Source organism: Mesorhizobium yinganensis (assembly GCF_040081985.1).
Classification (GTDB): Bacteria; Pseudomonadota; Alphaproteobacteria; order Rhizobiales; family Rhizobiaceae; genus Kumtagia; species Kumtagia yinganensis.
The window spans coordinates 55,570-112,652 of record NZ_JBEBMH010000004.1 but is presented as its reverse complement, the minus strand read 5'-3'; the positions used below and the strand labels follow the sequence as shown (position 1 = coordinate 112,652).

Annotated in this window: 50 protein-coding genes and 1 tRNA gene (2 of these 51 only partly in view); 26 read left to right on the top strand and 25 right to left on the bottom strand. The window is 65.7% G+C overall.

What is annotated here, in order from left to right; all coding sequences use genetic code 11:
- The 10 genes from ABMA59_RS10675 to ABMA59_RS10630 form a co-directional block, all read left to right on the top strand.
- Positions 1-53, top strand: partial view of a carbohydrate ABC transporter permease gene (locus tag ABMA59_RS10675; RefSeq protein WP_349005327.1) — the 3' end only. It extends 805 nt beyond the left edge of the window; only the last 53 of its 858 coding nucleotides appear in the window; the start codon falls outside the window, past its left edge; it ends in the stop codon at positions 51-53.
- A gap of 3 nt (positions 54-56) precedes the next feature.
- On the top strand, positions 57-1,175 hold the full coding sequence (locus ABMA59_RS10670; RefSeq protein ID WP_349005326.1) for an ABC transporter ATP-binding protein: 1,119 nt from the start codon (positions 57-59) through the stop codon (positions 1,173-1,175).
- A 220-nt stretch (positions 1,176-1,395) separates the two neighbouring features.
- Positions 1,396-2,517: an ABC transporter ATP-binding protein gene (locus ABMA59_RS10665; protein ID WP_349005325.1), complete on the top strand. Its 1,122-nt coding sequence runs from the start codon at positions 1,396-1,398 to the stop codon at positions 2,515-2,517.
- On the top strand, positions 2,514-4,070 hold the full coding sequence (locus ABMA59_RS10660; protein ID WP_349005324.1) for an FGGY-family carbohydrate kinase: 1,557 nt from the start codon (positions 2,514-2,516) through the stop codon (positions 4,068-4,070). Before ABMA59_RS10665 ends, ABMA59_RS10660 begins: the two co-directional genes overlap by 4 nt.
- Position 4,071: 1 nt before the next feature.
- Positions 4,072-5,112: a 2-hydroxyacid dehydrogenase gene (locus ABMA59_RS10655; RefSeq protein WP_349005323.1), complete on the top strand. Its 1,041-nt coding sequence runs from the start codon at positions 4,072-4,074 to the stop codon at positions 5,110-5,112.
- 19 nt (positions 5,113-5,131) lie between these two features.
- Complete coding sequence (locus ABMA59_RS10650; RefSeq protein ID WP_349005322.1) at positions 5,132-6,646, top strand: glycerol-3-phosphate dehydrogenase; 1,515 nt, start codon at positions 5,132-5,134, stop codon at positions 6,644-6,646.
- The gene (locus ABMA59_RS10645) at positions 6,646-7,710 is read left to right on the top strand and encodes a class II aldolase/adducin family protein (RefSeq protein WP_349005321.1); all 1,065 of its coding nucleotides are present in this window, start codon (positions 6,646-6,648) and stop codon (positions 7,708-7,710) included. The genes ABMA59_RS10650 and ABMA59_RS10645 overlap by 1 nt, the downstream gene beginning before the upstream one ends.
- Positions 7,707-8,990 (top strand): FGGY-family carbohydrate kinase, encoded by a 1,284-nt coding sequence (locus ABMA59_RS10640; RefSeq protein ID WP_349005320.1) that lies wholly within the window; start codon positions 7,707-7,709, stop codon positions 8,988-8,990. Before ABMA59_RS10645 ends, ABMA59_RS10640 begins: the two co-directional genes overlap by 4 nt.
- Positions 8,987-9,844 (top strand): TIGR01459 family HAD-type hydrolase, encoded by an 858-nt coding sequence (locus ABMA59_RS10635; RefSeq protein WP_349005319.1) that lies wholly within the window; start codon positions 8,987-8,989, stop codon positions 9,842-9,844. Before ABMA59_RS10640 ends, ABMA59_RS10635 begins: the two co-directional genes overlap by 4 nt.
- Positions 9,845-9,853: 9 nt before the next feature.
- Complete coding sequence (locus ABMA59_RS10630) at positions 9,854-10,795, top strand: sugar phosphate isomerase/epimerase family protein (protein WP_349005318.1); 942 nt, start codon at positions 9,854-9,856, stop codon at positions 10,793-10,795.
- A 134-nt stretch (positions 10,796-10,929) separates the two neighbouring features.
- Here ABMA59_RS10630 and ABMA59_RS10625 read toward each other — a convergent pair whose 3' ends face one another.
- The 6 genes from ABMA59_RS10625 to gnd form a co-directional block, all read right to left on the bottom strand.
- Positions 10,930-11,814 (bottom strand): hypothetical protein, encoded by an 885-nt coding sequence (locus ABMA59_RS10625; RefSeq protein ID WP_349005317.1) that lies wholly within the window; start codon positions 11,812-11,814, stop codon positions 10,930-10,932.
- A 195-nt stretch (positions 11,815-12,009) separates the two neighbouring features.
- On the bottom strand, positions 12,010-12,954 hold the full coding sequence (locus ABMA59_RS10620; RefSeq protein ID WP_349005316.1) for a 2-hydroxyacid dehydrogenase: 945 nt from the start codon (positions 12,952-12,954) through the stop codon (positions 12,010-12,012).
- Positions 12,951-14,237 carry a phosphopyruvate hydratase gene (gene eno / locus ABMA59_RS10615; protein ID WP_349005315.1) on the bottom strand — a complete coding sequence of 429 codons (1,287 nt, stop codon included), beginning with the start codon at positions 14,235-14,237 and terminating at the stop codon, positions 12,951-12,953. Before eno ends, ABMA59_RS10620 begins: the two co-directional genes overlap by 4 nt.
- On the bottom strand, positions 14,234-15,268 hold the full coding sequence (locus ABMA59_RS10610; protein WP_349005314.1) for a phosphotransferase family protein: 1,035 nt from the start codon (positions 15,266-15,268) through the stop codon (positions 14,234-14,236). Before ABMA59_RS10610 ends, eno begins: the two co-directional genes overlap by 4 nt.
- Positions 15,269-15,732: 464 nt before the next feature.
- Positions 15,733-15,858: a hypothetical protein gene (locus ABMA59_RS10605; RefSeq protein ID WP_349005313.1), complete on the bottom strand. Its 126-nt coding sequence runs from the start codon at positions 15,856-15,858 to the stop codon at positions 15,733-15,735.
- 281 nt (positions 15,859-16,139) lie between these two features.
- Positions 16,140-17,147 carry a phosphogluconate dehydrogenase (NAD(+)-dependent, decarboxylating) gene (gene gnd, locus ABMA59_RS10600; RefSeq protein WP_349005312.1) on the bottom strand — a complete coding sequence of 336 codons (1,008 nt, stop codon included), beginning with the start codon at positions 17,145-17,147 and terminating at the stop codon, positions 16,140-16,142.
- A 187-nt stretch (positions 17,148-17,334) separates the two neighbouring features.
- On the opposite strand from gnd, the gene ABMA59_RS10595 reads away from it, so the two are divergent.
- Both ABMA59_RS10595 and ABMA59_RS10590 read left to right on the top strand, forming a co-directional pair.
- Positions 17,335-18,633, top strand: coding sequence for an NAD(P)/FAD-dependent oxidoreductase (locus ABMA59_RS10595; RefSeq protein WP_349005311.1), 1,299 nt, complete (start codon positions 17,335-17,337; stop codon positions 18,631-18,633).
- A 39-nt stretch (positions 18,634-18,672) separates the two neighbouring features.
- Entirely contained in the window at positions 18,673-18,801 is a 129-nt protein-coding gene (locus ABMA59_RS10590; protein WP_349005556.1) for a pyridoxal-phosphate dependent enzyme, read from the top strand.
- Between the two features lie 37 nt (positions 18,802-18,838).
- Here the strand turns inward: ABMA59_RS10590 and ABMA59_RS10585 are convergent, their stop codons facing one another.
- The 5 genes from ABMA59_RS10585 to ABMA59_RS10565 form a co-directional block, all read right to left on the bottom strand.
- A complete protein-coding gene (locus ABMA59_RS10585) occupies positions 18,839-20,263 on the bottom strand; it encodes a sugar porter family MFS transporter (RefSeq protein ID WP_349005310.1) in 1,425 nt (474 codons plus the stop codon).
- A gap of 205 nt (positions 20,264-20,468) precedes the next feature.
- Positions 20,469-21,275 carry an amino acid ABC transporter ATP-binding protein gene (locus ABMA59_RS10580; protein ID WP_349005309.1) on the bottom strand — a complete coding sequence of 269 codons (807 nt, stop codon included), beginning with the start codon at positions 21,273-21,275 and terminating at the stop codon, positions 20,469-20,471.
- Complete coding sequence (locus ABMA59_RS10575; RefSeq protein WP_349005308.1) at positions 21,272-22,219, bottom strand: amino acid ABC transporter permease; 948 nt, start codon at positions 22,217-22,219, stop codon at positions 21,272-21,274. Before ABMA59_RS10575 ends, ABMA59_RS10580 begins: the two co-directional genes overlap by 4 nt.
- A 62-nt stretch (positions 22,220-22,281) precedes the next feature.
- Positions 22,282-23,142, bottom strand: coding sequence for an ABC transporter substrate-binding protein (locus ABMA59_RS10570; RefSeq protein WP_349005307.1), 861 nt, complete (start codon positions 23,140-23,142; stop codon positions 22,282-22,284).
- Positions 23,143-23,276: 134 nt separating this feature from the next.
- Entirely contained in the window at positions 23,277-24,290 is a 1,014-nt protein-coding gene (locus ABMA59_RS10565; RefSeq protein ID WP_349005306.1) for an isopenicillin N synthase family dioxygenase, read from the bottom strand.
- Between the two features lie 99 nt (positions 24,291-24,389).
- Between ABMA59_RS10565 and ABMA59_RS10560 the strand changes: the two genes are divergently transcribed.
- Together ABMA59_RS10560 and ABMA59_RS10555 are read left to right on the top strand one after the other, a co-directional pair.
- On the top strand, positions 24,390-25,334 hold the full coding sequence (locus ABMA59_RS10560; RefSeq protein WP_349005305.1) for a nucleoside hydrolase: 945 nt from the start codon (positions 24,390-24,392) through the stop codon (positions 25,332-25,334).
- Between the two features lie 127 nt (positions 25,335-25,461).
- On the top strand, positions 25,462-26,103 hold the full coding sequence (locus tag ABMA59_RS10555) for a TetR/AcrR family transcriptional regulator (RefSeq protein WP_349005304.1): 642 nt from the start codon (positions 25,462-25,464) through the stop codon (positions 26,101-26,103).
- A gap of 34 nt (positions 26,104-26,137) precedes the next feature.
- Here the strand turns inward: ABMA59_RS10555 and ABMA59_RS10550 are convergent, their stop codons facing one another.
- The 7 genes from ABMA59_RS10550 to ABMA59_RS10520 form a co-directional block, all read right to left on the bottom strand.
- On the bottom strand, positions 26,138-26,683 hold the full coding sequence (locus tag ABMA59_RS10550; protein ID WP_349005303.1) for a thioesterase family protein: 546 nt from the start codon (positions 26,681-26,683) through the stop codon (positions 26,138-26,140).
- Positions 26,684-26,692: 9 nt separating this feature from the next.
- Positions 26,693-28,915, bottom strand: coding sequence for a 3-hydroxyacyl-CoA dehydrogenase NAD-binding domain-containing protein (locus ABMA59_RS10545; RefSeq protein ID WP_349005302.1), 2,223 nt, complete (start codon positions 28,913-28,915; stop codon positions 26,693-26,695).
- A gap of 11 nt (positions 28,916-28,926) precedes the next feature.
- Positions 28,927-29,247: a YbaY family lipoprotein gene (locus ABMA59_RS10540; RefSeq protein WP_349005301.1), complete on the bottom strand. Its 321-nt coding sequence runs from the start codon at positions 29,245-29,247 to the stop codon at positions 28,927-28,929.
- A 101-nt stretch (positions 29,248-29,348) separates the two neighbouring features.
- Positions 29,349-30,557 carry an acetyl-CoA C-acetyltransferase gene (locus ABMA59_RS10535; protein ID WP_349005300.1) on the bottom strand — a complete coding sequence of 403 codons (1,209 nt, stop codon included), beginning with the start codon at positions 30,555-30,557 and terminating at the stop codon, positions 29,349-29,351.
- 217 nt (positions 30,558-30,774) lie between these two features.
- A complete protein-coding gene (locus tag ABMA59_RS10530) occupies positions 30,775-31,947 on the bottom strand; it encodes an acyl-CoA dehydrogenase family protein (RefSeq protein ID WP_349005299.1) in 1,173 nt (390 codons plus the stop codon).
- Between the two features lie 229 nt (positions 31,948-32,176).
- Positions 32,177-33,973, bottom strand: a complete 1,797-nt coding sequence (locus ABMA59_RS10525; protein WP_349005298.1) for an acyl-CoA dehydrogenase C-terminal domain-containing protein — start codon at positions 33,971-33,973, stop codon at positions 32,177-32,179.
- A gap of 229 nt (positions 33,974-34,202) precedes the next feature.
- Entirely contained in the window at positions 34,203-34,676 is a 474-nt protein-coding gene (locus tag ABMA59_RS10520; protein ID WP_425475895.1) for a MerR family transcriptional regulator, read from the bottom strand.
- 454 nt (positions 34,677-35,130) lie between these two features.
- Between ABMA59_RS10520 and ABMA59_RS10515 the strand changes: the two genes are divergently transcribed.
- The 4 genes from ABMA59_RS10515 to ABMA59_RS10500 all read left to right on the top strand — a co-directional run bounded on the left by ABMA59_RS10515 (position 35,131) and on the right by ABMA59_RS10500 (position 41,355).
- Complete coding sequence (locus ABMA59_RS10515; RefSeq protein ID WP_349005297.1) at positions 35,131-38,988, top strand: peptidoglycan-binding protein; 3,858 nt, start codon at positions 35,131-35,133, stop codon at positions 38,986-38,988.
- A 177-nt stretch (positions 38,989-39,165) separates the two neighbouring features.
- A complete protein-coding gene (locus ABMA59_RS10510; protein WP_349005296.1) occupies positions 39,166-40,086 on the top strand; it encodes a sulfite exporter TauE/SafE family protein in 921 nt (306 codons plus the stop codon).
- A 2-nt stretch (positions 40,087-40,088) separates the two neighbouring features.
- A complete protein-coding gene (locus ABMA59_RS10505; protein WP_349005295.1) occupies positions 40,089-40,877 on the top strand; it encodes a TIGR02186 family protein in 789 nt (262 codons plus the stop codon).
- Positions 40,870-41,355 carry a DUF3429 domain-containing protein gene (locus ABMA59_RS10500; protein WP_349005294.1) on the top strand — a complete coding sequence of 162 codons (486 nt, stop codon included), beginning with the start codon at positions 40,870-40,872 and terminating at the stop codon, positions 41,353-41,355. The genes ABMA59_RS10505 and ABMA59_RS10500 overlap by 8 nt, the downstream gene beginning before the upstream one ends.
- A gap of 3 nt (positions 41,356-41,358) precedes the next feature.
- On the opposite strand, the gene pdeM is transcribed toward ABMA59_RS10500, so the two are convergent.
- From pdeM to ABMA59_RS10485, 3 genes are read right to left on the bottom strand one after another with little or no spacing between them, the layout of a single operon-like run.
- Positions 41,359-42,069, bottom strand: coding sequence for a ligase-associated DNA damage response endonuclease PdeM (gene pdeM / locus ABMA59_RS10495; protein WP_349005293.1), 711 nt, complete (start codon positions 42,067-42,069; stop codon positions 41,359-41,361).
- Entirely contained in the window at positions 42,066-44,807 is a 2,742-nt protein-coding gene (locus tag ABMA59_RS10490; RefSeq protein WP_349005292.1) for a ligase-associated DNA damage response DEXH box helicase, read from the bottom strand. Before ABMA59_RS10490 ends, pdeM begins: the two co-directional genes overlap by 4 nt.
- Positions 44,808-44,831: 24 nt before the next feature.
- Positions 44,832-45,779 carry a class I SAM-dependent DNA methyltransferase gene (locus tag ABMA59_RS10485; RefSeq protein WP_349005291.1) on the bottom strand — a complete coding sequence of 316 codons (948 nt, stop codon included), beginning with the start codon at positions 45,777-45,779 and terminating at the stop codon, positions 44,832-44,834.
- A gap of 106 nt (positions 45,780-45,885) precedes the next feature.
- On the opposite strand from ABMA59_RS10485, the gene ABMA59_RS10480 reads away from it, so the two are divergent.
- Together ABMA59_RS10480 and ABMA59_RS10475 are read left to right on the top strand one after the other, a co-directional pair.
- A complete protein-coding gene (locus tag ABMA59_RS10480; RefSeq protein ID WP_349005290.1) occupies positions 45,886-46,896 on the top strand; it encodes a ligase-associated DNA damage response exonuclease in 1,011 nt (336 codons plus the stop codon).
- Positions 46,896-48,524, top strand: coding sequence for a cisplatin damage response ATP-dependent DNA ligase (locus ABMA59_RS10475; RefSeq protein WP_349005289.1), 1,629 nt, complete (start codon positions 46,896-46,898; stop codon positions 48,522-48,524). Before ABMA59_RS10480 ends, ABMA59_RS10475 begins: the two co-directional genes overlap by 1 nt.
- Before the next feature lie 24 nt (positions 48,525-48,548).
- Here ABMA59_RS10475 and ABMA59_RS10470 read toward each other — a convergent pair whose 3' ends face one another.
- On the bottom strand, positions 48,549-49,661 hold the full coding sequence (locus ABMA59_RS10470) for a hypothetical protein (RefSeq protein ID WP_349005288.1): 1,113 nt from the start codon (positions 49,659-49,661) through the stop codon (positions 48,549-48,551).
- 344 nt (positions 49,662-50,005) lie between these two features.
- Here ABMA59_RS10470 and ABMA59_RS10465 point away from each other — a divergent pair.
- The 3 genes from ABMA59_RS10465 to ABMA59_RS10455 all read left to right on the top strand — a co-directional run bounded on the left by ABMA59_RS10465 (position 50,006) and on the right by ABMA59_RS10455 (position 51,870).
- Positions 50,006-50,081 (top strand) — tRNA-Thr (locus tag ABMA59_RS10465).
- Positions 50,082-50,300: 219 nt separating this feature from the next.
- Positions 50,301-50,945, top strand: a complete 645-nt coding sequence (locus ABMA59_RS10460) for a S24 family peptidase (RefSeq protein ID WP_349005287.1) — start codon at positions 50,301-50,303, stop codon at positions 50,943-50,945.
- A 1-nt stretch (position 50,946) separates the two neighbouring features.
- Positions 50,947-51,870 carry a thermonuclease family protein gene (locus tag ABMA59_RS10455; RefSeq protein ID WP_349005286.1) on the top strand — a complete coding sequence of 308 codons (924 nt, stop codon included), beginning with the start codon at positions 50,947-50,949 and terminating at the stop codon, positions 51,868-51,870.
- On the opposite strand, the gene ABMA59_RS10450 is transcribed toward ABMA59_RS10455, so the two are convergent.
- Positions 51,833-53,485 carry a lysine--tRNA ligase gene (locus ABMA59_RS10450; RefSeq protein ID WP_349005285.1) on the bottom strand — a complete coding sequence of 551 codons (1,653 nt, stop codon included), beginning with the start codon at positions 53,483-53,485 and terminating at the stop codon, positions 51,833-51,835. The genes ABMA59_RS10455 and ABMA59_RS10450 overlap by 38 nt on opposite strands.
- A 701-nt stretch (positions 53,486-54,186) precedes the next feature.
- Here ABMA59_RS10450 and ABMA59_RS10445 point away from each other — a divergent pair.
- A complete protein-coding gene (locus tag ABMA59_RS10445; RefSeq protein ID WP_349005284.1) occupies positions 54,187-54,390 on the top strand; it encodes a helix-turn-helix domain-containing protein in 204 nt (67 codons plus the stop codon).
- Complete coding sequence (locus tag ABMA59_RS10440) at positions 54,390-54,602, top strand: helix-turn-helix domain-containing protein (protein WP_349005283.1); 213 nt, start codon at positions 54,390-54,392, stop codon at positions 54,600-54,602. The genes ABMA59_RS10445 and ABMA59_RS10440 overlap by 1 nt, the downstream gene beginning before the upstream one ends.
- A gap of 102 nt (positions 54,603-54,704) precedes the next feature.
- On the opposite strand, the gene ABMA59_RS10435 is transcribed toward ABMA59_RS10440, so the two are convergent.
- The gene (locus tag ABMA59_RS10435; protein WP_349005282.1) at positions 54,705-55,982 is read right to left on the bottom strand and encodes a phage major capsid protein; all 1,278 of its coding nucleotides are present in this window, start codon (positions 55,980-55,982) and stop codon (positions 54,705-54,707) included.
- A gap of 190 nt (positions 55,983-56,172) precedes the next feature.
- On the bottom strand, positions 56,173-56,580 hold the full coding sequence (locus ABMA59_RS10430; protein WP_349005281.1) for a hypothetical protein: 408 nt from the start codon (positions 56,578-56,580) through the stop codon (positions 56,173-56,175).
- Positions 56,581-56,932: 352 nt separating this feature from the next.
- Here ABMA59_RS10430 and ABMA59_RS10425 point away from each other — a divergent pair, with 352 nt between their 5' ends.
- On the top strand, positions 56,933-57,083 hold the beginning of the coding sequence (locus ABMA59_RS10425) for a hypothetical protein (protein ID WP_349005280.1). 350 nt of this gene lie beyond the right edge of the window; the window shows 151 of its 501 coding nt (coding positions 1-151); it begins with the start codon at positions 56,933-56,935; the stop codon falls past the right edge of the window.

Sequence of the window (57,083 nt, the reverse complement as noted above, 5' to 3'; positions counted from 1 at the left end):
ATGCCCAGCGTTATCTGGTCGAGGGCCTCTCGCTCGGCGCGGTGAAGGGATAGACCATGGCGACGCTCGAACTCAGGAACATCGTCAAGCGCTACAAGCACAAGGTGGTGCTCGACGACCTGTCGCTGTCGGTCGGCGACGGCGAGACCATCGTTCTGTTCGGCCCGTCCGGCGCCGGCAAGACCGTGCTGCTGCGGCTGATCGCCGGCGTGATCGATCCGGATGAGGGCCGGATCGTCATCGGCGGCAACGACGTGACCGAGGTGGACGCCGAAGAACGCGGCATCGGCATGGCCTTCCAGAATTTCGCCCTGTTCCCGCATATGAGCGCCTTCGACAACATCGCCACGCCGCTGGAGGCCAAACGCGCCTCGGCCGGCGCAATCAAGTCGGGCGTCGAAAGCGTCGCAAAACTCTTGAAGATCAGCCATGTGCTGTCGCACCGGCCGCGCGCGCTCTCCAACGGCCAGAAGCAGCGCACCGCGCTCGCCCGTGCGCTGGCGGGTTCGCCGCCGGTGCTGCTGCTCGACGATCCGCTGCGCAATGTCGATGCGAAGCTGCGTTTCGAGATGCGGCTGGAACTGCCGCGTCTGCTCGACGACCAGGGCGCCACGGTGGTCTACGTCACGCAGGACTACAAGGAGGCGATGGCGCTGGGCGACCGCATCGCGGTGATGAGCCAGGGCAAGATCCGCCAGCTCGGCACGCCCGAGCAGATCTATCTGGAGCCGGCCGACATCGAGATCGCGCGGCTGTTCGGTGACCCGACCATCAATTTGCTTGACGTGAAGCCGGCCAAGGATGCGCGCGGCGTCTATGTCGGGCTCTCCAACGTTCAGGTGCATCTCGCCGGTCCGTTCGAGCAGGCTGTGGGCCGCGATTGCGTGATCGGGCTGCGGCCCGAGGCACTGAGTTTTGTGCGCGCCGACGCGCCGGCGGCGGTGCCCGTGACCGTCGAGGCCGAGACGCCGCTCAACGAGAAGACGGTGACGCTGGTGCGCACCGTGCGCGGCCGCGAGATCCTTGTGTCCCGGCCAGCCGGCACGCCGGGACCGGCCGCGGGCGACACGCATATCGCCGTCAATCCGAAGAGCGCGCTCCTGTTCGATCGGGCCACCGGCGCACGCATCGGCGCCGGCAAGGTCGTGGCGCTGAAGAGTGGAGAAGCGGCATGAGCGGGTTGTCGTTCAGCGTAGGCACATTTCGCACCCCCCACTGTCCTGCCGGACATCTCCCCCTCAAGGGGGGAGATTGGCCGGCCGCCTCGGTTTCGCCAATCGCCAACGCGGCAGAAAGAGCGGCAACGACGAAGCTGCCAGTCTCCCCCCTTGAGGGCGAGATGCCCGGCAGGACAGAGGGGGGTGCGACGGTGCGCCGCCGCCGGGAGACGATGCCATGACCACCGCGTTGGCAATCGAAAACGTCGACAAGTTCTACGGCCCGCTGAACCACGGCGTGCATGCGGTCAAAAACCTGTCGATGCGCATCGAGAAGGGCGAGATCGTCGCGCTGCTCGGCTCGTCCGGCTGCGGAAAGACGTCGACGCTGCGCATGGTCGCGGGTTTCGAGGAAGTGTCGCGCGGCGCTATCGCCATCGCCGGCAAGCCGGCGCATATGCTGCCGCCGGTCAGGCGCAACGTCGCCATGGCCTTCGAGGGTTATTCGCTCTACCCGCCGCTGACGGTGCGCGAAAACATAGCCTTCGCGCTGAAGGCGTCGCGCCTGCCCAAGGCGACGGTCGACCAAAAGGTTGCCGAGATCGCAAAACTGCTGGAGATCGAGGACATTCTGGAGCGCTATCCGAGTTCCATCTCCGGCGGTCAGCAGCAGCGCGCCAGCCTTGGTCGCGCTTTGATCCGAGACGCCAATCTGCACCTGCTCGACGAGCCGATGGGCCAGTTGGAGCCGCAGCTTCGCGCCGTCCTGCGCGGGCGCATAAAGCACTTCATCAAGGAGCGTGGGCTGACCGCCATCCTGGTCACACACGACCAGACCGAGGCCAACGCGCTGGCCGACCGCATCGCGGTGATGGAGGGCGGCGTGCTGCAGCAGTTCGACACGCCGGGCATGATCAAGGAGCGGCCGGCCAATCTGTTCACCGGCACCTTCGTCGGCGAGCCGCCGATGAACGTGTTCGAGGCCTTCGTCACCGGCGATGCCGACCGCATCAGGCTCAAGCTGCCGGACGGGCTGGCGCTCGACTACGAGCAGGGCAATTTTGCGCAAGGCGTGCGCGACGCGCTGCTGCAGCGCCAGCGCGTGGTGATCGGCATCCGGCCCTATGCGGTGCGTCGCGCCAAGGACGGGGTGCCGGCGACCGTATCCGCCAACCAGTGGCTCGGCGACCAGACCCATATCGCCGCGGATTTCGCGGGCGGTTCGCTGGTGCTGGTCGAGCACGACCGCACACGTCTGGAGCGCGGCGAGACGATCGGCATCCGCATCGACCCGCAGAACCTGCACGTCTTCGACGCCGGCTCCGGCGCGGCGATCTCGCACGGGCCGGAGCTCGCATGACGAAGGACATCCTGATCGGCATCGACGCGGGCACGTCGGTCATCAAGTCGGTGGCCTTCGATCTCGCTGGGCGGCAGATCGCCTTCACGGCGCTGCCGAACCGCTACGAGACGATCCCCGGCGGCGGCGCCGAGCAGGACCTTGCCCGTACATGGGCCGACACCGCGACGACACTGCGCCAGCTTGCCGACAAGGTTCCGGACCTGTCCCGGCGCGTGGCGGCCATATCGGTGACGGGCCAGGGCGACGGCACCTGGCTGATCGACCGCGACGGCGAGCCGGTCGGAAAAGGCTGGCTCTGGCTCGACGCGCGCGCCGCCGACATCGTCGAGGAGATCCGCGAACGTCCCGAGGACAGGCCGCGTTTCGAAAAGACTGGGTCGGGCCTCGCCGCCTGCCAGCAAGGGCCGCAACTCCTCTTGATGGAACGCACCACGCCGGAACGGCTTGAACGGGCCGCGACCGGCTTCCACTGCAAGGACTGGCTTTATTTCCGCCTGACCGGCCAGCGCGCTACCGACCCATCTGAAGGCTGCTTCACCTTCGGCGATTTTTCCGCGCGCGCCTATTCGGACGAGGTGATCGATATCCTCGGCCTGAAGCACCTGAAACGCCTGCTGCCGCCGATCGTCGACGGCGCGACGCAGGCAGCAAAACTGTCGTCCGCCGCGGCGGGCATGACTGGCCTGACCGCCGGGACGCCGGTGGTCCTGGGTTATGTCGACGTCGCCTGCACGGCGCTGGGCGCCGGGCTCTACGATCCCGTCTCGCGGCCGGGATGCTCGATCATCGGCTCGACCGGCATGCATATGCGGCTCGCCATCGGCGCCGACGACGTGCTGCTCAACAAGAGCCGAACCGGCTACACCATGTGCATGCCGGCGCCGGGCGTCTACACGCAGATGCAGTCGAACATGGCGGCGACGCTCAACATCGACTGGGTGCTCGGCCTCGCCGCCGGCATCCTTGCCTCGCAAGGCATCACCCGCACGTCGGCGGAAATGATCCCGCTTATCGACGAGTGGATCGCGACCTCCGGCCCGGCTTCGCTGCTCTACCAGCCCTATGTTTCGGAGGCAGGCGAACGCGGCCCTTTCGTCGACGCGCATGCCCGCGCCGGTTTTATCGGCATCTCCAGCCGCCACGGTTATGGCGACCTCGTGCGCGCTGTGTTCGAGGGCCTCGCCTTTGCCTCGCGCGATTGCTACGCGGTGATGGGCGAACTGCCCGGCGAGGTGCGGCTGACCGGCGGGGCGGCGCGCAGCAACGCGCTGCGAAAAATCCTTGGCGCTGCACTCGGCGCGCGGGTGCGCACCTCGAAGCGCGAGGAGGCGGGCGCGGCAGGTGCTGCCATGATCGCAGCCGTCTCGATCGGCCAGTATGCGTCGATGGACGCCTGTGTGGCCGAATGGGTCTCGCCGCTGCTCGGCCCGGCGGAGGCGCCGGACGCCGCGCTTGCGGAGATTTACGACAAAACCTATCCCGCCTATGCGCAGGCCTGGGCCGCCCTTCGGCCCGTGTGGCGCACCATGGCGGGATCGCGGAAAGACTGACATGACACGAAAGATCGCCATCATCGGGGACCGCTTCATGCTGCCGGAGGTGTTCCGCAGCGAGATCGAAAAGGCCTGCGGCACCGGCCTCGACATACGCTTGCTGGAACAGCCATGGCCGGACGAGCCGATGGAACATGGCTACGCGGTCAACGGGCTCGACGGGCTGAAGGAATATTATGGCGACCCGGACGAGGTCGTCGGTTTCATCGGCGATGCCGAGATCCTGGTGACGCAGCTTGCGCCGCTGTCGGACGGCATGATGAAGCGGCTGCCCGACCTGAAGCTGGTGGCGGTGTCGCGCGGCGGTCCGGTCAACATCGACATGGCGGCGGCGCGGCGCAACGGCATCCGGGTGGTCAACGTGCCCGGCCGCAATGCCACCGCCGTGGCGGAATTCGCCCTCGGCGCGATCCTGGCCGAGACGCGGCTGATCCGCGTCGGCCACGAATCGATGCGCGCCGGCGAATGGCGCGGCGATCTCTACCGCGCCGACCGCACCGGCCGGGAACTCAACGAGATGACGGTCGGCGTCGTCGGCTACGGCAATATCGGCACCAAGGTGGTGAAGTTGCTGCGCGCCTTCGGCAGCAAAGTGTTGGTGGCGGACCCCTATGTGCAGCTCTCCGCCGAGGACCGCAACGCCGGCGTCGAACTGGTGGCGCTGGAGACCCTTCTCGCTCAATCCGATGTGATCACCATGCATCCTCGCGTGACCGAGGAGACGAAGCAGATGATCAACCGCGACACGATCGCCAAGATGAAGCCGGGCGTGATCTTCGTGAACACGGCGCGCGGGCCGCTGGTCGACTACGACGCGCTTTACGAGGCGCTGGTCGACGGACCGATCGCCAGCGCCATGCTGGAAACGTTCGCCGTCGAGCCGGTGCCGGCCGACTGGCCGCTTCTGCAACTGCCGAATGTCACGCTGACGCCCCACATCGCCGGCGCCTCGGTGCGCACTGTCACCTATGCGGCGGAGAAGGCGGCCGAAGAGGTGCGGCGCTATCTGGCGGGCCAGCCGCCCGTCAATCCGTGCTAGACTCACCTGGACGTTGACCATGACTGACCCCGACACAGTCGACCTGTTCGTCATCGGCGGTGGCGTCAACGGCGCGGGCATTGCCCGCGACGCAGCCGGGCGCGGCCTGTCTGTCGTGCTTTGCGAAAAGGACGATCTGGCGCAGGGAACCAGCTCGCGCTCGGGAAAGCTGGTGCATGGCGGCTTGCGCTACCTCGAATATTACGAGTTCCGGCTGGTGCGCGAGGCGCTCATCGAGCGCGAGGTGCTGCTGAATTCGGCGCCGCACATCATCTGGCCGATGCGGTTCGTGCTGCCGCATAGCCCGGACGACCGGCCGGCATGGCTGGTGCGGCTCGGCCTCTTCCTCTACGACCATCTCGGCGGCCGCAAGCGCCTGCCCGGCACCCGCACGCTGAACCTGCGCACCGCGCCCGAAGGTGCGCCGATCGAGCCCGCCTTCACCAAGGGGTTCGAATATTCCGACTGCTGGGTGGACGATGCCCGCCTCGTGCTGCTCAACGCACTCGACGCCGCCAGGCTTGGCGCCCGCGTGCTCACCCGCACGGCCTGTGTGTCGGCCCGCCGCGAAAACGGTTCTTGGCTGGTCGAGACGCAGGACGGACGCACCGGCGTCAGGCAAACATTCCGCGCCAAGGCGCTGGTCAACGCGGCCGGGCCGTGGGTCAACGATGTGGTCGGCCGCGTGGCCGGGCTCAACGCCACGCGCAACGTGCGCCTCGTCAAGGGCAGCCACATCGTCGTGCAAAAGTTCTGGGAGGGGCGGCAGGCCTATCTCGTCCAGAACACCGACAAGCGCGTCATCTTCATCAATCCCTATGAGAACGACCTTGCGCTGATCGGCACCACCGACATTCCCTATTCCGGCCGGCCTGAAGACGTGGCAGCCGAGGAAAACGAGATCGACTACCTGATCAAGGTCGTGAACCGCTACTTCAAGCGCAAGCTTTCGCACCGAGACGTCGTCTACAGTTTCTCCGGCGTACGGCCGCTCTATGACGACAATGCCGACAATCCGAGCGCGGTGACGCGCGACTATATTTTCGAGCTGGACGCGCCCGGCGGGCAGGCGCCGCTGCTGTCGGTGTTCGGCGGCAAGATCACGACGTTCCGCAAGCTTTCCGAACATGCGCTGGAAAAACTGAAGCCGTTCTTCCCGGGCATGGGCAAGGATTGGACGGCCGGCGCGCATCTGCCGGGCGGCGACCTGCCGGATGCCGATTTCGAACGTTTCCTCGGCGCACTCGCCGGCGAGTGGCCGTGGATGCCGGCCTCGCTGCTGAAACATTACGCCCGGCTCTATGGGACACGCGCGAAGGAGATTGTCGGCGGCGCGCGGTCGCTCGCCGATCTCGGCCTACGGTTCGGTCCTGACTTCTACGAGTGCGAGGCGCTGTTCCTGTTCGAGACCGAGTGGGCGCAGACGCCGGAGGACATATTGGAACGGCGCACCAAGCACGGGCTGCACCTGGCGCCGGACGAGCGGGCGGCATTTGCCGGCTGGTGCGCGGGACGGCTGAAGAAGGCGGGATGATGGCAGGACCGGACGATAGCGCGGCGGAATTCGAGGCGCTGAAAAGACTGTCGGCGCGAGTGGGCGCGGACCCGCTGCTGGTGCAGGCCGCCGGCGGCAACACCTCGATCAAGCAGGGTGGCGTACTCTGGATAAAAGCCTCCGGCACCTGGCTGATGAACGCCGAGCGCGACGACATCTTTGTCCCGGTGCGCCTGCCGCCGCTGCTGCGAGCGGTGGCCGACATCGACCCGGCGGCGGAGAAGGCGGAAGCGTTTGTCGTCGCCGAACTCAATCCGGGCGGTCTGCGCCCGTCGATCGAGACCACCGTGCACGCGCTGATGCCGCAGCGCGCGGTCGTCCACGTCCATTGCGTCGAGACCATCTCGCTTGCCGTGCAGGCGAACGCCGAAGCCGTCATCGACGAGCGGCTGAAGGGGCTGGACTGGACATTCGTGCCCTATCGCCGGCCGGGCCTGCCGCTGGCGCGCGCCATCGCGGAGCGGCGTGGACCGGCAACCGACATTCTGGTGCTCGGCAATCACGGGCTGGTGGTGGCGGCCGATACGGTGGCGGAGGCCGAGACGCTGCTCGGCCGCGTCTGCGGCCTGCTGGCGCGGACGCCGCGCGCCGCACCCGAGGCGGATACCGGCGCCCTGCTCCGGCTGGCCGCCGGCAGCGACTACCGCCTGCCGGCGCAACCGGAGGCGCATGAGGCGGCGACCGATCTCCAGAACTGCCGCATCGCGGCGGCCGGCACGCTTTATCCCGACCATGTCATCTTCCTCGGCGAAGGATCGGCCATCGCCGGCCCCGCGGATACGGCCGCGTCGGTCGCCGAACGGGCCGTGGCTGAGGGGCGCGCCGCGCCCGTCGAGATCCTGTTTCCCGGCAAGGGCGTGCTTCTGCGCCGCGACGCCAATGCTGGGGCGGAGGCGCTGGCCCGCTGCCTCGCCGACGTCACGGCGCGTGTCGACGCGGACGTGCGTTACCTCACCGCCGAGGACGCCCACCAGTTGATCAACTGGGACGCCGAAAAATACCGGCAGGATCTGACCCGCCGCATGGGCGCCGGGCTGCAATGACGGGCAAACTCGTCGTCGGCATCGATATCGGCACGTCCGGCGCGCGCGCGGTGGCGCTGGATGGGTCCGGCGCGGTGCTGGCGCAGGCCTCGGCGAAGATGGCGGACCATGGGGCCAATCTTCACGAGCCGTGCAACTGGTGGCGGGCGCTGGATGCCGCGCTCGACGGCCTGTTCGCCGAGATCGATCCGAAGCGCGTGGCGGCGCTCGCTGTCGATGGCACCTCGGGCACGATGCTGCCGATCGACCGTTTCGGGCGGCCGCTGGCGGATGCGCTGATGTATTCCGATCCGGTCGCCGATGCGAACATTCTTTCCGCGATCAGCAGCGTGGCGCCGCCGGAAACCGCCGCGCATGGGCCGACTTCCGGCCTGGCCAAGGCGATGGCCTTCCAGAAAAGAATGTCGCCGTGGAAGGTGGTTCATCAGGCCGACTGGATCGCCGGCAGATTCTCGGGGCGTTTCGACGTCAGCGATGAGAACAACGCGCTGAAGACCGGATACGATCCGGTCGCGCGCCGCTGGCCGGATTGGATAGTGGCGACCGGCGCGGACATTCTGTTGCTGCCCGAGATCGTCGCGCCGGGTACGCCGGTCGGCCACGCCGTGTCCGAGCAAGCGCGCGGCTACGGACTGTCCCCGGAGACGCTGGTGGTCGCCGGCACCACCGACGGCTGCGCCTCCTTCCTCGCCACCGGCGCGGCGGAAATCGGCGACGGCGTGACCGCGCTCGGAACCTCGCTGACGGTCAAAGTGCTTTCGGACAAGCCGATCTTCGCGGCGCAATACGGGCTCTACAGCCACCGCATCGGCGACCGCTGGCTGGCCGGCGGCGCATCCAACACCGGCGGCAAGGTGCTGGCGCATTATTTCCCCGACGGCGCCGTCGCCCGGCTGTCGGAACGGATCGATCCAACCCAGCCGAGCGGCCTCGATTATTATCCGCTGGTCGGCAAGGGCGAGCGCTTTCCCGTCGCCGATCCCGATCTCGCGCCACGCCTGGAGCCGCGCCCCGACGATGACGCGAAATTCCTGCACGGCATCTTCGAAGGCATCGCGGCGATCGAGACGCTCGGCTACGAGAGGCTGGCCGAACTTGGCGGACCGAAACTGCAGACACTGCGCAGCGTCGGCGGCGGCGCGGCCAATCCGGTCTGGTCCGACATTCGCAAACGAAAGCTTGGCGTGCCTTTCCTGCCGGCGCTGTCGGAAGAAGCGGCGGTCGGTGCTGCGCGGCTGGCCCTCCAAGGCGCGATCCGTGCTGGAGCGATCCGGCCATGACCGTGCACAGCATCGAAGCCGCCGATCTCACAGCGCTGGTGCGGCGCTACGACGTGTATTTCGTCGACCAGTTCGGCGTGCTGCATGACGGGCATAGAGCCTATCCCGGTGCGATCGAAGCGCTGGCGCGGCTGAAGGCGGCCGGCAAAACTGTCGTGCTCCTGTCGAATTCCGGCAGGCGGGCGCGTCCGAACGAGGAACGATTGCTGCGCCTGGGTTTTGCGCCCGGCTCCTGGGATTTTTTCGTCAGTTCCGGCGAGGTGGCGTGGCGCAAGTTCGCCGGCGAGACTTCCGAACCCGGACTGAGGGCCGGCACCAAATGCCTGCTGATTGCGCGCGAGAACGACCGCAGCGCGGTTGAGGGGCTTGATCTGCGTCTCGTCAAGGACGGCGCGGACGCCGAGATCGTGCTGCTCTCCGGCAGCGAGGGCGACCGCTTTCCGCTCGACCACTACCACGACCTGCTGGCGCCTGCGGCTCAAGCCGGCGCGCCGCTGGTCTGCACCAACCCGGACAGGATCATGCTCACCGCGACGGGTCCCACCTTCGGCGCCGGCCGCATCGCCGAGCTTTATGCCGCACTCGGCGGCAGCGTCGAATGGATCGGAAAGCCCTATCCGGAAATCTACGAGGCGGCGCTGGCCATCGCCGGCGTCACCGATCGCGCGCGCGTGGTCGGCGTCGGCGACAGCATCGAGCACGACGTGGTCGGCGCCAAAAATGCCGGCATCGCCTCGGCGCTGGTCCGCTCCGGCATATTGGCGGAGCTCGGCCCGTCGGGGCTGGACTCGCTCTACCGCGAATTCGGTGCGCGGCCGGACCATGTGGTCGCGCGTTTTGTCTTTGCCAAGTGAGGATCGGCGGTGGCTTTCACGCTCTCCCTGAACACCAATCCGCTGGTCAACCGCTTTGCCGATCCGGACGAATTGGTCGACGCACTGGCCTACCGCATCGGCATCCGCGACGTGCAACTGACGCACGAATTCGTCAATCCGGGATGGCCGGCGGCAACCATCGCCAAGCATACGCGGCTGTTGCGCAAGGCGCTGGCCCGGACCGGCGTGCGCGTCACTTCCGGCATGACGGGACCCTATGGCCGGCTCAACCATTTCGGCCATCCCGACGCGGATGTGCGTCGTTATTATGTCGACTGGTTCAAGAGTTTTTCCGACATATGGAGTGAGCTCGGAGCCGAGAGCGTCGGCAGCCAGTTCGCGATTTTTCCCTACCAGGATTTCGACGATCCGGTCCGGCAGGCAGAACTGAAGAGGATTGCCATTGATTGCTGGGGCGAGGTCGCCGAGCACGCCAAGGCGGCGGGGCTGACCTGGCTGATCTGGGAGCCGATGTCGGTCGGCCGCGAGTTCGGGCATACGCTGAGGGAATGCCAGGCATTGCAGGACGAGATCGACGCCGCCGGTTACGCGATCCCGCTGAAGATGATGGTCGACATCGACCATGGCGACGTCAGTTCGCCCGACCCGGCCGACACCGACCCCTATGCCTGGGCGCAAACCTTCGCGACACAATCGCCGATCATCCACATCAAACAGTCGTCGATGAACAAGGGCGGCCACTGGCCGTTCACGGCCGCCTACAACGAGAACGGCCGCATCGTTCCGGAAAAACTGCTCGCGACGATCCGCCGGGGCGGCGGGGCGGACAACGAGATCTGCCTTGAACTGTCGTTCCGCGAGCGCGAGCCGACCGACCGCCTGGTGGTCGATGCGATCCGCGAATCCGTAGACTTCTGGGCGCCTTACGTCGATGCCGGGCGGTCCGACCTCGCGACAGGAAAAGACTGATTGGCCGTCGGTCGCCGCGGCGGGGAGGCGGACAAGCGAGGGCATCCTTCGGACGGCATGGGTCGCCGTCCCGCCGCGAAAAATTCCGCATCGGTGACCGGTCCCCGGCTATACATGTCCGGGCGGCCAGGGCGTCAGGACGTGTCCGGCCGCTCCAGCGCATAGAAGGCCAGCGCGTGGGCATGGGCCAGGATCTCGTCGACCTCGCGGATGTTGGGGCGACGGATTGCGGACGGATCGTAGCGCGATAGCCGGCCACCAGGCAGACGTCCGCTCCGTAGCGGCCAGATGCGCCGGAAACCGCCGCCGGCGGGTTCTTTCCGCGCAAGTGCCGCATCGCGGCGTGCTTTCCAGCGGGCAAACCGTCTTGCCTGGGCTGGCAGATCGTCGAGCGCTGAAGCCAATGCCCCCAGCCGCAGGGCGAGCCGTGCCGCATCGACAGGATCGTCGGGCGATGGTGGGGGAGGCAGGCGACCGAGCCGGGTGTCGATATCGAACGCCGAAATGCGCGGGGCGGCCCGCGTCGGCTCACGGCGGCGGCAAGGGCGGAACGGACGTGGCAGCGGATCGAGCAGCGGCAGGCTGAAACTGCGCGGGCGGGCGGCGCGGAGGGCCGCGGCTCTCTTCGCGGCGGCTGCGCGCCTGAGATCGGCACGCGACATGGTGACCGCGATGCCGAGCCTGGACAGCAGCGGACTTGCGCTTGTCGGCCTCGCCTTGCGCGGGCGAAACCTTGGCGCGGCCACCACGATGCCGCGCGCCGCCGCGATGATCAGCCGGCGCGCCGCCGCCTCGGCCGGAAGCAGCAGCCTGAGGATGGCGCGATAGAGATGGCGAGGGAGGGTAAGTGCCGGGGACAGTTTACTTTTTTCCGCCAGCACCTGCCTTGAAGCGGCTGCGCCCTTCTGCGGAAACAAAGTAAACTGTCCCCCAACGCCCAACTCCGCCATGCCGACGAGCATCGCCAGGAGGCGCTTCAACGCTTCCCAGTTTCGCTCGATCGCCGCGGTCCCGTCCATCGCCGTCTCTTTCCAAAACGCTGGCGAGGATTATCGCCGCGGTCGGGAGGGTGGGGACAGGCTGCGAAAGAATTCCTGCCGCAGAGCGGCGGAGCGGTCATCCAAAGCATTGAAAATACTGGCGAGGATTTTTGGGCAGCAAAAAAATCTCAGGACCGAATGGCCTTTTCCATCCCCGTCCACGAGGCCGGTGAATCAAGCGACGCGGTGCAGCAGGTCTTCGCCGGCCGCCAGCCGGCGGCAGTTTTCGATCGCGACCACAAGGCTGCGTTCGATCGTCTCGCGGGTCAGCCAGGCGATGTGCGGCGAGACGACGACGTTGGGCAGCGAAAACAGCGGATTGCCGGCGGCGGCCGGTTCCGTCGCGAATACGTCGAGGCCGGCGGCGGCGATCTGGCCGGTCTTCAAGGCAGAGATCAGCGCAGCTTCGTCGATCAGCCCGCCGCGCGCCACGTTGACGACGATGGCGCCGGGCTTCAGGGCGGCTATGGATGCGGCGTCGAGCCAGCCATGGGTGCCTTCGCCGAGCGGCACATGCAGCGACAGGATGTCGGCGCGGGCCAGCAATTCTTCCTTGGTCACGAAGGGGAAATGCACATCGGGATAGGACCGCCGGCCGGTGTAGATGATTTCGGCGCCCATGGCCGTCAGGATCGGGGCGAGCAGGCGCGGCACCGCGCCGAAGCCGACCAGCCCGACGGTGCGCCCGGCGATTTCGCCCAGCCCGCCTTGCCATTCCACCGGCCACGACCAGCCTTGTCCGGCGCGGGTCAGCGTGTCGAAGCCCACCGTGCGGCGCAGGCAGGCGAGCATCAAAAGAAGCGTCAGTTCGGCGACGGCGCGGCTGTTGGTGCCGGGCATGTTGCAGACGGCGATGCCGCGCTTCTTCGCGGTTTCGAGGTCGATCGTGTTCACGCCGACGCCGATCTTCTGGATGAGTTTCAGGTTCGGCGCGATGTCGATGGCGTCGGCGGTTATCGGCCGCAGAATGTGCCAGAGAACTTCGGCATCCGGCAGCGCCGAGAGGTAGCCGGACTCTTCCTGCTCGCTGCACAGGCGGACCGAGAGCCCTTGGGTGGCGAGGCTCGACACCCGCTCGGCGAGCCAGGGCGCGCCGTCGAAGCGGAAGAGCACGTTCATGGGCGGCCCCACGGCAGAGAGGAGCGCGGCGGCAGCGCGCCGCCGGTCGGCAGCGCCTCTGAAAGCCGAAGGCCCTCGTTCCATTTCGCCATGCGCTCGGAGCGCGTGAACGAGCCGACCCTGAGCTGCGGCACACCCCAGCCTACGGCGAGGTGGACGATGGTGACATCCTCGGTCTCGCCGGACCGCGCCGACACGACCGCCGAGTATCCCGCCTCGCGCGCGGCTTCGAGCGCAGCCCTGGTCTCCGTCAGCGTGCCCGCCTGGTTCGGCTTGATCAGCACGGCGTTGCAGGCGCCGACAGAGGCGGCATGGCGGACGCGAGCGGCGTTCGTCACCAAAAAATCGTCGCCGATAATCTGTATCTTTTCGCCCGCCGCCTTCGTGAAGGCGACGAGTCCGGCCTCGTCGTCCTCGGCCAGAGGATCCTCGATGGAGACGATCGGATATCTTTTCGTCCAGCCGAGCAGCATATCGATCATCTCGTCGCGGGAAAGGGTGCGGTTCTCGCGGTCCAGCCGGTAGCGGCCGTTCTCGCCGAACTCGCTGGCGGCGATGTCGAGCGACACGGCGACATGCTCGCCGGGACGGAATCCGGCCTGCTCGATGGCGCGCACGAGGGTCGAAAGCGCCTCCTCGTTGGAGGAAAAGACGGGCCAGAATCCGCCTTCGTCGGCGACGCCGGCGAGCTTGCCCTGTTCGGCAAGCAGCTTTCCGGCGGCGCGGTAGACTTCCGCTGTCCAGTCGAGCGCGGTGGCGAAATCTCCTGCGCCGACCGCGATCACCATCAGGTCCTGGATGTCGATGCGCCGGCCGGCATGCGCGCCGCCGCCAAAGATCTGGATTTCCGGCAGGGGCACGCGGCCGGGCGCGCCGCCCGCCAGATAGCGCCAGAGCGGCAGGCCGACGCCGGCCGCCGCCGCATGGGCCGCGGCCATCGAGCTGGCGATCAGCGCATTGCCGCCGAGCCGTCCCTTGTTCGGCGTGCCGTCGAGATCGATCAGCGCGCGGTCGACGGCGGACTGGTCGGTCGCGTCGAGGCCGGCGAGCGCCGGGGCGATCTCGGCCGCGATGCCCGCAAGCGCCTTGGTGACATCCATGCCGCCTTGCGGGGCGCCGCCGTCGCGCAAATCGACCGCCTCGCCGGAACCGGTCGATGCGCCGGCCGGTGCGATGGCGCGGCCGCGGGCACCGCCGGCAAGCGCTATCTCGACCTCGACGGTGGGCCGCCCGCGCGAATCCCAGACTCTTCGCGCGGTCACGCTTTGGATGGCAGTCTTCATAAAATCTCCTCGCGCCACCGCGCGGCTATGTCGGCCGGCCGCGCAACAGGCTGTTTCAGGAGCGGGATGGCGAAGCCGCGAACCTTGTTCCTGTCCGCTTCGGCGGTGATGTATTCGACCGGCGATTTTCCGTCGATGCGTGCCAGCATAAGCCCCGGCAGGAGCGCGGCGACGCGGGCCTCGACGGCCGAAGCCGGTTCCCAAGTCACGCCGGCGGCATACGCCTCGGACAGGTTGGCGAAGCAATCGAGGAAACCCGCGCCGGCCGAGGGTGTCCACAGGCATTTCAGCAGGAGATGGTTCAGCACGAAACCGAGGTCGAAAGCCGGATCTCCGAACCAGGCGCATTCGGCGTCGAGGATCACCGGCCCATCTGGGCCGACCAGCATGTTTTTCGGGCTGACGTCGCCATGCACGAGGCAGCGCCGTGTGGCGGCGGTCGTCGCCGACAGGTCGAACAGCCGGTCGGCGACCTCCCCGTGCTTGCGCGCGGTGGCTTCGAGATAGGGCTCCAGACGGATCGCGTGGAAGGCGGCATCGGTGGCGAAACGCGCGGCGATTGCCGGATCGTCGGCGGTCGCCGCGTGGATCGCGGCGAGCACGCGCCCGACCTCGGCGGCAAAGGCGGGATCGGCATGGCCGTCGCGCAGCATCGTCTTCCACAGCCGATAGGTCTCGGGCGGCAGGAAACGCATCACCACCAGATGCCGGCCGACATCCTCGGCAATGAGTTCGGGCACATTGGCGGGACGGATGGCGCCGGCCACCCGCATCCACTCGGCTTCGAAATGGCTGCGCTCCAGCGGCGCCTCCCAGACGGCCGCGACCTTCAGCCGGGCCAGCGCCCGCTTGACGCAGAGCGCGCCGCCGGCGGTGTCAACCTTCCAGATTTCCGACGATACGCCGCCGCCCAGCGGCTGCAGGGCAGGGCGCTCGCCGGGTTGCAGAAGACCGAGACCGGCCAGGCCGGCCAGCACTTCATCCTCCGAAGCCGATGCGGAACCAGCCGGTTCCCCGTCGGGCGCGTTCATTTCATACCACCCGGCACGACATCCTCCAGCGGCTGCGGATGCGCGTCGATGGCGAAGGCGGCCTGCTCGACCGATTCGTTATGGGCTCGCGTATCGGCAACGGGGTGGAAATGCCAGCGTGTGTGCCCACCAAGGCTATGGTGCTGGCGATCAGCACGGCGTTATCTCGGCCGAAAAAATGCTGACGATCGAAGGAATGATCGGCCTCTGGTTTGGATTTCTGTCGAAAAGCACCGCAGCGAAACGAAAAGCGCGTCGGCAGTAAGGAATATCAGGCAAATTGCGGAAAAAACAGCATGTTTTATGGTTCCGAGGCGTGTTGCCGTCGGTTCGGAACGCTAAAGCTGTGTCTGGGTTCACCGGCGACAGCGGCCGTTTTGACCGGGATTCGAGCGAATGCAGGTCGTTGAAAAAAGCAAAACCCCGCCGTCGGGACGGCGGGGTTTGTGCATCGAGAGATTGGATCAGCCGCGCGGCGCGCGTGCTTCGAGATAGGGCGCTCCCATCATGTCGGCGATTTCCTCGATCGGCTCTCCCACCGCAAGGCGGGTGCCGGGAGCGGTGTATCGTTCGTCAAACTGAATCGTCACCGCCCTTCGAGGCCGAGGCGCCGCTGATCTTGGAGATGTTCACCAGCACCGGTTTATCGTCGCTTTTGGTAAGTTTAATCCACATACTTCCTGAATTTCCAGTTGTGCCCCTTTCTCCTAGTTCGCACATGCGAAGGAAATAAGAAAGAGACATGACGCAGCGGCAGGTCGAGAGAGGCGCTCAACGGCCCGCTGGAGGCGTGGAACGGATATGCTCCAAGCCATTGAGCCGGTACACAATTTCGTGATCGGAGCAAAAATTGGAGCGGACGGTGGTTTTGCTATTTCGGCTTCTCGACATGTCCCCCGAAGGCGAAGCGCATGGCCGACAGCAACTTGTCGGCGAATTCCGATTCGCCGCGCGAACTGAACCGGTCGAACAGGGCGGAGGACAGAACCGGAGCGGGCACGCCGGTGTCGATCGCGGCTTTCAGCGTCCACCGGCCTTCGCCGGAATCGGAGACGCGGCCGCCGAACTTGGTCAGGCTGGAGTCGCCCTTGAGCGCGTCGGCGGTGAGATCGAGCAGCCATGATCCGATGACGCTGCCGTGCCGCCAGACCTCCGCCACGGCGGCGACATCGACATCGAACTGGTAATATTGCGGCTCCGAAAGCGGGGTCGTCTCGGCGTCCGCTTCGCGCTGCCGTTTTCCGGAATTCGCGGCCTTCAATATGTTCATGCCTTCGGCATAGGCGGCCATGACGCCGTATTCGATGCCGTTGTGGACCATCTTGACGAAGTGGCCGGCTCCGCTCGGACCGCAGTGGAGATAGCCGAGCGGCGCGGTGCCGGCTCCGTCGCCGGGGGTGGGCGCGCCGGCGTCGGGCCCGGGCGCCAGGGTCGCGAAGATCGGGTCGAGATGACGCACGGCGCTGTCGGGACCGCCGATCATCAGGCAATAGCCGCGTTCCAGGCCCCAGACGCCGCCGCTGGTGCCGACATCGACGTAGCTCAGGCCGCGCGCCTGAAGCCGCCCCGCCTGGTCGACAGCGTCGCGGTAGTTCGAATTGCCGCCGTCGATGATGATGTCGCCGGGCTCCATCAGCGCCGCGACCTGCTCGACGACCTTGCCGGTGATCGCCGCCGGCAGCATCAGCCAGACGCTGCGCGGTTTGGTGAGGCCGCCGACGAACGCTTCCAGCGACGCCGTGCCGGTCGCGCCGTCCTTGGCCAGCGCCGCCACGCTGTCGGGATTGATGTCGTTGACCACGCATTCATGGCCGTCGCGCAGAAGGCGGCGAACCATGTTCGCGCCCATCCGGCCCAGTCCCATCATTCCGATCTGCATGTGCTGCTCTCTGGCGCTTGGGGGAGGTGGCTTTACCGACACCGCTTATTACCGGACATTTTGCGGACGATGTCGACAGGCAATTTTAGCCAAGCGCCCGCCGTCGTCTTCCGGCCCGGCAATCACATTCCCCGCTTGTTCCTTGGCCGGGGCCGACCCATGTTGCGGCGAGCGATCGGAGACGATGATGAGCGATGACATCGACGCCACCCCTGGTCATGCGGCTGGAGCCGCCGGCCGCCGGCCGCAAGTCGTCATCCTCGGTGCCGGTTTCGGCGGCCTCAACGCGGCGATGGGCCTGCGCAAGGCGGATGTCGACGTCACCGTCATCGACCGCCGCAACTACCACCTGTTCCAGCCGCTGCTCTATCAGGTTGCGACCGCCGGCCTGTCGCCGGCACAGATCGCCATGCCGATCCGGCGCATCCTGTCGCGCCAGAAGAACGCCAAAGTGCTGATGGAGAGCGTGCAAGGCATCGACACCGCATCGCGCGCCGTCGTCACCGACAACAGCCGCATTGGCTATGATTTCCTGGTGATCGCAACCGGCGCGCGTCATGCCTATTTCGGTCACGACGAATGGGAAGCCAGCGCGCCGGGCCTGAAGACCATTCCCGACGCCACCGAAATCCGCGGCCGCATCCTCACTGCCTTCGAGCGGGCGGAGGCGACGCGAGATCCCGATCTGCGCGCCAACCTCCTGACCTTCGTCATTGTCGGCGGCGGGCCGACCGGCGTCGAACTGGCAGGCGCCATCGTCGAACTCGCGCGCAAGGCAATCGTGCGGGATTTCCGCCATATCGATCCCTCCTCGGCGCGGGTCATCCTCGTCGAAGCCGGCGAGCGCGTCCTGCCGACCTTTCCCGAAAAACTTTCCGCCAAGGCGAAGACGCAACTGGAGAGGCTCGGCGTGGAGGTGCGGCTGGGCGCGGCGGTCGTGCGCTGCGACGGCGATGGCGTCGGACTCGCCGACGGACAGGAGATAGCGGCCGCCTCGGTGCTGTGGGCGGCCGGCGTCATGGCCTCCCGCGCCGCCAAATGGCTCGGCGTGCCGGCCGACCGGGCTGGCCGCGTGGTGGTCGACGAAAGGTTGCACGCGCCTGGCCTGGACGGTGTCTACGTCATCGGCGACACCGCTGCCGTGAAGGGCGCCGACGGCCGGCTTGTGCCCGGTGTGGCGCCGGCAGCCAAGCAGATGGGCAAATATGTCGCCCGGCTGATCAAGGCGAAACTCTCGGGCAGCGCCATCGAGCCGTTCCGCTACCGCGACTATGGCAACCTCGCAACGATCGGCCGCAAGGCGGCCGTGGCCGATTTCGGCTGGCTGTGGCTCTCCGGCTTGCCCGCGTGGCTGCTCTGGTGCTTCGCGCACCTGTTCTTCCTCGTCGGGTTTCGTAACCGCATCGTCGTCTTCCTCGACTGGGCCTGGGCTTACGTCACCTTCGATCGCGGCGCGCGCCTGATCACCGGCCGCGAGGATCGCTAGCATCATCTTCCGGCGGAGGCGCTCTACTACGCTGAAGGTCTGGAGCAGATGCCGGACGTGACGACCGTGCTGGTCGCCATGGCTGGCGGCGGACTGATCAGCGGCGTCGCGATAGCGCTCAAGGCGCTGGCGCCGCATGTGCGGGTGATCGGCATCGAAGCGGAATAGTCGGGGACCACGGCCCGATAAGGATTGGTCTCGCCGGCTATGGTCTCACCGTGTTCACCGACGGATCGTGCCAAAGCTGCTCGATCTCCTCCAGCGAACGCCCCTTGGTTTCGGGAACCTTGCGATAGATCCAGATCCAGCCCACGAGACAAAGCAGCGCGAAAAGCCAGAAGGTGAATGGTCTGCCCAGCACCTGCACAAGCGAAAGGAAAAATTCGCTGACCACAAATGCGGCCGCCCAGTTGACGGCGGTTGAAATCGCAACGCCCCGGCTTCTGACCCGGCTTGGAAAGACCTCGTTGATCACCGTCCACACGACGGGTCCCAGAGAGAACGCAAACGATGCGATGAAGATGACAAGCGCGACGACCGTGATGGTTGCTCCATAGGTCGCATCATCGCCGGGCGCTTCAAAGAATTGAAAGGCAAGCCCGACCGTTGCGAGGCTTGCGCCCATGCCGATCAATCCAGCAAGCAGTAGCGGAACACGCCCGATCCGATCGATGAACGCTATCGCGATGAGCGTGGATAGAACGTTGGTGGCGCCTATCCCCCATGTGGTCGCGGCCGCCTGCGCCTCGGGCGTCGCAAAGCCGGAGGCGGCAAAGATCGGATTTGCGTAATAGATGATGGCGTTGATGCCGGTGACTTGCTGAAACACCGCCAGCCCGATGCCGATGGCAAGCGGCTTCCGGTAGATCGGCTTGAACACTTCACGCCAGGACACGGCGCCGGCTTCCAGGCGCAGCGCGTTTTCGATCTCGTTCAATTCAGCCTGGCAATCATCCTTGTTGAGCAAGCGAGCCAGGATATTCCGCGCGGCCTCCGGCCGGCCCTGCTTGATCAACCAGCGCGGGGATTCCGGCGCCGCCAGCGCAAACAGCGCAAGAAGGATGCCGGGGACCGCCGCCAGCCCCAGCATCATGCGCCAGTCCGCACCATCGGATAGTGCACCGTTGACCAGATAGGCGAGAAAGATCCCGATGGTAATCGCCATCTGGTAGGCGGAGACGAGGCGGCCCCTCCACGTTGCCTGGGCGGTTTCGCTTCCGTAGAGGGGAGCGGCGACGGCGGCGACGCCAACCCCGAAACCGACGACCAGCCGTCCGGCGACCAGAACAGCCGTATGAGGAGCAGATGCCTGGATAAGCGCGCCAAGAATGAAGAGAACCGCCGCGGTCAGAACGGTCTTCTTGCGGCCAATGCGATCGGCAAGTTCGCCTGCCGCCAACGAACCGAACAAGGCGCCAAGCGTAACCCAGCTCGTAACAACTTCGATCAGGAGAGGGCTGAGGCCCAGCGCCCGCTTGATCCCGCTCAAGGCGCCCGAGATCACCCCTTGGTCGTAGCCAAAGAGCAGTCCCGACATCAAAATCACACAGACGATGATTCCGATGAGGTAGGCTGAACTTCTGGCCCGGAATGCCGGAGCCGGTAAAGTCGAATCCGAGGGTGTCGCCATCGTGTGCGCCTGACGCGAGAATGGCGGAATCGTATCAGAAAACCGTGTTGTTGCTACTGCCTCGGCCCGCGGCGGAAATCATCGGATTCGCTTGGGAAATTCGCTGCGACTACTTCGCCGACCTGACGCGCCTGTGGAAGATGCCGTGGCGCAATTTCGGCTGGGACGTTGCAGGTTCCGGCATTCTCGGGGCCCGCCCGAAAGATCACAGCACCTTCGATAGGAACTCGGCGGTGCGCGGCGACTTCGGCTTGGCGATCATCTCGCGCGGGTTGCCGCGTTCCACGATCACGCCGCCATCCATGAAGATCAGCTCGTCGCCGATTTCGCGGGCGAAGCCGATCTCGTGGGTGACGACGACCATGGTCATGCCGGTCTGCGCGAGGTCGCGCATCACCTGAAGCACCTCGCCGACCAGTTCGGGATCGAGTGCCGAAGTCGGCTCGTCGAACAAAAGCACCTTCGGTTTCATTGCCATGGCGCGGGCGATGGCCACGCGCTGCTGCTGGCCGCCGGAGAGTTCGCGTGGATAGCGGTCGACCTTGTCGGAGAGGCCGACGCGGGCGAGCAGCACCTCGGCCTCCGCCTTCGCCTTGTCGACGGGCACGCGGCGCACCTGTGTCGGCGCCTCGATGATGTTTTCCATCACCGTCATATGGGAGAACAGGTTGAAGGACTGGAACAGCATCCCGATCTCGGCGCGCCGCTTGCACAGTTCGTCGTCCTTGACCTCGAAAAGCTTGTCGCCGCGCAAATCGTAGCCGACGAATTCGCCGTCGACCAGCAGGATGCCGCCGCTGAGTTTCTCCAGATGGTTGATGCAGCGCAGGAACGTGCTCTTGCCCGAGCCGGACGGGCCGATGATGCAGGCGACTGTTCCCGCCGGCACGTCGAGGTCGACGCCTTTCAGTACTTCCAATTGCCCGTAGGATTTATGCACCGCGCGCGCAAAAACCATGGAGTTGGCGGGGACGCCGAAGCGTGTCCGGTTCTCGGCCTTGATGTTGCTCATGGCGTCGCCCCCGTCGCCCGCGGGCCGAAGGCGTTGCGCAGGATGCGCATGCCCATGGGATCGCGGCGCACCTCGCTGCGGCCGAAATGCCGCTCGAGGAAATGCTGGCCGACCGACATGATGCTGACGACGGCGAGATACCAGAAGGCGACGACGATCAGCAGCGGGATGGTCTCGAAGGTGCGCGCATAGATCGACTGTGCGGAGTAGAAAAGATCGTCGACCGCGATGAACGTCACCAGCGAGGTCATCTTCAACAGGTTGATCGCCTCGTTGCCGGTGGGCGGCACGACGAAGCGCATGGCCTGCGGCAGCACGATGCGCTTTAAAATCATGCGATAGGGCATGCCCAGCGCGCTTGCCGCTTCGGCCTGGCCGCTGGGCACCGACTTGATGCCGGCGCGGATGATTTCCGCCATGTAGCCCGCCTCGCAGAGCGACAGCGCGACCACGGCCGAGAAGAACGGCGTCATGAAATCGTTGGTCCGCACCGAGAAGATCGTGCCGACATAGGGCAGCGTCAGCGAGAACTCGCGCACGAGCAGGGCAAGGTTGAACCAGAAGATGAGCTGGATCAGCGCCGGCACGCCGCGGAAGAACCAGACATAAACGCCTGCGAAAGTGCGCAGCACCGGGCTCGGCGATACGCGCATGATGGCGACGATCGTGCCGATGACGATCGCCGCCGCCATGATCAGCACGGTCAGGATCAGCGTGTTGCCGAGGCCGCGCAGGATGGGTGGATGGAACAGGTAGTTCGCCGCCGTGCCCCAGGCGAAGGCTGGGTTGCTGGCGAAGGCGCGGACGATGAAGAAGGCGATGAGCAAGGCGAAGGCCGTGCCGACCCAGATGCCGTAGTGCCGGCGCGGCACGACGACCAGCCGTTCCGCGGCCGAAACGACCGCCGCCCGCGCATCCGGATGGCTTCCCTCCGCCGTACTCATCGCTGCTCCGCTTGCTCGTCCATTGTGGCGGCGCCGGAAAAAGAACCGGCGCCGCGCCTGCGTCATTCGGCGCGCAGCGCGTCCATGCTGCCGACGAAATAGGGTTCCTTGATCGCGTAGGCGCCCATGCCGTATTTGTCGAGGATCGCCTGGTAGGTGCCGTTCTTGAAGAGTTCGGCAAGTGCCGCGACCATCATGTCGGCGGTGCCCTTGTCGTTCTTGGCTATAGCCATGCCGAGCGGCGCGACGTCGTAGAGCGTCGGCAGCACGACCAGCTGGCCCTTGCTCGTCACCTCGAAATAGCTGGAGGCGGTGGCGTCGTCCATGCGCGCGTCGACCCGGTCGGAGAGCACGGCCTGGACGATGTCGGTGGACGAGTTGAACACCGACTTCTCGATCGCCTTCTGGCCCTTGTCGGTGCATTCCTTGCTGAGCTTGTCGACCAGGAAGTCGGACGCGGTGCCGGCCGAAACGCCGACGCGCTTGCCACAGAGCGGCATGTCGCCGGTAAAGCTGTCCTTCTTGTCCGGCGAGGTCGAGGCGGCGAGGCCGGCCTTGACGAACATCACGAAGTCGACCTGCTGCAGGCGCTCGGGATTGGCTGAAAACGTCTCCCAGGCGATCTTGAAGCGACCGGCCGCCAGGCCGGGGATCATCGACGGGAAAGGGGTGCGCTGCACGTCGAGTTCGGCGCCGACCAGTTTCGCAACCTCACCGGCGAATTCGATGATGATTCCGACCTGCTTGCCTTCGGCATCGATATATTCGAACGGCGCGTAGTCGAGCGTGTTGGCGACGGTGAGCTTGCCGGTCTGCTCGACCTCGGCGGATTTCGGCACGTCGGCGGCAAGCGCTGCCGCGCTCCACGCCGTGACCATCGCAGCGAGGCCCAGCCCCGCCAGTTGAGAGAGATTCTTGCGCATTCCCATTTCTCCTCTGGAGTCTTCTTGACGCTCTTGCTTCCCGCCTCTGCTCCTGCCCCAGGCCCGGAGGAGCGGATCCAAGTCGGCCACCCTAACGGCGGCCGGCCGAATTCTGTACCCTGGCCGGCTTTCCCTCAAGCGGCAGGCGTCTCCGCCGCCAGCTTCTTGCGGTAATGGTAGTTCTTGTCGATGCGCTCCATCAGATAGTCGCCATATTCGACCGGCCCGTATTTCGGCGCGGTTCCGGCGGGCACGCAGGCCGGCAGCGCCTCGATCATGGCCTCCATCGACGGGTCGAAGAAGAAGGGCTGCGAATAGCGCTCGCGCCCCGAGCGGTTGATCACCCGGTGCGGGGTCGACACGAACTGGTCGTTCGACCAGCGGGCGAGGATGTCGCCGACATTCATGACGAAGGAATCCGGCACGGGCGGCGCCGGCACCCAGTCGCCGGCCTTGTTCTTGACCTCGAGGCCGCCGACATCGTCCTGCGCGAGCAAGGTGATGAAGCCGTAGTCGGTGTGCGGCGCCGAGCCGAACAGGCCTTCCTCCTTCGGCTGGGTCGGATAGTGCAGCAGCCGCAGGAAGGTCGTCGGCTGCTCGAAATAGCCGTCCAGGCTGTTCGCCGGCATGCCGAGCGAGATCGCGATTGCGCCGACCATCTTTCGCGCCAGCGTGCTCATCTCGGCGACATAGTTGTCCATCGTCGCGCGGAAGCCGGGGAGCGCCTGTTCTTCCGGCCATTGGTTCGGCCCCTGCAGCGGCCTGCCGGCCAGCGCGCGCGGATCGGCGGCATCGACTTCGTGCATGAAGAAGATCGATTCGCTCTGGTTCGGCTTGCTCACGGTGGCGACCGAGGAGGTGACGATGGTCGAACCGGCGAAGGGCAGGTAGCCGCGGAAATTCTTGTCGATCTTCAGCTTGAGCTTTTCCTCGTCCGGCAGCGCGAAGAATTTTTTGCCGGCGTCGCGGACGGCCTCGACATCGGCGCGCAGGATCGGATGGCCGACGACATAGAGGAAGCCGATGTTTTCGAGATAGCCGCGCAGCGTCCCTGCCACCGCCCGGACCGCCTTTTCGTCCCCGCTGTAGAGGCCGGAAACATCCAGCATCGGAATTTCGGAAAAGTCGCCGCGTTCGCTTGCAGCCATCGCCGTCGTCCTGTCTTGAACATAAGATACAGTACTGTATCTCTACACATCGGTGTGCTATCGGCAAGCCCCATCGAATGCAAGCAGGATCGGACGACAATGGCGGCGCGCAAAATCATCATCGACACCGATCCGGGACAGGACGACGCCTTCGCCATCCTGTTCGCATTGGGATCGCCGAACGAACTCGAGGTGGTCGGCGTCACCACGGTCGGCGGCAACGTGCCGCTCGCGCTGACGTCCAAGAACGCGCTGAAGGTGGTCGAACTCGCCGGACGCCCCGACATTCCGGTCTTTGCCGGCTGTCCGGCGCCGATGGTGCGCAAGCTTATCACTGCCGAATATGTGCACGGCGAGACCGGACTGGACGGCGCCGATCTGCCGGAGCCGGTCACGCCGCTGCAAAGCGAACACGCGGTCAACTACCTGACGCGCGCCATCATGGATGCGCCCGAGGGCGAGCTGACGGTCTGCACGCTTGGGCCGATGACCAACCTGGCCATGGCCATGACCATGGAGCCGCGCATCGTGCCGCGCATCCGCGAGGTGGTGTTGATGGGGGGCGGATTCTTCGAGGGCGGCAACGCCACGCCCGCCGCCGAGTTCAACATCTTTGTCGACCCGCATGCGGCGCACAAGGTTTTCCATTCGGGCGCGCCGATCACCATGGCGTCGATCGACTGCACCTATACCGCGCAGATGACGCCGGAGTGGCTGGACCGCCTGCGCGCCACCGGCCGCCGCGCCGCGATCGAGGCGGCCAACATGGCGGATTTTTTCCGTCAGTACGGCAGCCACAAGTTTCCGACGGCCGCCCGTCCCATTCACGACGCCTGCGTTACCGGATATCTGCTGGCGCCCGAAATCTACGAGCAGCGCCAGTGCAATGTGACGGTCGACATCGTTTCTCCCGAGACGATCGGCATGACGGTGGTCGACTGGTGGCACGTCACCGGGCGACCGAAGAATTGCAATGTGCTGCGGCGCATCGAGCCCGCGCCCTTCTTCGAATTGATGCTGGAGCGCATCGGCGCCCTGCCGTGACCAGGGAACGGTGGATGAACGCGTTCCGGTCTTTCGCGAGCGGCGGTCATCGGGTGTATTGGCCGGAACGGTCAACCGTTGCGCGAGCGCTCAGGTGTCACGCGGCCAATTTGGAGATGGATCACCGGTGAAGCCGAAACGGCCGTCCGCCAATCCCGCAGCCGGGAAACCTTCGCCGGCCGCGCCGCGCCGGACGCTGAGCCGCGAGGCCTGGGTCGCAGCCGCGCGCAAGGCGCTGGAGAAGCGCGGCATCGCCGAGGTCAAGATCGACCGACTGGCCCGGCGCTTCAAGGTGACGCGCGGCAGCTTCTACTTCCACTTCTCCAGCCTCAAGGATCTCCACGGCGAACTCCTGGAAGAATGGCGGCGCATCAATTGCGCGCCGTTCTGGAAGCTGCGCGAGACGGCGGAGATCGACGGCTACGGCTTCTTTTCCACCATCGTGCATGTCTGGGTCGACGAGGACCCGTTCAGCCCGTTGCTCGATCTGGCGGTTCGCGACTGGGCGCGCACCTCGAAAAGCCTCGGCAAGGAGGTGGCGGAGATGGACGATCTCAGAATCTCGCTGCTCGAACGCTCCTTCCTGGCGATGGGTTATTCTCCCGCCGAGAGCATCGTGCGCGCCCGCATCACCTATTTTCACCAGATCGGCCAGTATGCGATCGCGTTCAAGGAGGATCCGGCGCAGCGCCGGCGCTACCAGCCGCTGTTCGGCAAAGTCCTGCTGGGGCCTTTGGTCGAGGATCCGCACGAGTCGGTGTCAATCTGAGCCGAAGGTTGACCCCACGGGGTGACCGCCCCACTCAGCGACCAGTCTTCGCCAGGCTCCGCAGATTTGCATGCGAGGCGACGAAGACGCTTTCGGCTTCGGTCAGCGGGCGCGGCGGGGCGTCGTGCCCGAGCATGTGGGCGATGTCGCCCATCGGCACGAAGCGCCGTCCGCTCCGGTCGTAGATGCCCGCCGTGGTGAGGATGATCGCGGCCGTCATGCCACCGTCGAGGACAAAACGGTGCCGGCCGATGACCGCCGTGCCTTCCCACGTCTCCAGCGACGACACAACGTCAAAACGTTGCCACAGGCGTATCTCGCGAGCGAAGACGGTCTGCAGGCCGCCGAGCATCGGCGCCCAGCGCCTTTCCCTGGCCAAGGCCCAAAGGCCGCTGCGCAGGAAAATGTCGATGCGGCCGAGATCGGCCAGCATCATGTAGCGCGCATTGTTGAGATGCAGGTTGAAGTCGATGTCGGTCGGCAGGCAGCGGAACGTCAGGCGGCTGTCGGCGCCGAACGTATAGCCGCCGCGCCGCCCTGCCGTCGCCGCCATGCGGGCGAAGCGCGCCCAGACATACATGGACGGCTGTTACGCCGCTTCCTTCGTCTCGTTCTTCGCGTAGGGGTCGAAGCGCTGGTAGAAGGTCTCGCCATCCTCGGCCATCTCGACCAGAAGTTTCGGCGCCTTGAACTGGTCGCCGAATTTCTTGCGCAGCTTCTTCGCCAGGGCGACGAATTTTGCCGCGCCGATGCCGTCGATATAGGACAGCGCGCCGCCGCTATAGGGCGCGAAGCCGAAGGCGAGGATCGAGCCGACATCCGCCTCGCGCGGATCGGTGACGATGCCTTCCTCCATGACGCGCGCCGCTTCCAGCGCGATGGTGACCAGGAAACGCTGCTTCAACTCCTCGACGTCGACCTTTTCCGGCGCAAGCTGCGGATAGAGGTCTTTTAGGCCCGGCCACAGCTTCTTCTTCGCCGGCTTGGCCGGATAGTCGTAAAACCCCTTGCCGTTCTTGCGGCCATGCCGGCCATGGGTGTCGACCATCGTGTCGATCAGCGCCATCTGCGCCGGATCGACCGCCTTTTCGCCGAGGTCGCGCCGCGTCTGGCGCATGATCTTCTGGGCGAGGTCGATCGCCGTCTCGTCTGTCAGCGCCAGCGGCCCGACCGGCATGCCGGCCATTTTTGCGGCGTTCTCGATCATAGGCGCCGGAACGCCTTCGATCAGCATGCGGTAGGATTCGGCCATGTATTGCAGCACGCAGCGGTTGACGTAGAAGCCGCGCGTATCGTTGACGACGATCGGCGTCTTGCCGATGGCGCGCACATAGTCCATTGCCGTGGCCAGCGCCTTGTCGCCGGTCTTCTTGCCCAGGATGATCTCGACCAGCATCATGCGGTCGACCGGCGAGAAGAAATGGATGCCGATGAAATTCTTCGGCCTGGCGGAATTCTTCGCCAGCCCGGTGATCGGGATGGTCGAGGTGTTGGAGGCGAAGATGGCCGAGGATTTCAGCACGGCCTCCGCCTTCTCGGTCGCGGCCTTCTTGACTTCCGAATCCTCGAACACCGCCTCGATCACGAGGTCGCAGCCGTCAAGCAGGGCATAGTCGTCCGTCGGCGTGATCAGCGATAGCAGCTTTTCCTTGTCCTCCGGCTTTGCGCGGCCCTTCGCCACGGCTTCCGAAATCAGGCCTTCGGAATGCGCCTTGCCCTTCTCGGCGGCCGGCACGTCGCGGTCGAGCAGCACCACCGGAATGCCGGCCTTGGCGGTCACATAGGCGATGCCAGCGCCCATGAAGCCTGCGCCTAGCACGCCGATCTTCCTGAACTTCGTCGGCGCCACGCCCTGTGGCCGGCGCGCGCCCTTGTTGAGTTCCTGCAGCGACACGAACAGCGAGCGGATCATCATCGCCGCCTCGGTCGTCTGCATGATCTCGGTGAAATAGCGCTGCTCGATCCGGAGCGCGGTGTCGAACGGCACCAGCAGCCCCTCATAGACGCATTTCAGTATGGCGATCGGGGCCGGATAGTTGCCGAAAGTCTCGCGCCGCAGGATGGCGATGGCCGGCGGCCAGAGGTTCGCGCCGGCGGCCGAATAGACCGGCCCGCCGGGAATCTTGAAACCCTTCTCGTCCCAGGGCTGCACGGGCTTCAGCCCGCCCTTGATCATCGCCTTGGCGGTCTCGATCAGCTTTTCGGGCGCCGCGATTTCGTGGATCAGGCCCATCGCCTTCGCGCGTTTCGGCGTCAGCGTCTGGCCGGTGGTCAGCATCTGCAAGGCATCCTGCGTCTGCGCCAGCCTCGGCACGCGCTGGGTGCCGCCGGCGCCCGGGAAGATGCCGACCTTGACCTCGGGCAGCGCCATCTTGACCTTGTCGCCGTCAGCCGCGACGCGGCCGTGGCAGGCGAGCGCCAGTTCGAACGCGCCGCCCATGCAGGTGCCATTGATCGCCGCCACCCACGGCTTGCCCGACGTCTCCAGCTTGCGCCACAGCCAGCCCATGCGGCCGGCGCCGTCGAACAGCAGTTTTGTCGCGTTTTCCGGATCCTTGGCCCTCTCGGTGTGAAAAATGCCGAGCATGCGCTTCAGCATGTTCAGGTCGGCGCCGCCCGAAAAACTGTCCTTGCCCGAGGTGATGACCGCGCCCTTGATGGCGGCGTCGGCGGCGACCTGTTCGATGATCTTTTCCAGTTCGTCCATCACCTCCTCGGTGAAGACGTTCATCGAACGGTCCGGCATGTTCCAGGTGACGAGGGCGATGCCGTCCGCGTCGGTGTCGACCGTGAAGTTGGTGTAGTCAGCCATGGTCGGCCCTCTCAATAGACAATTGGGTTGATCGTCAGGGCGATTTTGTCGTCGCCCTTATGGAATTCGCCGTGAGGCTCCAGCGCCAGCAGCCAACCATCGGCGCGCTCGAGCCGCACGGTGAAGCCGGGGCGGGCGGCGCTTTCCAGCGCGGCCTGCGGCACCTGCATCTCGAACGGCACGCTGCCGTCCCGGCCGCTGCTTTTGACCTCGACCTCGGCGATCGGCATCGCCTTCCGGTCGGCCGCGCCATGGTCTTCCAGCCGGATTTTCAGGACGCCCGCGGGCAGAGGACCTTTTTCGGCGTAGGATACGGTTCCGCTGAGATGCATCGTTTTCTCCGAGCCAGATGCGGCAGAAGCCGTCCCGCCGCCTGACGCGACGACGATTGCCGCGCCGATGCTAGCCAGGACGCGCCGACGGTTCGCGGCCATCACACCCGCTCGATGATCGTCGCTGTGCCCATGCCGGCGCCGATGCAGAGCGTCACCAGCGCGGTGTTCAGGTCGCGCCGCTCCAGTTCGTCCAGCACCGTGCCAAAAATCATCGCGCCGGTGGCGCCGAGCGGATGGCCCATGGCGATGGCGCCGCCATTGACGTTGATTTCCTTCGGGTCGATCTCGAAAGCCTGGATGTAGCGCAGCACGACGGCGGCAAAAGCCTCGTTGAGCTCGAACAGGTCGATGTCCTTGAGTTTCATCTTGGCGCGCTTCAGCAGCTTTTCGGTGACGTCGACCGGGCCGGTCAGCATCATCGCCGGCTCGGAGCCGATATTGGCGAAGGCCTTGATCCGCGCCCGCGGCTTCAGGCCCATGGACTTGCCGGCCTTCTTGGAGCCGAGCAGCACGGCCGCCGCGCCGTCGACGATGCCCGAGGAATTGCCGGCATGGTGGACGTGGTTGATCTCTTCCAGTTCCGGATAACGCTGCACCGCGACCGCGTCGAAGCCGCCCATCTCGCCGGGCATGACGAAGGAGGGATTGAGCGATCCCAGCGCCTGCATGTCTGTGCCCGGCCGCATGTGCTCGTCGCGGTCGAGGATCGTCATGCCGTTCTGGTCCTTGACCGGGATGACGGAGTTCTTGAAATACCCGTTTTCCCACGCATGGGCGGCACGCTTCTGGCTCTCCACCGCATAGCCGTCGACGTCATCGCGCGAAAACCCGTGCTTCGTGGCGATCAGGTCGGCCGACACGCCCTGCGGCATGAACCAGCCGGGCAGGCCGACCGAAGGGTCCATGAACCAGGCGCCGCCCGACATGCCCATGCCGACGCGCGACATGGATTCCACGCCGCCAGCAATCACGATCTCGTCGGCGCCCTGCGCGATCTTTGCCGAGCCAAGGTTTACCGCGTCGAGGCCCGAGGCGCAGAAGCGGGAAATCTGCATGCCGGGCGCCTTGAGGTCGTAGCCGGCCTCGAAGGCGGCTGAGCGCGGTATCACCGAACCCGCTTCACCGACCGGATCGACGCAGCCGAAGATGATGTCGTCGACTTCAGCGGTGTCCAGCCCGTTGCGGTCACGCACCGCCTCCAGCACCTTCGCGCCGAGCCGCACCGCCGGCACCTCGTGCAGCGAACCGTCCTTCTTGCCGCGCCCGCGCGGCGTGCGCACGGCGTCATAGACATAGGCTTCGGCCATCATGAACTCCTTCAAGTGTTGATTTGCCAAAGCGATACATCGCTTTGGCAACAGCACCCCCTCACCGGCCCTTCGGGCCACCTCTCCCCCTGCCCGGGGGAGAGGATCGCAGCTTCGCCGATTGGCGCCAAGCTTGCGGCCGGCTTATTCCTCTCCCCCGGGCAGGGGGAGAGGTGGCCCGAAGGGCCGGTGAGGGGGTGCTTTGACTCTGTTGTCCTCACAAACTCCTGGCAATCAGCAGTTTCATGATCTCGTTGGTGCCGCCGTAGATGCGCTGCACGCGGGCGTCGCGGAACATGCGGGCGATCGGATACTCGTTCATATAGCCATAGCCGCCGAAGAGTTGCAGGCACTCGTCAACCACTTTTCCTTGAAGGTCGGTCAGCCAGTATTTCGCCATCGAGGCGGTCGCCGGATCGAGGCCGCCGGCGATATGTCTGCCAACGCAGTCGTTGTAGAAGACGCGGCCGATGGTGGCCTCGGTCTTCAGTTCGGCCAGCTTGAACTGGGTGTTCTGGAAATCGAGGATCGGCTTGCCGAAGGCCTTTCGCTCCTTGACGTAGTCGATGGTCACGGCCAGCGCGCGCTCGATCATGGCGATCGCCTGGCCGCCGATCAGCAGGCGCTCCTGCGGCAGTTGCTGCATCAGCTGGACAAACCCCTGGCCTTGCTCGTGGCCGAGCAGATTGGCAGTCGGCACGCGCACGTCGTTGAAGAACAGTTCGGACGTGTCGTTGGCCTTGAGGCCGATCTTGTCGAGATTGCGGCCGCGCTCGAACCCTTCCGCGCCGTCGGTCTCCACCACGATCAGCGAGGTGCCTTTCGCACCCTGGGCCGGGTCGGTCTTGGTGACGACGACGATCAGGTTGGCGTGCTGGCCGTTGGTGATGAAGGTTTTCGAGCCGTTGATGCGGTATTGGTTGCCGTCCTTCTCGGCTCGGGTCTTGATGCCCTGCAGGTCGGAGCCGGCGCCGGGCTCGGTCATGGCGATGGCGCCGATCAACTCGCCGGTCGCCAACTTCGGCAGCCAGGTCTTCTTCTGCTCCTCCGAGCCATAGTGGAGGATGTAGGGGGCGACGATGGCATTGTGCAGCACGATGCCGAAACCGTCGACGCCGCCGTGGCCGATCGCCTCGATGATCGCGCTCTCATGCGCGTAGGTGCCGCCCGATCCGCCGAATTCTTCCGGCATGGAGGCGCAGAGCAGGCCGGCCGCTCCGGCCTTTTCCCAGGAGGCGCGGTCGACCATCTCGTTCTTCTCGAACTCGTCGTAGCGCGGCGCGATTTCTTCCGCCATGAAGCGCCGCGCCATGTCGTAGAGCATGGCGACGTCGTCCGCGACCCAGGCAGGTTTCGGCAGGTCGAGGATGGTGGCGGGGTCGGTGGTCATAGCCACGCCTTGGAGATCTTGGTGGCCTTCAGACCCCCCTCTGTCCTGCCGGACATCTCCCCCTCAAGGGGGGAAATTGGCAGCGTCGGCGACACCGCGCTTTCTGCAACGTCCACGATTGGCGAAACCAAAGCGGCCAGCCAATCTCCCCCCTTGAGGGGGAGATGTCCGGCAGGACAGAGGGGGGCAACGTAGAGCACTAACCTCACCTCCAAAAAGCGACGCGACCTTAAAACGCCTCCGCCGGCAGCGCCATCATCGTATCCGCGCCCGACGAGATGCGCGCCAGATGCGCTGATGTCTCGGGCATGACGCGCTCCATGAAATAGCGGCCGGTGACGAGCTTGTTCTCGTAGAAGGATGTAGCGTCGCCGGCGCCGTCTGCCAGCTTCGCCTGCGCGGCCTTGGCCATCTGGCCCCACATGTAGCCCAGCGACACCAGGCCGAAGAGGTGCATGTAGTCGGTCGAGGCCGCGCCCGCATTGTCGGGTTTGGCCATGGCGTTCTGCATCAGCCACATGGTCGCCGATTGCAGGTCGTTCAGGCCCTTCTTCAGCGCCTTGGTGTAGGGCGCCAGCTTCTCGTCGGCGCGGCCGGCTTCGCAGAATTCGCCCACTTCCTTGAAGAAGTTTTGGATGGCGCGGCCGCCATTGGCGGCGAGTTTCCGGCCAACGAGGTCGAGCGCCTGGATGCCGTTGGCGCCCTCGTAGATCATGGCGATGCGGGCATCGCGCACGAACTGGCTCATGCCGTGTTCCTCGATATAGCCGTGACCGCCGAAGACCTGCTGCGCGGCGACGGCGTGCTCGAAACCCTTGTCGGTGAGCACGCCCTTGACGATCGGCGTCATCAGACCGAGCGCGTCGTCGGCCGCCTCGCGGTCCTTGTCATCGCCGGAACGGTGGGCAACGTCGGAGCGGATCGCCGTCCACAACACGAATGCGCGGCCCGCCTCGTTGAAGGCCTTCATGGTCATCAGGTTGCGGCGCACGTCGGGGTGGACGATGATCGGATCGGCCGGTTTGTCCGCCGCCTTCGGGCCGGACAGCGAGCGGCCCTGCAGGCGCTCCTTGGCGTAGGCTACCGCGTTCTGATAAGCGGCCTCGCCGACGGCCAGCCCTTGCAGGCCGACGCCGAGGCGGGCCTCGTTCATCATGGTGAACATGGCCTTCAGCCCGGCATTTTCCTCGCCGATCAACCAGCCGGTCGCCTCGTCGTAATTCATGACGCAGGTCGAATTGCCGTGGATGCCCATCTTCTCCTCGATGGAGCCGCAGGACACGCCGTTGCGTTTTCCGGGATTGCCGCTCTCGTCGGGGACGAATTTCGGCACGATGAACAGCGAGATGCCCTTCGTGCCCTGCGGAGCGCCCTCGATGCGGGCGAGTACGAGGTGAATGATGTTTTCCGACAGATCGTGCTCGCCGGCGGAGATGAAAATCTTCTGGCCGGAGATCTTGTAGCTGCCGTCGGTCTGCGGCGTGGCGCGGGTGCGCAGCAGGCCGAGATCGGTGCCGCAATGTGGCTCGGTCAGGTTCATGGTGCCGGTCCACAACCCTTCGACCATCTTCGGCAGATACTTTTGCTTCTGTTCCTCGGTGCCATGCACGAGGATCGCGGCGATGGCGCCCTGGGTCAGGCCGGCATACATCATCAGCGCCATGTTGGCGGAGATCATGTATTCGCCGACCGCCGAGTGGACGCAATAAGGCAGGCCCTGGCCGCCGAACTCGGACGGCACCCCCAGCCCCATCCAGCCGCCGGCGCGGTACTGGTCGAACGCGTCCTTGAAACCTTTCGGCGTGGTCACCGAGCCGTCTTCGTGGCGCTCGCAGCCCTCTATGTCGCCGACGCGGTTCAGTGGCTGCATGACGTTTTCCGCCAGCTTGGCCGCCTCGTCGAGGATGGCTTCCAGCACGTCCGGCGTGGCGTCGGAAAAACCGGGCAGGTTGGAATAGCGCTCGTAGCCGAGCACCTCGTTGAGCACGAACAGCGTGTCCTGGACCGGCGCCTTGTAGGTCGGCATGCTTCCTCCTTGATCGCATGGCATCGGCCTGCGCATGTATCTTGCGAGCGGACCGCAATAAACGGATCGTGCGCGGACGTTAATTGACGTTTGCGTAAACGTCAATTGAATGCAACCCGTTTGCACTCCGAAAAATGTGAAAGGCGGCGGATCGCTCGATCCGCCGCCCTTCAGGATTGTGGGTTGTTGTTGGGATGTTAAAGCGAGACGCGCTTTCCGGCGTCGCCTCTCAGTTGACGTTGCTGTTGGCGGCGGCCACCGTGCGCTCTGTGAGCATGCGGCGAACCGCGCCCATCAGCGAGCCAAGTTCGTCGATCGCCTCGTCGAGTGCGGCGCGCTGCTTCTGCAGGCGGCCAAGCTGCTTCTCGGACTTGTCGAGCGTCAGGCGCAACTGCTTGGCGTTTGAGCCGCTCGGGTCGTAGAGGTCGATCATCTGCTTCACGTCGCGCAGCGAGAAGCCGATCTTGCGGCCGAGCAGGATGAGCTTGAGCCTCGCCCGGTCACGCCTTGTGTAGAGGCGGCTGCTGCCTTCCCGCTTGGGATGGAGCAGTCCCTTGTCTTCATAAAAACGCAGCGTGCGCAGTGTCACGCCGAAGATCTTCGCCATTTCGCCGATCTTGAAGAGCGCGTCTTCGCTATCTTCGGCCTCCGGAAAAGCGCCGGACACCATGCCGGCGTCCTCGCCGACTCTCATGTGTTTCATCATTTCTTCTTAGCTATCCCCGGCTGGACATCGCGGCCTGACCGGATGTCAAACGAAAGCCGTTCGGGGGTCACGGCTTCCGCGCGGTTGCGACAAGAACGAAGGCGGGCAGCAATGGCCTACCTTTACGTTAACGTAAGTGAGCGGCCATATAGAGACCCTTCCCCTGCGTAGCAAGTGACCACAGGTTGAATTCGGGTGCAAAATCGAAAGGGGAGGTTGCCAAAGCCATCGCTGGCATTCCTTGCGTAAAGTTAAGGTTGGTTAACGCCTTGTTTACCACGATGGGCGAAATGTGCGCAGGTCGGGCTCTCGTGATTATCCTGTAGTGAATTCTTCACGAACATTCGAAGCGGGGCATGTCGTTGGAGAGTGGTCCATCGCCGCCGCACTTCGTTTCCCGAGGAGAGTGGGAGCATGCCGGTCCAGCCGGCACAGGCGAATAGGCGTTTCGATGAACAGCAAACGGTCGTATATCGATACCCTGAACGCGGGCCGCCAGCGCCGGCCGGGCACGACACTCGATCAGATTACCCAGTCGCTGCAGAATCTCGAAAGCCGGCTCGACCGCTCGCGCGAGACCCTCGACGGATTCGGCCGAGACCGTGACGACGCCATCAGGACTTCGCGAACCACCGCAACCTACGAGAGCGGCCAGCCCTATCGCGGCACGCCGCGCGCCTTCGCGCCATCCCCGGAACGACCCGCGCGGCGAGTGGAGACGCCGGCGCCCTACCAGTCGCTGGTCCATGACCTCGACCGCGTCCGCGGCCAGGAGGAGGGCGTGGCCTCGGCCAGCCGGATTGCCGGCGAATTGAAGAGCCTGCGCGAGGATTTTCGCCAGCAGATGGCTTCGAACATGCAGCGCGAATTCGAGACGCTACGCTCGGAGATCGGCCGGATGATGGCTTCCGACGGCGCCGCTGTCGGAACGGAGCTTGCATCGGAACTCGACCGCATCTCGCGCGGCGTCCGCGAACTTTCGGAACGCACGGACGACAAGGGCATGAGCGCGCTCAGGGACGACATCGAACAGGTCCGCGGCGCGCTCGACACGCTGGCGCGCGAGGAGACGCTTCGATCGTCGGATCGGCGCTGGGATGATTTCGATCGCCGCTGGTCCGCCTTCGAAAGCCGCGTCGACGCCCGCCAGAGCGCACGCGACCCGGAAATCGCCGCGCTGTCCGACCGGCTGCAGACAATCAGTGACGCTGTCCACAACCTGCCCGAATCCCTTTCCCTGCGTTCGCTGGAAGAAAAGGTCCGCACTCTGGCTGGAGCGGTCGACCATTTCGTCCGCCAGCAGGGCAACCAGGCTCCCGAAACCTTCCAACAGATCGAGGAGCGCCTCGACGAGATCTCCCGCGCAATCGTGGCGTCCACCGCGGCCGCGCAGGTTCCGCATCTCGATCCTGAGCCGTTCCAGCGCATCGAGGCACGCATTTCCGCGCTCGCCCGGCAGATCGACGAGGTCGTGGAAGACCGCCCGACCGCCGAAGTCATCACACGGCTGAACACGCTGTCGCAGCGGGTGGACGACCTGGCCTCGCAAGGCGGGCTGCCTGCCGAAGCCATCGACCGTCTGTCGCGCCAGGTTTACGCCGTCGCCGAGAAGATCGACCAGACGCCGGCGGCCGATCACGAGGCGATGCTCAACAGCATCGACCAGCGTTTCGATGTTCTTTCTGCCATGATCGAGCGGCGCCAGGGTGACGCCATCGAACACGGCAACCTGATGTTCCGCGATCTGGAGCGGCGCCTCGACGAGGTTGCCGACCGCATCGACGTCCGCGCCGCAGACTCGCTCGACGCCGCCCGCGTCATGAACGTGATCGACGCGCGCTTTTCTGACCTCGCCAGCCAGATCGCCAGCACCCCGGCGGACACCGGCGGCGAGGCGATCCGTCACCTCGAGGACCGGCTGGAAAGCATCTCCGAGCGGATCGACGCTTCCGCCGCCAAGTTTGCCGGAATCGATCCCGGCCTGATCCGCAGCCTGGAGAGCCAGGTGGCGGCGCTGACCGATCATCTCAACCGGCCGTCCGCGCCCCTGCCGGAATTCGAGGATATCGGCCCGCGCCTGGATGAGTTGGAGCGGGCAATCGCCGGCAGCCGCGACTCGATCCTCGAGGCCGCGCGCCAGGCCGCCGAGAACGCGGTCAGGACATTCGACGGCTCACAGAACCATACCGCCGCCGTCAGCGGGCTTTCGCAGGATCTGCGGGCGCTGGAAACGCTGACCCGCCGCTCCGACGAGCGGAATACCAAGACGTTCGAGGCTATCCACGACACGCTTATCAAGATCGTCGACCGGCTGAGCACGCTGGATGCGGCGGAGCCAGCGGAAATCTCCGGCGCGCGCACGGCTGCGCCGGTGGCGCCGGCCACGCTGGTGTCGCAGATGATGGAGCCCGACAGCGCCCCGACACTGAATCCCGTCCAGGGCGAAAGCAGCCTTTCCGCGACGCGGCAGGGCGACAGCAAGCCGGCCAGGATCGCGCCCGCCAATACCCGCACGCCGGCCGAAGCCGCCGCGGAGGCTGCAATCGCGGCAATCGACGGGGACGTCGGCGAAGACAGGCCCGCCGCGAAAAAGACGCGCTCGCTGCTCGGGGGACTGACCCGCGCCCTCGGCCGCAAGCAGTCCGTCGCCGCCGTGAAGAAGGAGGCGCCAGCCGAACCGGCTGTGGCCTCCGAACCGACGATCGAACCGGCGCTGGACGAACCCCTCGATCCAAAGATCGCCAACCGGCCGCTGGAGCCCGGTTCGGGCGCTCCCGATCTCAACGCCATCATGAGGCGGGTACGCGAAGAACGCGGCCAGACGACCAAGGCGAACGATGCCGACGCGGCCAAGTCCGACTTCATCGCGGCGGCCCGCCGTGCCGCCCAAGCGGCGGCGGCCGAAGCCGAGGTGCACAAGCGCGGCTCGGGCACGCCGCGCATCGCTGCCGGCTCGAAGATCGGCGAGGTGCTGAAGACGCGGCGCAAGCCTATCCTTATGGCGGCCACCGCCATCATGGTCGTGCTCGCCGGCATGCAACTGGGCAGCGCCTATCTCTCAGGTGACGAACCCGTCGCGGCCTCCATTCCGCTTGTCGCCGAGCAGCCGGTGCAGATGGCGACCGGCGAAAAGACACTTGAGCCGTCCACCCCGCAGCTTGCCGCCGCTGACGTGGCGAGCAGTTCGACGTTGCCGGTAGCGGTTGATGGGAGCGGCACACAGCCGGCCTCCTCGACCGAGGCCGATGTCTTGCCGATCGAGGAACAGCAGGCGTCGATGGACGCGCCGGCCGACGCGGACGCCGGCTCCGTCGATGCGCCCGCCGCCATGTCCGCGGCGCCTCCAATATCGGCCACCGATGCGACACCGGTGGAGGCGATGCCTGCCGCGGCCTCGGTCGAGCCGGCCTCCGGTGAACCCGCACCAGCCCAGATCGCAGGTATTCCCGAAGACGCCGGACCGATAGCCCTGCGCGACGCGGCGGCGGAAGGCGACGCCAAGGCGCTGTTTGAGATCGCCGCCCGCTATGCCGACGGTCGCGGTGTCAAGGCCGATATGAAGCAGGCAGCCACCTGGTACGAAAAATCGGCGGAGCTCGGCTTCGCCCCGGCGCAATACCGCATCGGCAACCTTTACGAGAAGGCGCTCGGCGTCGAACGTGACGTCGGCAAGGCCAAGACCTGGTACCAACTCGCCGCGGAGCAGGGCAACGCCAGCGCCATGCACAACCTCGCCGTGCTCTACGCGATGGGTGCCGACGGCACGACCGACAACGAATCCGCCGCGCGCTGGTTTGCAAGCGCCGCGGAGCTCGGCGTCAAGGACAGCCAGTTCAACCTCGGCATCCTCGCCGCGAAAGGCATCGGCATGCCGCAAAGCCTGGAGGAGTCCTACAAATGGTTTGCGCTCGCCGCCAAGGCGGGGGACCGCGACGCGGCCGCCAAACGCGACGAGATCGCCAACTCGCTGCGACCAGAGCAGTTGGAGAAGGCACGCGGCATGGTCGACCTGTGGAAGGCCAAGCCGGTCGATCCGGAGACCAACTCGGTCGAGATCCCCGAATCCTGGCAGGAGAGCCCCGACACCACAGCCGCCGTCGACGTGAAATCCACCGGCATCGACATGAAGAAGGTGATCGGCAACATCCAGCGCATTCTCAACAAGAACGGCTATGACGCGGGCGGGGCCGACGGCGTCATGGGCGAAAAGACCAAGACCGCGATCATGGCCTTCCAGAAGGACAACGGCATGGCGCCTACGGGCGAGATCGATGAAAAGCTCGTTCGCACGCTGCTCGCCAAGAAATAAGAGGCCAATTCGGCGAGGCCGAATGCACCACCTCGCGCGAATTTAACTCGTTGAGATAATTTTTGTTTCGGCTTTGCGGCGAAGTTTGACTTCGCCGCAATCTCGGCGCATGTGCTTACTAGTCACGAAGGTGTTTCGACACGCTTCGACGTACCGCATTTGCAGTTGAGTTTCCGGGTGGGCATTTATCTCCCGATCGCAGAAATGTCGGTCAATGTTCTGGTCCTGCTCGCCATGGGCGCAGCGGTGGGTTTCCTGTCGGGCATGTTCGGGGTCGGTGGCGGCTTCCTGATCACCCCACTGCTGATTTTCTACAATATTCCGCCGGCCATAGCGGTTGCGACCGGCGCCAATCAGGTCATCGCGTCCTCCTTCTCGGGCGCTCTCGCGCATGTGAAAAAGGGTACGCTCGACTTCAAGCTGGGTACGGTGCTGCTTGTCGGCGGCATCTTCGGATCGACGATCGGCATCTATATCTTCTCGTTGCTGAGAAGCCTCGGCCAACTCGACCTCATCATCTCGCTGATCTACGTGGTGTTCCTGGGCACGGTCGGTGGCCTGATGCTGGTCGAGAGCATCAATGCGATCAGGCGCTCGCGCGGCGGTACTGTCCCGCCTTCGCTCAAGCGCCCCGGCCAGCACAACTGGATCCACCGGCTGCCGCTGAAGATGCGCTTCCGGGCCTCGAAACTGTTCGTCAGCGTCATCCCCATCCTCGGGCTCGGCGCCGGCATCGGCCTGCTCTCCTCGATCATGGGCGTCGGCGGCGGGTTCATCATGGTCCCCGCGCTGATCTATCTGCTGAAGGTGCCGACCAACGTGGTGGTGGGAACCTCGCTGTTCCAGATCATCTTCGTTGCGGCCTACACGACCATCGTCCATGCATCGACGAACCAGACCGTCGACGTGGTGCTGGCCTTCATCCTCATGATCGGCGGGGTCGCCGGCGCGCAATATGGCGCGAGGGCCGGGCAGAAGCTGCGCGGCGAGCAGTTGCGGGCGCTGCTGGCGCTGCTGGTGTTGGCGGTGGCGCTCCGCCTCGCCTTCGACCTGTTCCTGCCGCCTCCGAATATTTATTCGCTGGCTCCCGGAATATGACGATGCCGGGCCTGCGCGCGTTTCTTCTGACAGCCGCCGTCCTCTGCCTCTTCGCGCCGGCGGCGGCGCAGGAGCCACAATTGCCGGAAGGCATCCAGATCGGCTTGTCCACCGACGTCATCCGCATCACCGCCGACTTCTCGGGTGCCGACCTGACGATCTTCGGCTCGCTCGAAAACCCCGACCCGACGATCACCCGGCAGGGACGCTACGACGTCATCGTCGTGCTGGAAGGGCCGGCGCGGCCGGTGACGGTGCGGCGCAAAGAACGGGTGCTCGGCATCTGGGTCAACACGCAGTCCGAATCCTTCGTCAACGTGCCGGAATCCTACTCCATCGCCACGACGCGGCCGCCGCAGGACATCGCCGATCCGATCGCCTACAAGCGCTTGGCGCTCGGTCCGGATTTTCTGCATATCCAGCCCGCCGATGAGGGCCAGCCGCCGGCCACCCTGGAAAGGTTCCAGGCGGCTTTGCGCGACCGCAAGGAAGCGGTCGGCCTCTTCAACGAACGGGTCGGCGGCGTGCAGTTCCTGTCGTCGAACCTGTTCCGCGCCACCGTCAGGCTCGCGCCGGACGTGCCGGTCGGCACGCACAAGGCGCGTGCCTTCCTGTTCCGCAACGGCGTCTTCATCAAGGAAACGTCGGCGCAACTGGCGATCGTCAAGTCCGGTTTCGAGCAGATGTTGTTCCGGCTTTCGAGCAACCACAGCCTGTTCTACGGCATCTGCGCCGTCGCGCTGGCGATCGTGACCGGCTGGCTCGGTCGGATAATTTTCCGCCGTGACTGATTTCGCCGACGACCTCCATGAAGCCGACGCCAAGCCGGACGGCCCGTTGGAGGTTGCCGGCCGCCTCGTAGGCTGGCTCGGGCTTACGCCGTTCATCGTTCTGTCGCTCTGGCTCTTCGGCATCGCGCCGGATCATCCCTGGCGCGGCGGCACCATCCATCTGCTTCTGGTTTACGGCGCGGTGGTGCTTTCCTTTCTCGGCGGCGTGCGCTGGGGGGCGGCCCTCTCACCGGAGCCCGCCGCAAAGCCAAGCGAGTTGTGGCTGGCGCTACCTCCCGTCCTGATCGGCTGGAGCGCGGTGTTCGCGCCGACGCCCGCAGCCTTCGCGCTGCTTGCCGTGGCGTTCGCCGCACAAGGCGCGTGGGATGCCTTCGCGGCCCATTCCGGCAGGTTGCCAGGCTGGTACGGCAGGCTGCGCGTGGTGTTGACGGTGGGCGCGGTCGTGACGCTGCTGATCGCCTTTGCCGCAACGAGCTGACGGTCAACCCGGCCGCAGCATCCGTCCAGCGATCGGATACGTCCGTTCGACGCCGAGCATATGCGCGACAAGACCATCGCGCCGGAACAGCCCGGCAAAGGCGCGATCAAGCACGTTGAGCGAGCCCGTATAGGCGCCGAAGGCCGGCATGATCATGCGGCTGCCATCGGTGGCGAAGCAGCGGCGGCGCACCGAGCGCCCGCGCTGCACAATGCGGGCGCACGGGTGAAGATGCCCGGCGATCTCGCCCGCCGCCTCTCCGGCCGACGGCTCGTGGCGGAACAGTACGGAGCCCAGGGAAATCTCACGCACGCTTTCGCCGCCGACGCCGGTCGGCGGATCTGGATCGTGGTTGCCGCTCACCCAGAACCAGTCGCGCCCCGCCATCAAGGCGGATAAAGCGGTCCGGAAAATCTCCGGCAACCGCGCGGCGCCTTCGCCATCGTGAAAGCTGTCGCCGAGACTGACGACGATCCGGGGCCGGAAATCGTCGATCACCGACTGCATCAAGGCGAGCGTCGCGGCTGTGTCATAGGGCGGCAGCAGGGAGCCGCGCCGCGCAGCCGAGGAACCTTTCTCCAGGTGAAGGTCGGAAACGGCGAGCAATTGCAGATGCGGAAAGAACAGCGCGCCGCGACGGTCGCAGACCGCAGGCTCGCCCGCGACATCCACCGTGCCGTTCTCCAAACCGTTTTCGGCGCAAACCGCGCTCATTCGATCTCCATGTCCGTGCCCATCGCCTCCGCCACCAGCGACGCTTCCTCGAGCAAGGTCTCGTTGGCCTCGCCCGGCACGCGCTCCTTGCCGATCTCCAGCATGATCGGGACCGCCAGCGGCGAGATATGCTCAAGATTCTTATGCACGATTCGACCCGGGATGCGCGAGAGCATCTCGGCCAGCCTCCTGACATCGAGCAGTCCGGTCGCCGCGTCGGCCCGCGTCGCCTGCAAAAGGATGTGGTCCGGCTCGTGCGTGCGCAACACGTCATAGATCAGGTCAGCCGAGACGGTCACCTGCCGGCCGCTCTTCTCCTGCCCGGGATGGCGCTTCTCGATGAGGCCCGAAATCAGCGCGCAGTTGCGAAACATGCGCTTGAGCAGATAGCTGTCCGCCAGCCAGTCCTCCAGATCGTCGCCCAGCATGTCCTCGTCGAACAGTTTCGACAGCGGCAGCTTTCCGCTCTGGAAAAGCGCACCCATGTCGTCGAGCCCCCAGACCGCCAGCGAATAGTCCGTGGCGACGAAACCCAGCGGACGCGCGCCGGCGCGGTCCAGCCGCCGCGTCAAGAGCATGCCGAGGGTCTGGTGCGCGAGGCGGCCCTCGAAGGGATAACAGACCATGTAATGGCGGTTGCCCCGCGGAAAGGTCTCGACCAGCAGGTCCTCGCGGCGCGGCAACACGGATTTCTCCGCCTGGATACGCAGCCAGTCCGACACCTGATCGGGCAGCGCCTTCCATCGGGTGGGGTCGGCCAGCATGCCGCGAACCTGCTCGGCCAGATAGGTGGACAGCGGGAACTTGCCGCCCGCATAGACTGGAATGCGCGGGTCATTGCCGACGGCGTTGGAGACGAAGGCTTCGGTCTCACGAATCCCTTCCAGCCGCAGCACCTTTCCGGCGAACAGGAAGGTATCGCCGGGCGAGATTGATTCCAGAAAACCTTCCTCGATTTTTCCAAGCACCGGGCCGCCGCGCGAGGCGACGCCGCGGCCGGAGCGGGCATAACGCAGGGTCAGATAGGGCGCCTCGACGATGGTGCCGACATTGAGCCTGTATTGCTGGGCGAAGCGCGGATGCGAGATGCGCCACTTGCCTTCCTTGGTCTGCCGTATCTTGGCGTAACGTTCGTAGGTGCGCAGCGCGTAACCGCCGGTGGCGACAAAATCGACGGCGCGATCAAAGGTTTCGCGCGGCAGCGATGCATAGGGCGCGGCGCTCCGCACTTCCTCGAAAAGTTCGGTTGCATAAAAGGATTCTGCGCAGGCGCTGCCCAGAATATGCTGGGCCAGCACGTCGAGCGCGCCGTCGATCAGCGGTGGCGTGTCCTGCGCGCCGATATAGTTGGCCTCGACCGCCGCCCGGCATTCCAGCACCTCGAACCGGTTCGCGGGAATGAGGATCGCCTTACTCGGCTCGTCCAAGCGGTGATTGGCGCGGCCGATGCGCTGGGCGAGCCGGCTGGCGCCTTTCGGCGCGCCGACATGGACGACGAGGTCGACATCGCCCCAGTCGATGCCGAGGTCGAGCGTCGAGGTGGCGACGATGGCGCGCAGGCTACCGGTTTCCATCGCCTTCTCGACGCGCCGGCGCTGGCCGACATCCAGCGAACCGTGATGCAAGGCGATGGGCAGCGTGTCCTCGTTGACCCGCCACAGTTCGGAAAACAGCATTTCCGCCTGGCTGCGGGTGTTGACGAACAGCAGCGTGGTCTTGTGCCTGCGGACCTCATCGTAGATCTCGGGAATGGCGTAGCGCGACGAATGCCCGGCCCAGGGCACGCGCTGTTCCGAATCCAGGATGGAAATGTCCGGCTTAGCCCCGCCGGTCACCGTGATCATTTCGGCCATCGGTTTACCCTCCCCCCTTGCGGGGGAGGTGCCCGCGTAGCGGGCGGAGAGGGTTGGTCCGGCAGTGCTCTTCCTATTGGTGGTGCCTTCTGATGTTACCCCCTCTGGGCTGCCGCCCTGCCCGCCGCTTTCGCTGCGGGCGTTCGTCGCTGAAGAAGCAAAATCGTTGGCTTCCTCTCGGCCTGCGGCCGACCGCTCCTCACCCCCCGCAAGGGGGGAGGACAAAACCTGCGCCACCAGCCAGCGCCGCAATTCGTCAGGTTGGGCGACGGTGGCGGACAACCCGATGGCCTGAAGTTTCGGGAAGAACCGCCGCAGCCGCGCCAGCCCGAGCGACAGCAGATGCCCGCGCTTCGACGTGACCAGCGAATGCAGTTCGTCCAAAACGACGTAGCGCAGCCCAGCGAAAAAACGCTTCGCATCCGGCGAGGCGATCAGCAGGGCCAGTTGTTCGGGCGTCGTCAGCAATATGTCGGGCGGCGACAGCTTCTGGCGCTGGCGCTTGTGCGCCGGCGTGTCGCCGGTGCGCGTTTCCATCGAGACCGGGAGGCCGATCTCGGCGACCGGCTTGCCGAGGTTGCGCTCGATGTCGACAGCCAGCGCCTTGAGCGGCGAGATGTAGAGCGTATGCACGCCGCGATGCGCCTCGCCCGGCTTGCGTTTCGGGCGCGTCGCCAGGTCGACCAGCGCCGGCAGGAAACCGGCGAGCGTCTTGCCGGCGCCGGTCGGAGCGACCAGCAGCACGGAATTCCCCGCCTGGGCCTTTGCCAGAAGCTCGATCTGGTGGGCGCGCGGCGACCAGCCCCGCCCGGCGAACCATTTCAGGAACGGCTCGGGCAGCAGGGCCGCGGCATTCGCGGACAGGACACGGCTCTGGTCGGTCACGCGCCAGAAGTAGCGCGGGCCTAGTCAGCCGCCAAGCGGAATCTGGAACAAAAAGGGATCAGGTAGCCGAAGTGCCACCACGATCAGACCGGTGACGGGCAAGGTCCGATCCATGCGAATGGTATCGCTGGCAAACGTAACGGCGGAAAACCCGGCGCGCGCCAGCACCCGCCGCACGTACGCCTCCGAATGCGCATAGCGCCGGGTTTCGCGCAGGCGAAAATCCTCCGCTCCGTCATACCTCTCCACCGTGAAGGCAAACAGACCGTCCTTTTCCAGGCCCCCGGCAACCGTGGCGAAAACCCGCTCCAACGCGCCGACATACATGAAGACATCAGCGGCCGTGACGAGGTCCGCCAAGAATGGTTCGAGCTCGAGCGTCTGGAGATCGGATTTTTGCAGCCTGTCGTAGATTTTTCGCGCCGCTGCCTTCTTCAGCATGGCGGCTGAAATGTCGTGCCCTTCGAGATGGTTCACAAACGACCGCAGCCGCTCTCCCATCAGCCCGGTGCCGCAGCCGAGATCGACGGCCCGCCTGAAAGTCCGCCCTGGCGCGGCGGCATGGATGGCAGCCTCCAGCAATTGCGGCGCGCGGTAGCCGAGCGTCTCCACCAGGGCGTGATCGAATTTGTCCGCATACTGGTCGAACAGCGTCTCGACGAAGGCGCTCGGTGGTGCTGTCGAGGCCGGCGCCTCGCCGATCAACTGCAGCTTCAGCGCGGCGCCCGGCCGGTCGTCCGGCGCCAGTTGCAGCGCCATCCGCCACGCCCGCGCGGCTTCCGTCGGCGCACCCGCCGCCTCCTGGAACTCGCCCAGGCGGAACCAACCCATCGCCCAGGCCGGCGCAAGCTCCAGCGCGCCAAGCATCAGTTCGGCCGCCGCCGCATGCTCGCCATTGGCGAACAGCATTTCCGCATAGTCGGCGCGGCGGTCGGCGATCAGGTCGCCGGAGGAGGCGGGGAGCGGTTTCATGGGGCGGACTGCTCGGACAGCGTGGAAATCGAAGCCGCTTCTACGGGGAGTCAGGAGGCCGTTTCAACGGGCTTCCCGCGCCTGAATAAAAGCCTATCTTGAGGCGATGCGAGCCCGCGACCTGCTTCACCCCCGGCCCGAGGGCCTGTACTGCCCGCCCGGCGACTTTTTCATCGACCCGGTCAAGCCGGTCGCCCGCGCGCTGATCACCCATGGCCATTCCGACCATGCGCGTGCCGGCCATGGGGCTGTGCTCGCGACGCGGGAAACCCTTGACATCATGGGCCTGCGCTACGGCGAAGGATTTGCCGGCACGACCCAGGGTGCCCCGCTGGGTGAGATCATCGATCTGAACGGCGTCTCGGTCAGCTTCCATCCGGCCGGCCATGTGCTGGGTTCCGCGCAGATCGCCGTCGAGCAGGGCGGTATCCGCATCGTCGCGTCGGGCGACTACAAGCGCCGGCGCGACGCCACATGCGCGCCCTTCGAGCCGGTCGCCTGCGACGTCTTCATCACCGAGGCGACCTTCGGGCTCCCTGTGTTCCGTCATCCGCCCGACACCGAAGAAATCAACCGGCTGCTCAAGTCGACCAACCAGTTTCCGGAAAGCGCGCACCTCGTCGGCGCCTATGCGCTGGGCAAGGCGCAGCGTGTCATGAAACTTTTGCGCGAAGCCGGCCTCGACCAGCCGATCCACATCCACGGCGCGCTGGCAAAACTCTCCATCTACTATCAAAGCCGGGGCATCGATCTCGGCGAGCTGCAACCGGCAACGCTGGAGCCGGGCAGCAAGGGCGATTTCGCCGGCGCCATCGTCATCGGCCCGCCCTCGGCCTTCGCCGACCGCTGGGCGCGGCGCTTTCCGGAGCCGATCTCCTGCTTCGCGTCGGGGTGGATGCGCATCCGCCAGCGCGCCAAACAGCGCGGCGTCGAACTTCCCCTGATCATCTCCGACCATTCGGACTGGGACGAACTGACCGCGACGATTCTCGAAACCGGTGCGTCGGAAGTCTGGGTCACACACGGCCGCGAGGAGGCACTGGTGCGTTGGTGCGAGCTTGCCGGCATCGCGGCCCGGCCGCTGCACCTCGTCGGCTACGAGGACGAGGGCGACTGATGGAGGCTTTCGCCGAACTCCTTGACCGCCTCGTACTGACGCCGTCGCGCAACGGCAAGCTAAAACTGCTCACCGACTATTTCGCCGCCACGCCCGATCCCGACCGCGGCCTGGCGCTGGCGGCGATAACCGGCGACCTCAACATCGCGGCAGTGAAACCGGCGATGCTGCGCACGTTGGTCATGGAGCGCATGGACCCGGTTCTGTTCGGTTATTCCTACGACTATGTCGGGGACTTGGCGGAAACCGTCTCGCTTGTGTGGCCCGTACCGCCGGCCGACAAGAAGCCGAACCACGCGCCGACGCTCGGCGAGGTCGTCGGCGCGCTGCAATCGGCCAGCCGCTCGGACGGGCCGGCGGTGCTGGCGCAACTGCTCGATGCAGCCGGCATTTCGGCGCGCTATGCCATCATCAAGCTGGTCACAGGGGGGCTGCGCATCGGCGTTTCCGCCCGCCTAGCCAAGCAGGCACTGGCGGGCCTCGGCACGGTCGACGTGGCTGACATCGAGGAGGTCTGGCACGGGCTCGATCCGCCCTATCGGTCGCTGTTCGCCTGGCTGGAAGGCAAGGCGCCGCGCCCCGAAAAGGCAGCGCGCGCCCTGTTCCGCTCCGTCATGCTGTCGCACGCCGTCGAGGACAACGATCTCGCCAGGATCGAGCCCGCGGACTACGCGGCCGAGTGGAAATGGGACGGAATTCGCGTGCAGGCCGTCTCCGAGGGTGGCTTGCGAAAACTCTATTCGCGCACCGGCGACGAAATCTCGGGCGCTTTCCCGGACCTCGCCGAGGCCATGACGTTCGATGGCGCGCTCGACGGCGAGTTGCTGGTCGGCCATCCGCCGGAACACACCGGCACCTTTTCCGACTTGCAGCAGCGGCTGAACCGCAAGAGCGTGTCGGCGAAGATGCGCGAGCGCTTTCCGGTGTTCGTGCGCTGCTATGATCTGCTGCAGGACGGGCCGGAGGATCTGCGCTCTCTGCCCTTGCTGGAACGGCGGGCGCGGCTGGAGGCTTTTGTCGCACCGCTCGATCCCGCGCGGTTCGATCTTTCTCCCGTCATCGCCTTTTCCGACTGGGCCGAACTCGACCACCTGCGCCGTCATCCGCCACACCCGGTGATCGAGGGCGTGATGATCAAGCAGAAGACTTCGCCCTATCTCGCCGGCCGGCCGAAAGGCCCGTGGTTCAAGTGGAAACGCGATCCCTACACGGTCGACGCGGTGCTGATGTACGCCCAGCGCGGCCATGGCAAACGCTCAAGCTTCTATTCCGACTACACGTTCGGCGTCTGGACGGGGCCGGAGGGAGGCGAAGAACTGGTGCCGGTCGGAAAGGCCTATTTCGGCTTCACCGACGAGGAGTTGCGGCAGATCGACAAATATGTGCGCGACAACACGATCGAACGCTTCGGTCCGGTGCGCTCGGTCCGCGCCGACCGTGGGAACGGACTGGTGCTGGAGATTGCCTTCGAGGGGCTGAACCGTTCGACGCGGCACAAATCCGGCGTCGCCATGCGGTTCCCGCGCATCTCGCGCCTGCGCTGGGATAAACCCGCCGCCGAAGCCGACCGGATCGAAACGCTCCAGGCCTTGCTCGACGAGCCGAAGATCATGGCGAAGGTCGGCTAGGCGTCCGGTCTGCCATCGAGCAGCTTAAGGCCCGACCGAGACCTTGATCTCGTAGATGTCCACCGCCTTGCCCTGATTGGCGAAATCCGAGACGATGGCGATGGTGCCGCCGGCGCCCGGGCTTTTCGCCGGCAAGGTCAGTTCGAACAGGAAGTCGGCCTTCTCGTAACCCACCGCGTAGCGCTTGCGACCGCAATCGCCGAGTTCGCCGAAGTTGCAGTCGACCGCCATTTCGGTTTCCTGGCCTTCCGCCGCGCGCGCCACGATATCGAACGTCGCCTTCTTGCCGGCGATCTGTTCCAGGACGCCCTGGCCGACGTCGAAGACGATCGCCGATCCGGTTTCCCCCGAGCGGATGCGGAAGAAATTCCCGGACTCGTCCTCCATGGCTTCCGCGGTGGTGTCCGTGGGCGCGCTGACGGAGGTGGCATCGGACGGCGAGAAGATGCCGATCCAGGCCCGGTCTTCGCCGGGCTGGCTCGAAAGCACCGGCGGTTCCTCGTTCTCGGGAATGAAATCCTCGCCCTCCGCTGTCGAGGGCGGATTCGGCACCGAAGTATCCCGCTCCGCCGGCGACTTGAACAGGCCGGTCTGGAAGGCGAATAGAAAGCCCATGCCAATAAGCGCGGCCAGTGAGGCGATAATGAAAAACACCGCCAGCGGCCTGCGGCGGCGGCGTGTGCGCGAGGCGTCCGGATCGGGCAAGACCGAGGGCTCGCGGTCGATCGTCCCGCTTTCGGATGGCGGCGCCAGTTCGCCCCGCACGTCGAACGCTCCGAGATCGCCCGGCCCGGCCTGGTGCTGCCGCGTGCCGTCAGGCTCGATCGACACTTCCGGCGCGGCGATCGTCGGCGCCGTACCAGGCTCCATGCGCATCTCGAAGGCGCCGGCAAGCGGATCGGGCAGTTCGGGCTCGGCCGCCCGAACGGCCGGGATGAATTCCGTCTCGATCTCGACGATCTTGGCCTGGAGCACCTTGCGGCGGTTGATTGCCGCCTCGACCGTCAAATTCGGATTGGCCTGCAGGGCGCGGTCGAGCGCCGCGAACGCCTTGCGGTAGACGTTCTCGCGAAACGCCTTGTCGTCGGCGTTGCCTTTCTCGAAGGCGCTGCGGATCGCTTTCTCGATCGGGTCCAAACCGTTCTCCCACGAACCACCCCGGACACTCGTTAACCGCACACGGCGTTTCAAGCAACGGCGGCGCCGGCGCAAACGCGGTTCGACGCAAAGCAAAACGCCTTCTCACATGAATCTGCCGGTTTGGGCAGGCAGGGACGCATCATTCTTCTCCCCGTGCCTCGACGGGGAGCCCGCTGTGCCAGCCCTTATCCCGCGCCTCCTGGCCACGTTTTCTACAATTCCTTCATGGCTCGACGGGTTCGACTGCCCGGCATCGGCAATTCGGGCGGCAGGCGGCTTGTATTTGCCGCGCAATGCGGTTATCAGGCGCACACCGTTCGGCTTCGCTGTCGGGGCCGGTCGCCGCTTTAGCTCAGTCGGTAGAGCACATCATTCGTAATGATGGGGTCGCGTGTTCGAGTCACGCAAGCGGCACCAAATTCCCTAGTAAAAGCAATAATTTACGCGCAGTTGGCGCTGAGCTTGTTTGCTGCGCTGCTTAAATGACGAAAACCGGCGTTCAAGTGCTCACAGGTAATGAATCTGCGTCCTAATGGTGTGGCGGATGTCGCGCTGCGATGCAAAGCGTGGTGGACAATGCAGCAGACAGGCGCTACAACTGCAAGGCATTTTTTCCTTGCCGACCGGAGCCGCGCGATGTTTTCGCACGAACGTGTCTGGGCAGCCATCGATGCCCTTGCCGAGCGAAATTCCCTGTCCGCGTCGGGTCTGGCCAAGCGTGCCGGACTTGATTCCACGGCCTTCAATAAATCCAAGCGCCGTTCGGCGGACGGGCGCCCGCGCTGGCCGTCGACCGAGTCGCTCGCCAAGATCATCGAGGCCACCAGTTCGTCGATCGAGGAGTTTATCGACCTTGTCTCGGACAGGTCGCCGGCCGGCGCCCTGCCGATGCAGAGGTCGAGCGTCCCGCTGCTGGGGCTGGCGCAGGCTGGCGCGGGCGGCTTTTTTGACGACGCCGGCTTTCCGGCGGGGCAGGGCTGGGACCTGATCGAACTGCCTGTACGGGCCGGCGACACCGCCTATGCCTTGCAGGTGCAGGGCGATTCCATGCTGCCGGTCTACCGTGACCGCGACGTGCTGATCGTCGAGCCCGGTGCGACTGTGCGCAAGGGCGACCGCGTCGTGGTCAAGACCACCGCGGGCGAGGTCATGGCCAAGGTGCTGTCGCGCCGCACGCCGCGCGAGATCGAGCTTCTGTCCATCAATCCCTTGCACCCTGTTCGGCAGGTCGCGATGACCGATGTCGAATGGCTGGCACGCATCGTCTGGGCGAGCCAGTAGGTTGCGTTCGCCAACCATACTGCTCGGCGCCGCGGCGGTCATGCTCGGCGCCGGGGCTCTCATCCTCGTGGGCGGAAACTTGCTGCGCTCCAAGGCGGAGGTTTCCGTCGAGGCCGGCGATCCGATCGATCCTGCGCTTGGTGATAACGTTGCTCGCAAGCCGATCACCACGGAACGCCCTGAATTCAACCCCGGCGCCGAGCGCCAATCGGTGTCAGGCGCTGTGGCGCCGGACGAGGCGGCGGAAAGCGAGGCCGATAGTGGCGAGCTTGAGCGGCTTGAGCCGCGCGCCGCGCTGAGCGACATCGGCCAGGCCCTGCCGCCCAAGCCGAAGATGCCGGGGGAGTGGAAGGGCACCACCCTGTTCGGTCCCGTCGCCACGGCCGCAGGCCTGCTGGAGGCGAAGGGCTACCGCATCGCGGTGGCCGGCGTCGAGCCGCTGAAACCGGAGGAAACCTGCGATGCGGGCGGACGCTCCTGGCCGTGCGGCATGTGGGCGCGCGCGGCCTTCCGGGCCTGGCTGCGCGGACGGTCGATCACCTGCGAGATCCCGTCCCAGCCGGACAGGGAGATCATCGTCGCACCATGCCGGGTCGGCAAGGAGGACGTTGCCGGCTGGCTGGTGGAAAGCGGCTGGGCGCGTGCGACCGGAGACAGCGACTATGTCGCACTCGGCGAGGTCGCGGCCCAGGCTCGCAAGGGCATGTTCGGCCGGCCGCCCTCGACAACAGCGCCCGCCCAGTCGTCGGCTGGAAGCGAACTCCCCGCGCCGCCGGCCTCCGATGCCGGGATCCTCGCGGGGCCGCTGACCGAGCCCGCGCCGGATATCGTCGCCCCGGATGTCGGCGCGCCACCGCCGGTGCTCGATGGCCAGCTTGGCGCGTTCCCTACGCCGCCAGCGCCCCATCAAGCGCCTGCGCAATGAGCGCGCGGGTCTCCGCGATGCCGTAGAGCGCGGCGAACGAGCCGAAGCGTGGCCCGCGCTCCTGGCCGATCAGCACCTGGTAGATCATCTGGAAGAAGGCGACCGACACGCCCGGCCCGCCTTCCGGGCTTTGTTTGGAATGATCCTGATAGCGCTCGATCTTGCGCGCCACGTTGAGCGCGGCGTTCTGGATCGCCTCGCCATCCGCGCCTGCGGGCAGCGAGCCCAGCGCATCCGAAAGCTTCGCAAGGGCCTCGCGCTCGACCTCGTCCGGCGCGCGAAACTTCTTCGTCGGCTTCACGAAATCGTCGAAGTAACGGATCGCGTAGCCGGCCAGCCGGTCCAACTCGGGGTGCGTCTCGGCCGTCACACCGGGGGCATGGCGCGAGATGAAGCCCCACAGCACGGAGCGGTCGTGCGCGTTCGAGGCGCTGACCAGATTGAGCAGCAGCGCAAAGCTGACCGGCAGGTCGATATCAGGCGGATTGCCGTCATGGATGTGCCAGACCGGATTGCCGAGCCGCTCCTTCCATTCCTGGCGCGGATAGGCGGCCAGGAACGAATAATATTCGTCCACCGCCTTCGGGATCACGTCGAAATAGAGCTTCTTCGCCTGCCGCGGGCGCTGGAACATATAGAGCGCCAGGCTCTCGGTCGGCGCATAGGTCAGCCACTCGTCGATGGTCAGCCCGTTGCCCTTCGACTTGGAGATTTTCTGGCCGATATCGTCCAGGAACAGTTCGTAGACGAAATGCTCGGGCGCGCGCCCGCCCAGAATCTCGCAGATGCGGTCGTAGACGGCGGCATTGGTCTGGTGGTCCTTGCCGAACATCTCGAAGTCGACGCCGAGCGCCGCCCAGCGCATGCCGAAATCCGGCTTCCACTGCATCTTCACCCGCCCGCCGGTCACCGGCAGCGTCGTCTCGACACCGTCCTCGTCGTCGAAGGTGACGGTGCCGTTCTTCGCGTCGACATGCTTCATCGGCACGTAGAGCACGCGGCCGCTCTTCGGCGAGATCGGCAGGAACGGGCTATAGGTCGCCTGGCGCTCCGCTCCCAGCGTCGGCAGCATCACCTTCATAATCGCGTCGTAGCGCTCGACGGCGCGCAATAGCATCGCGTCGAAACGGCCGGACTTGTAGTATTCGGTGGCGCTGGCGAACTCGTAGTCGAAACCGAACGTGTCGAGGAAACGCCGCAGCATCGCATTGTTGTGGTGGCCAAAGCTTTCATAGTCGCCGCCGAACGGGTTCGGCACGACAGTCAGCGGCTTCTGCAGATGCGGCTCGAGGAACGACCGGTCCGGAACGTTTTCCGGGATCTTGCGCATGCCGTCCATATCGTCGGAAAAGCACAGCAGCTTGGTCTTCACCTTGTCCTGTGTCAGCACGCGGAAGGCATGGCGCACCATGGTGGTGCGCGCCACTTCGCCGAACGTGCCGATATGCGGCAGGCCGGACGGGCCGTAGCCGGTCTCGAACAGCACTGTCTCGGGAAAGCCTGTCTTCTCGTAGCGCTTGACGATCTTCTTGGCTTCCTCGAACGGCCACGCTTTGCTCTCGGTCGCCGCCGCAAGCAGGTCGGGATTGAGATCGATGATGTTGGATCTCGACATGATGTCGTTCCTGGTTCGTCAGTCGAAACCGGCGTGGGCCGGAGAAGCCGCATTCCCTATTCGGCGTGGACGGGAGCGTCAACGTTTCGCCGGCGAATTCGCAGGGGGACAAGGTGGATGCTCAACCGGGGACAGTTTACTTTTATCCGCCCGAGTGAGCTTGCCAAGGCTCCGACCTTTCTGCGGATAAAAGTAAACTGTCCCCTGCATGCAACCGCCCTCGTCGCCACGCTGCGGAAAACCGCCCTGGCCATTGAGGAGAGTTCGGGAAGACGGGCGGCCGCAAGCTCGCTCATCTAATAATTTATCTGCGACCTTCCGGCCGCCCATCCGGTGATCTCCGCCGCTTCATTCCCCACAGCATGGGATCTTGTACACATCCCGGCGCGATGCCGGTGATATCCCGTTCATACCGGCTCCCGGCCATACCAGAGCCTTGTACCCGCTACCAGGGCGGGACTTCCGGAACTCCGAAGCAGCGCCGGCCCTCGCGGCCACGTTAGCCGCTACCCTCCGGACACCGATCCCTCCCCGCAAATCACCGTCATGACCGGCGTTCCCGCAGGAGCGGCTGATCTTCATGCTAACAAATTGAATTTACAGCATTTATTAATTGCCTGGAATTGTATCCCGGCGAAATTCCTAGTATCCCTATTTCTCCCCCGCTTGCGTATGTACCCTGCGCCGCGCCATAATTATGCATGCCCGCTTCGGCCGCCGCCCAAGCCCTGATCGCCGAGCGCGACCAGAAAGCGCTGCGCCTTCTTGCGGCCGGGCTTTCGCCGGCCGAGGTCCGCGAGCGCCTCGGCCTCAAGCCGCGCTACATTGAGCGGATCGTCAACCGGGCGAAGGCGGCGGCCGAGATCGGCGGCAAGGAACCGAGCCACAAGGAGGCGCACCCATAATGGCCAGACGCGATCCGCCCGCCTCGCAAGAACTCGAATTGATGATCTCCGGGTTAGTCGCCAGCGGGATCAGCCGCGCCGAGATCGCGAGGCGCGCCGGCCTGACGCGGGCGACGGTCAGCCGTTACAAAAGTGGCGAAATTCGTCGTCCCTCGGCCGATAGCTATAAGCGCGTGCAGGGCGTCTATCAGGCGATGCACGTCCGAAAGTGAGGGCCGCAGCCGCCCGCTGCTCCTTGGCGGTTTTGCCAGAGCAGCGAGCGGCCTCCCGGCAACGCGGGCGGGCGTCCGAGCTAACCCGCGCCTCCGTTTCGATCATGCCCTCCAGTCCGCGACAAAGGCAATAGCGCCGGGCCGGCGCGTGCCGAAGTCGAGAGCGGAAAGCAACCTGATTCCGACGCTTGCGGTCTGAAACAGGCTGCGAACAGGGGTCGCAACATCCGCCAGCGCGGGCGGCGCCGTAGGATCGCCCACGATAGCGGCGGGCACCGAGTCCGCATGCAAAAGCGCCTCCTCGGCCACGTCAAACGCGGGATCGCCCTCGGCGACATAGAAGGCGTCGATGTCGACCGCGACGATGCGCCCGGCAGGCAAGCTGCCGCTGGCAACGAAGCTCGAAAGCACGGCCGGCGCGACGACCGCGATGCTCTGAAGGTCGGCGGGCGAGGTCACATAAACGATGTTGCTCGCAGGGCTGATGGCGGCGGCGAGGGCGGAGAGCGTCCCGCCGAGGCGCGACGCCAGATCGGTGGCGGTGCCTGCCGCGATGGCGATCACGCCGGCCAAAAGCCCGGCCGGCCGCAGCGCGGTGGCGGGCTGGGCATCGAACAGGCAACCGTCTAGTTCGACGGTCAAGTCCTCCGCCAGTCCGGCGCGAATGACTGCCTCGATGTTCAACGGACTATGGCGGGAAAGCTCTTTCGAGAACAGGCTCATCACGCCGATCTTGTGTGGCACCGCGATGACGCCGGCCGAGAAATTCAACGCTTTCACCGGGATCGGCGCGCCTTCGCCGATCCAGATGGTTGTCTGCGAGGCTGTGTTCTGGCGGATGGGCAGGCGGATATTGCCGGCTTCATCGAAGGAAATGCGCAACCCGGCGCGGGCGGCAAGCTGACTATAGGCCGAGGCGGGCGCGAACGAGGTAATTGGCCCGAGCCTGGTATCGGCCAATTCCGCTGCCCAACCGGCAGTGGTCGTATTCGCCGGGTTTGTCGCCGTGCGGGCTTGCCAGAAAGCGCCGGGATCGCGCGCGGCGATCTTGACGTTATCCCGGCCGGGATAGAGCGCCGCAGCGACGGCATCGGTATCTGTCGTCTTGCGGGCGGCGGCGACAAACTGGACGGCGAGGCCGCGCATGATCGTCGCGGCGGGTGGCGCGGACGACCGCGAGCTGTTGGCCGCGCGATGCAAGCCCACGGTGGCAGTCTTGACCTCGGCGATGCGCCGCTCCAGCCCGTCGAGGCGCTGGTTGCGGGCCATTTCCGTGACCCGCGCCTCGGCGGCGAAGGCGCTTCTATGCTCGGAGAGAACGCCGGCAAACGCTTCGATCAGTTCGTCGCCGGAGACTGGTCCGGAAATTGGTGAGGGCATCGAAAGCCGCCTTTTCGCGATGTGCGTGTCCGGGCGGCGCTTGGGAGGATGGTCTGATGCGCTGCCGGACAGCAATTCCACGGATGCGCCACTGTATCAGAATGGGACACTCGCCGCATAGACCTCGCAGCCGCGCGCATGAAAAAAGGCCCGGACGATGCCGGGCCTGTTCTGGTCTGGATGGGTGATCCTATTGGCCGTTTTTCAAGAATGCCGGGATGTCGGCCGGCTCGACCGGCGCGGCTTTCGATGCGGCCTTTGCGGCTTTCCGCTGCGCCTCCAAGGCGACGATGCAAAGATCGCGGAATTTCGCAATGGCCTTCGGCGACGAGCTTACCACGCTGATCTGAAAGCCGCGCAAGCCTTTGAGATCGCCGGCCGCGACCAGCGCCTCGACCTCGGCCAATTTCTTGCGGAACCGGGCGTGGGTGGCGGCGGAAAAGTCCGGCGCGCTCGGCAGGACGCCGGCTGCGGCGTCGGCCTCGATCTGTGCGCGCTTTGAGAGCGGCTTCGGGGCTTTCTCGGCCTTCGGCGCGGCGGCCGGCTTCGGTGCTTTTGCAGGCTTTGGTGCCTTGGCGGTGGTGGTCTCGGTGGTCATGTAGGTCTCCTTTCCGGTTTGGACGGTCTGGAGTTGGGCGGAGACCTGAAACGGAGCAACCGCGTTCACGGCCGTTCGGAGCGGCTGCTTGCCGCAGGCATCGGGCACAGAAAGTGTCCCGAGTTCTGGACACTTTCGACCGTTGAATCTCCGGCAAATTTGCCGGAGGTTGCCGGCGCCCGGAAAGCCGTCCAGGCGGCCGTCCAGGCGCGCGCTGGCCTTAGCCGCTGTGGTAGGCCGGCCGAGGCCCGAGCGCGCGCAGGCGGGCCGCTGGGCGGGCGCAGATCGAGGCCGGCGAAATGTCCGTGGAAAAGCCTTAAGGCCGCCCGCGAATCGGCCGCCGAGAGCTACCTTGCAGACCATGGAAGCGTTCTCGCTACCCGAATTCTTGACGAAGGCGCTCGCGCTGGTCTGGTCGGCGCGCGGGCTGAATGTGATCGGCCAAGCCTGCAACATCGCCGCGCTGCTACTCCTCGCGTTCGATATTCGCCGGGTCCATGCCG

Excerpts from the sequence above, each read along its gene's own strand:
- ABMA59_RS10670 (WP_349005326.1), top strand. The coding sequence starts at position 57 with ATGGCGACGCTCGAACTCAGGAACATCGTCAAGCGCTACAAGCACAAG.
- ABMA59_RS10665 (WP_349005325.1), top strand. The coding sequence starts at position 1,396 with ATGACCACCGCGTTGGCAATCGAAAACGTCGACAAGTTCTACGGCCCG.
- ABMA59_RS10660 (WP_349005324.1), top strand. The coding sequence starts at position 2,514 with ATGACGAAGGACATCCTGATCGGCATCGACGCGGGCACGTCGGTCATC.
- ABMA59_RS10655 (WP_349005323.1), top strand. The coding sequence starts at position 4,072 with ATGACACGAAAGATCGCCATCATCGGGGACCGCTTCATGCTGCCGGAG.
- ABMA59_RS10650 (WP_349005322.1), top strand. The coding sequence starts at position 5,132 with ATGACTGACCCCGACACAGTCGACCTGTTCGTCATCGGCGGTGGCGTC.
- ABMA59_RS10645 (WP_349005321.1), top strand. The coding sequence starts at position 6,646 with ATGGCAGGACCGGACGATAGCGCGGCGGAATTCGAGGCGCTGAAAAGA.
- ABMA59_RS10640 (WP_349005320.1), top strand. The coding sequence starts at position 7,707 with ATGACGGGCAAACTCGTCGTCGGCATCGATATCGGCACGTCCGGCGCG.
- ABMA59_RS10635 (WP_349005319.1), top strand. The coding sequence starts at position 8,987 with ATGACCGTGCACAGCATCGAAGCCGCCGATCTCACAGCGCTGGTGCGG.
- ABMA59_RS10625 (WP_349005317.1), bottom strand. The coding sequence starts at position 11,814 with ATGGACGGGACCGCGGCGATCGAGCGAAACTGGGAAGCGTTGAAGCGC.
- ABMA59_RS10620 (WP_349005316.1), bottom strand. The coding sequence starts at position 12,954 with ATGAACGTGCTCTTCCGCTTCGACGGCGCGCCCTGGCTCGCCGAGCGG.
- eno (WP_349005315.1), bottom strand. The coding sequence starts at position 14,237 with ATGAAGACTGCCATCCAAAGCGTGACCGCGCGAAGAGTCTGGGATTCG.
- ABMA59_RS10610 (WP_349005314.1), bottom strand. The coding sequence starts at position 15,268 with ATGAACGCGCCCGACGGGGAACCGGCTGGTTCCGCATCGGCTTCGGAG.
- gnd (WP_349005312.1), bottom strand. The coding sequence starts at position 17,147 with ATGCAGATCGGAATGATGGGACTGGGCCGGATGGGCGCGAACATGGTT.
- ABMA59_RS10595 (WP_349005311.1), top strand. The coding sequence starts at position 17,335 with ATGAGCGATGACATCGACGCCACCCCTGGTCATGCGGCTGGAGCCGCC.
- ABMA59_RS10585 (WP_349005310.1), bottom strand. The coding sequence starts at position 20,263 with ATGGCGACACCCTCGGATTCGACTTTACCGGCTCCGGCATTCCGGGCC.
- ABMA59_RS10580 (WP_349005309.1), bottom strand. The coding sequence starts at position 21,275 with ATGAGCAACATCAAGGCCGAGAACCGGACACGCTTCGGCGTCCCCGCC.
- ABMA59_RS10575 (WP_349005308.1), bottom strand. The coding sequence starts at position 22,219 with ATGAGTACGGCGGAGGGAAGCCATCCGGATGCGCGGGCGGCGGTCGTT.
- ABMA59_RS10570 (WP_349005307.1), bottom strand. The coding sequence starts at position 23,142 with ATGCGCAAGAATCTCTCTCAACTGGCGGGGCTGGGCCTCGCTGCGATG.
- ABMA59_RS10565 (WP_349005306.1), bottom strand. The coding sequence starts at position 24,290 with ATGGCTGCAAGCGAACGCGGCGACTTTTCCGAAATTCCGATGCTGGAT.
- ABMA59_RS10560 (WP_349005305.1), top strand. The coding sequence starts at position 24,390 with ATGGCGGCGCGCAAAATCATCATCGACACCGATCCGGGACAGGACGAC.
- ABMA59_RS10550 (WP_349005303.1), bottom strand. The coding sequence starts at position 26,683 with ATGTATGTCTGGGCGCGCTTCGCCCGCATGGCGGCGACGGCAGGGCGG.
- ABMA59_RS10545 (WP_349005302.1), bottom strand. The coding sequence starts at position 28,915 with ATGGCTGACTACACCAACTTCACGGTCGACACCGACGCGGACGGCATC.
- ABMA59_RS10540 (WP_349005301.1), bottom strand. The coding sequence starts at position 29,247 with ATGCATCTCAGCGGAACCGTATCCTACGCCGAAAAAGGTCCTCTGCCC.
- ABMA59_RS10535 (WP_349005300.1), bottom strand. The coding sequence starts at position 30,557 with ATGGCCGAAGCCTATGTCTATGACGCCGTGCGCACGCCGCGCGGGCGC.
- ABMA59_RS10530 (WP_349005299.1), bottom strand. The coding sequence starts at position 31,947 with ATGACCACCGACCCCGCCACCATCCTCGACCTGCCGAAACCTGCCTGG.
- ABMA59_RS10525 (WP_349005298.1), bottom strand. The coding sequence starts at position 33,973 with ATGCCGACCTACAAGGCGCCGGTCCAGGACACGCTGTTCGTGCTCAAC.
- ABMA59_RS10520 (WP_425475895.1), bottom strand. The coding sequence starts at position 34,676 with ATGAAACACATGAGAGTCGGCGAGGACGCCGGCATGGTGTCCGGCGCT.
- ABMA59_RS10515 (WP_349005297.1), top strand. The coding sequence starts at position 35,131 with ATGAACAGCAAACGGTCGTATATCGATACCCTGAACGCGGGCCGCCAG.
- ABMA59_RS10505 (WP_349005295.1), top strand. The coding sequence starts at position 40,089 with ATGCCGGGCCTGCGCGCGTTTCTTCTGACAGCCGCCGTCCTCTGCCTC.
- pdeM (WP_349005293.1), bottom strand. The coding sequence starts at position 42,069 with ATGAGCGCGGTTTGCGCCGAAAACGGTTTGGAGAACGGCACGGTGGAT.
- ABMA59_RS10485 (WP_349005291.1), bottom strand. The coding sequence starts at position 45,779 with ATGAAACCGCTCCCCGCCTCCTCCGGCGACCTGATCGCCGACCGCCGC.
- ABMA59_RS10480 (WP_349005290.1), top strand. The coding sequence starts at position 45,886 with ATGCGAGCCCGCGACCTGCTTCACCCCCGGCCCGAGGGCCTGTACTGC.
- ABMA59_RS10475 (WP_349005289.1), top strand. The coding sequence starts at position 46,896 with ATGGAGGCTTTCGCCGAACTCCTTGACCGCCTCGTACTGACGCCGTCG.
- ABMA59_RS10460 (WP_349005287.1), top strand. The coding sequence starts at position 50,301 with ATGTTTTCGCACGAACGTGTCTGGGCAGCCATCGATGCCCTTGCCGAG.
- ABMA59_RS10450 (WP_349005285.1), bottom strand. The coding sequence starts at position 53,485 with ATGTCGAGATCCAACATCATCGATCTCAATCCCGACCTGCTTGCGGCG.
- ABMA59_RS10445 (WP_349005284.1), top strand. The coding sequence starts at position 54,187 with ATGCCCGCTTCGGCCGCCGCCCAAGCCCTGATCGCCGAGCGCGACCAG.
- ABMA59_RS10440 (WP_349005283.1), top strand. The coding sequence starts at position 54,390 with ATGGCCAGACGCGATCCGCCCGCCTCGCAAGAACTCGAATTGATGATC.
- ABMA59_RS10435 (WP_349005282.1), bottom strand. The coding sequence starts at position 55,982 with ATGCCCTCACCAATTTCCGGACCAGTCTCCGGCGACGAACTGATCGAA.
- ABMA59_RS10430 (WP_349005281.1), bottom strand. The coding sequence starts at position 56,580 with ATGACCACCGAGACCACCACCGCCAAGGCACCAAAGCCTGCAAAAGCA.